Origin of the sequence: Streptomyces sp. NPDC101178 (assembly GCF_044767965.1) — a bacterium.
In the GTDB taxonomy this organism is placed as follows: Bacteria; Actinomycetota; Actinomycetes; order Streptomycetales; family Streptomycetaceae; genus Streptomyces.
Genome location: NZ_JBIWOZ010000004.1, coordinates 549,245 through 605,624, shown reverse-complemented (window position 1 = coordinate 605,624; position 56,380 = coordinate 549,245). Strand labels below are relative to the sequence as shown.

The window sequence follows — 56,380 nt, the reverse complement described above, 5'->3', positions numbered from 1 at the left end:
CACCGACACACTGTTGCCGTACCACTGGTGCGCGATCTCGTGGACGACGACCGAGACGTTGGCACCGTTCGCGAACTGCCGCGGGCTGTAGAACGGCCGGGTCTGGGTCTCCGGGGCGAAGCCGCTCGTCACCTTGGGCACATAGCCGCCGAGCGCGTTGAACGGATACGGGCCGAAGACCTCGGTCAGCCACTCGGCGACCTCCGTGGTCCGCTCGATGCTGGCGCGGGCGGCACCGGCATGGGGGCCGAGATCCCTGCTGTAGGCGTTGAGCACCGGCAGGCCGTCGGCGGTCTTGTCGGTCGTGATGTCGAACTTGCCGACCGCGAGCGTCGAGGGGTACGTGGCCTGCGGCTTGTCGGAGCGCCAGTTGAAGCGCGTCCGGCCGACCTTCGAACTCTGCGAGACGAGCACGCCGTTGCTGATCGCCTGGGTGCCGTCCGGCACAGAGACGGAGATGTCGTACGTGGCCTTGTCGAGCGGGTGGTCGTTGCTCGGGTACCACCAGACCGCCGAATCCGGTTCCTGCGCGGCGACGCCGCCGTCCGGGGCCCGGGCCCAGGCGGTCCAGCCGTCGATCCTCAGCTCGGAGGGCTTCCCGGCGTACCGGACGACCACAAAGACGTCCTTGCCCTTGGCCAGGCGGTCCGCCGGCGTGACCTCCAGCTCGTGGTCGCCGCTTTTCGCGAAGGCGGCCTTCCTGCCGTTGACCCGCACCTCGGAGACGGCGAGTCCGAAGTCGAGGGGGTGGTGCCGACCGGTCAGGAACGAGGCTATGCAGCCCACCGGGCAGGACGGTCGAATCCGGGCATCCCTGTCACACGAATGCCATGCCCTCGTCACGGTCGGCAGTGATCTCCCCCTGTTGCACGGGAGTTGACCGGGGTAACGTCCGCGGCACCGACCGACCGAGAGGGTGCGCGGTGCCCGCTGCTCGTACCCCGCCGGTACTCCGCTCGTACTCCGGGAGGCAGCCGCTGATGACCCCTCGCATCACCCGCGCACTCCGCATGCTCAGCCCGCATCCATGGCTCGCACCCGTCGCGGGGCCGGGCCGCCCGCCGTCCGGTGCGCACCGCCGTGGCCGGGCGGGACGGCGGCGGAGTGCGGTGGTGGCCGGGGTGCTGGCGGCGCTGGCCGTCCCCTTCGCCATCGCACCGGCCGAGGCGGCGCCGCGCCCGCCGCGCACCGGGTTCGAGACGAGCGACGGGACGCGGTGGACCGGGCTCGGTGAGGAGCAGGCCTTCCTCGGAGCGGTGGACCGGGGGAGCGACCGGGTCGCCGTCGACCGGATCGGGACGACCGGACAGGGCCGTCCTCTCCAGCTCGTACGCATCGGAAAGCAGCGCCCGGCCGCCACCACGGTCCTGCTGATCTGCAGTCAGCACGGCGACGAGCCCGCCGGGCGCGAGGCCTGCCTGACCACCTTGCGCGACCTCGCCTACGCCGAGGACCGCGCCACCCGCGCCTTCCTCTCCCGTACGACGGTGTTGGTCCTGCCCACCGCCAACCCGGACGGCCGCGCCGCCGACACCCGGGGCAACGCCGACGGCGTCGACATCAACCGGGACCACATCGCCCTGGCCACCGCGGAGGGCCGGGCCATCGCGGCCGTCATCCGCGACGAACGGCCCGACGTCATCTACGACTTGCACGAGTACGGCGCCACACCTCCGTACTACGACAAGGACCTCTTCGTCCTCTGGCCCCGCAACCTGAACGTCACCGGCCGGGTCCACGACGCCTCGCGGACCCTCTCCGAGCGGTACGTACGTCCTGCCGCGACCGGCGCCGGCCACAGCAGCGGCCACTACGGCATCTGGACCGACCCGGTCACCGGCGACCCCATCAAGCAGACCGCCGGTGACGGCCAGGAACGCATCCTGCGCAACGCCTCCGGCCTCAAGCACGCGGTCGGCCTCCTCATCGAGTCCCGCATCGACGCGCTCAGCGAGGACGAGAAGAACGACGAGGCCCTCAACCAGCGCCGCAGGGTCGACTCCCAGCGGACCGCGCTCGGCGGCCTCTTCGACTTCACCGAGGAGCAGCGTCTCCGCATCCGCGCGGCCACCGGGCTCTCGCGCGTGGCCGGGTACGCCGACCGCGGCCCGGTGTATCTCGGCGGCGCCGACAACGACCCGGCCGAGCCCGACGAGATCCTCACCGACCCGCCGTGCGGCTACCGGCTGACGGCGGCCCAGTACGCCGAGGTGAAGGACGAGCTGGCCCTGCACGGTGTCCGGTCCCACCGCGATGGTGATGGCGTGTTTGTGCCCCTACGTCAGTCGGGCAGGAACCTGATTCCGCTGCTTCTCGATCAGCGGGCGACATATCCGATCACACATGCTCAAGCCGACATCACTTGTTGATCTTTCGAGGCGGTAGGTAGGTGTGGTACTGCCTACGAAGAGCGTTTTTCAGACTCGTTGAAAGGTGCCATCAGTGTCCCAGGACGACCAGTCAGCGGAGGACCGGCAGGAACTGCCGGTCACGGCGGACCTGCCACCCGAACCGGTCAGCACCCGAACCCCGACCACCGACCGGGTGGTCTTCGGCGTCACGGCGGTCCTCACGCTCGCCTTCGTCATCTGGGGTGCGACCGCCACCTCATCGCTGGAGACCGCGTCCGGCAAGCTGCTCGAAGGGCTGATCCACAACGGCGGCTGGGCCTTCATGCTCGCCGCGTCGGGCTTCGTCATCTTCGCTCTGTGGCTGGCCATCAGCCGGTACGGGAAGATCACCCTCGGTCAGGAGAACGAGGAGCCGGAGTTCCGGACCATCTCCTGGATCGCCATGATGTTCAGCGCCGGTATGGGCATCGGGCTGATGTTCTGGGGCGTGAGCGAACCCCTGGCCCACTACCGCACGCCGCCGCCCGGCACCGACCCCGCCGACTCGGCCGATGCGATGCAGACGGCGATGGCCACCACCCTCTTCCACTGGACGCTGCACCCGTGGGCGATCTACGCGGTGGTCGGCCTCGCCATCGCCTACAGCGCCTACCGGATGCGCAGGCGCCAGACGATCAGCGCGGTCTTCGAGCCGCTGGTCGGCAAGCGCCACGCGTACGGAGGCTTCGGGCGCTTCATCGACATCCTGGCCATCTTCGCGACGCTCTTCGGTTCGGCGGCCTCGCTCGGCCTCGGCGCGCTCCAGATCGGCAGCGGGATCCAGGAGCTCGACTGGCTGGAGAAGGCCGGCACCGGCCTCCTCGTCGCCATCATCGCCGTGCTGACGGTCGGCTTCGTCGCCTCCGCCGTCTCCGGTGTGGAGAAGGGCATCCAGTGGCTCTCCAACATCAACATGGTGCTGGCCCTGGTCCTCGTCATCTTCGTCTTCATCGCGGGTCCCACGATCTTCATCCTCGACCTGGTGCCGACCTCGCTGGGCGCCTACCTCAGCGACCTCGGCCAGCTGGTCGGCCGCACCGAGGCCACCGGCGGCGGTGAGGTGGCCGAATGGCTCGGCGGCTGGACCGTCTTCTACTGGGCCTGGTGGATCTCCTGGACACCCTTCGTCGGCATGTTCATCGCCCGGATCAGCCGCGGCCGCACGATCCGCCAGTTCGTCGGCGGCGTCATCCTGGTGCCCAGCACGGTCAGCCTGATCTGGTTCGCCGTCTTCGGCGGCACGGCCATGAAGCTGGACGAGGCGGGCAAGCTCACCGGCGCCGAGACCCCCGAGGCGCAACTTTTCGGAGTCCTCCAGGAGTTCCCGATCGCCACCGTGACCAGCATCCTGGTCATGATCCTCGTCGGCATCTTCTTCGTCTCCGGCGCCGACGCCGCCTCGATCGTCATGGGCACGCTCTCGCAGAAGGGCGTACTGGAGCCGGGCAAGTGGGTCGTCGTCTTCTGGGGTGTGGTGACCGGGGCCGTGGCCGCGGTCATGCTGCTCATCGGCGACGGCAAGGAGAACGCGCTGGAGGGGCTCCAGAACCTCACGATCCTGGTCGCCGCCCCCTTCGTCGTCGTGATGATCGGCATGTGCGTGGCCCTCATGCGCGACCTGCGCCGGGACCCGCAGATCGTCCGCCAGGAGTTCGGTGTGGAGGCGGTCGAGTCCGCGGTGATCGAGGGACACGCGAAGTACGACGGCGACTTCGAGATCCGGATCGGCCCCGGCACCGCGGTCACCACGGACGAACGCCACAAGGAGGTCCCGATCGAGAAGCGCCCCCAGGACTGACCTTCCAGCTCCCGGGGGACGGCTTCCTCGCACGTGTACGGCGGCGGCTCCTCGTACATGTACGGCGGCGGCTCCTCGTACATGTACGGCGGCGGCTCCTTCCACGTGTACGGCGGCGGCTCAGCCCACCAGGGCGGCCGCCGTCCGTGCGCAGCCCCAGGCCACGGTCACGCCCGCGCCCCCGTGGCCGTAGTTGTGCACCAGCAGCCCGCCGCCCGGCAGGGCCTCCGCCTCGATCCGCACCCCGGCCTCCCGCACCGGCCGCAGTCCCACCCGGTGCCCCAGCACCCGGGCGCCCGCGATCTCCGGCCGCACCCGCGCACACCGTGCCACGATCTCCCGCGCCACCGCCGCGTCCGGCTCCCGGCGCTCGTCGTCCGCCTCGGCCGTACCGCCCAGCACCAGACCGGCCGGCTGCGGGAAGAAGTACGTCGTGGCGGCCGACGCCGGGTCCGCCTCGGTGAACCACTCCGCGATCCCCGGGTTCTCCACCACGACCAATTGCCCCCGCACCGCCCGCACCCCCGCGTCCGGCACCAGCTCCCGCGCACCCAGCCCCGTGCAGTTCACCACCACCGGGGCCCGCGCCGCCGCCTCCGCGAACCCCGCCACCGCACGCCGCTCCACCGCACCGCCCGCCGCCACCAGCCGCCGCTCCAGCCACGCCAGGTGCACCGGCATGTCCAGCAGCGGCAGCACCACCCGCAGCCCCTCGGCCACCTCCACCGCACCCTTCAGCTCCGCCGCCCACGTCCCCAGCGCCGCGAACCGCTCACCACCGTGCACCCCCGCCACCAGCCGTACGCCGCTCCCGCCGGCCCCGGCCGCCAGCTCCTCGTACACCGCGAGCGTCTCCAGCGACCAGGCGCCGACCCGCTCCGCCGGTTCGATCCGGTACGGCCACCACAGCGCGCCCGCCACCGCCGAGGTCGTCGCCCCGGTCGGATCGCGCGACCAGACCCGCACCCGCAGCCCCCGCTCGGCCAGCGTCACGGCGGTGGTGAGCCCGATGACACCGCCGCCCACCACGATCACATCAGCCACCACGGTCACTCCCGTCCCGTCGGAATACGCTCGTCGCTGCCCGGACGCTAACGGAGAACCCCACGTCGGGGGCAGAGGGCAGCGGAGGGCACCGGCCACCGGCGACTAGGATCGGCACCCTGATGACTGCCACCCTCGTCGCCAAGGACCTCGCCGCCGGACACGGCGACCGCACACTCTTCGCCGGACTCGACCTCGTCGTCGCCCCCGGAGACGTGATCGGTCTCGTCGGAGTCAACGGCGCCGGAAAATCGTCCCTGCTCCGCCTGCTCGCCGGACTCGACCGCCCGGAGGAGGGCGAGCTGCGCCTCTCGCCGCCCACCGCCACCGTCGGACACCTCCCGCAGGAGCCCGAGCGGCGCGAAGGCGAGACCGTGGCCGCGTTCCTGGCCCGGCGCACCGGCGTCGCCGACGCCCAGCGCGCCATGGACGAGGCGACGGAGGGCCTGGTCTCCGGCGCTCCAGGCGCGGACGACGCGTACTCCGAGACCCTGGAGCGCTGGCTCGCCCTCGGCGGTGCGGACCTGGAGGAGCGGGCCGCGCAGGTCGCCGCCGAACTGGGCCTGAGCGTGAGTCTCGACCTTCCGATGACGGCGCTCTCCGGCGGTCAGGCGGCCCGCGCCGGACTCGCCTCGCTCCTGCTCTCGCGCTACGACATCTTCCTGCTGGACGAGCCCACCAACGACCTGGACCTCGACGGCCTCGAACGGCTGGAGCGCTTCGTCTCGGGGCTACGGGCCGGGACCGTCGTCATCAGCCACGACCGCGAGTTCCTGATGCGCACGGTCACCAAGGTGCTGGAGCTCGACCTCGCGCAGCAGCAGATCAACCTGTACGGCGGTGGCTACGCGGCCTACCTGGAGGAGCGCGAGACCGCCCGCCGCCACGCCCGCGAAGGGTACGAGGAGTACGCCGACAAGAAAGCCGCCCTCGAAGCGCGCGGCCATATGCAGCGCTCCTGGATGGACAAGGGCGTCAAGAACGCCCGCCGCAAGGCCACCGACGGCGACAAGCTCGGCCGTAACGCGCGCAGCGAGGCGAGCGAGAAGCAGGCGGCGAAGGCCCGGCAGACCCAGCGCATGATCGAGCGCCTGGATGTCGTCGAGGAGCCGCGCAAGGAGTGGGAGCTGCGGATGGAGATCGCCACCGCCCCACGCTCCGGCTCGGTCGTCGCGACCCTGCGCGAGGCCCGAGTGGTGCGCGGAGACTTCTCGTTCGGCCCCGCCTCGCTCCAGATCGACTGGGCCGACCGGGTCGCCATCACCGGAGCCAACGGCGCGGGCAAGTCCACGCTGCTCGCCGCCCTGTTGGAACGGATCCCGCTCGACTCCGGTCACGCCACGCTCGGTTCGGGCGTCGTGGTCGGCGAGGTGGACCAGGCCCGCAGACTCTTCCTCGGCCCCCAGTCGCTGCTGGAGGCGTTCTGCGCGGCGGTGCCCGACGAGGAACCGGCCGAAGTCCGTACCCTGCTCGCCAAGTTCGGCCTACGCGCCGATCATGTGATGCGCCCGGCCACCAGCCTCTCCCCGGGCGAACGCACCCGCGCCGCCCTCGCCCTGCTCCAGGGCCGAGGAGTCAACCTCCTGGTCCTCGACGAGCCGACGAACCATCTGGACCTGCCCGCCATCGAGCAGTTGGAGTCGGCCCTGGAGAGCTACACGGGCACGCTGCTGCTGGTCACCCACGACCGCCGGATGCTCGAAGCGGTCCGCGTGACGCGCCGCATCGAAGTGGCGGACGGCCAGGTCAAGGAAGTCTGAACGGAGTTGCGGGGGTGGGGGCGGGCCGCACACGGCGACCCGCCCCCACAGCCTTCCGGGGCTCAGCGCCCCCGGCCGCCCTGCTTCGGATCGGTCAGCCCGGCCCGCCGCAGCGCATCGGCCATCGCGCTGTTCGCCGGAGCCGGAGCGCCCTGCCCCTGCCGCGACCCGCCGCCGCCACCGCCGCGCCGGTCCCGGCCGCCGCCCTGACGGCCCTGCCCGCCACCGGATCCCTGACCGCCCTGGCCCTGCCGCTGCTTCGGCGGACGCGAGCCGCGCTCACCGCGACCCTGCCCACCGCCGCCGGCGCCCGGCTCGTCGTCCAGCCGCAGCGTCAACGAGATCCGCTTGCGCGGCGCATCGACGTCCATGACCTTGACCTTCACGATGTCCCCGGGCTTCACGACCTCACGCGGGTCCTTCACGAACGTCTTCGACAGGGCCGACACATGCACCAGCCCGTCCTGGTGGACGCCGATGTCGACGAACGCGCCGAAGGCGGCCACATTCGTCACGACGCCCTCCAGCACCATGCCCGGCTCCAGGTCGCCGAGCTTCTCGACGCCCTCCTTGAAGGTCGCCGTGCGGAAAGCGGGCCGCGGGTCGCGCCCCGGCTTCTCCAGCTCCTTCAGGATGTCCGTCACGGTCGGCAGGCCGAACATGTCGTCCACGAAGTCCGCCGCCCGCAGCGACCGCAGCGCCTCCGCGTTGCCGATCAGCGAGGCGACCTCGCCGCCCGCGCTCTTCCCCATCCGCCGCACCACCGGGTACGCCTCGGGGTGCACGCTGGAACCGTCCAGCGCGTCGTCGCCGCCCCGGATCCGCAGGAAGCCCGCACACTGCTCGTACGCCTTCGGGCCGAGCCGCGCCACGTCCTTGAGCGCCTTGCGGGAACGGAAGGGGCCGTTGGTGTCGCGGTGCGCGACGATGTTCTCGGCGAGACCGGAGCTGATCCCGGAGACCCGTGAAAGCAGCGGCGCGGAGGCGGTGTTGACGTCTACGCCGACGCCGTTCACACAGTCCTCTACGACCGCGTCCAGCGAGCGCGAGAGCTTCACCTCGGAGAGGTCGTGCTGGTACTGGCCGACGCCGATCGACTTCGGGTCGATCTTCACCAGCTCGGCCAGCGGGTCCTGGAGCCGCCGCGCGATCGAGACCGCGCCGCGCAACGAGACGTCCATGTCCGGGAGTTCCTGCGACGCGAAGGCGGAGGCGGAGTACACCGAGGCGCCCGCCTCCGAGACCATCACCTTGGTGAGCTTCAACTCCGGGTGCTTGTCGATCAGTTCACCGGCAAGCTTGTCCGTCTCACGGGAGGCGGTGCCGTTGCCGATCGCGATCAGGTCGACCGCGTGCTCCTTCGCGAGGTGCGCGAGGGTCGCCAGCGCCCGGTCCCACTTGTTGGCGGGCACATGCGGGTGGATCACCTCGGTGGCCACCACCTTGCCGGTCGCGTCGACGACCGCGACCTTCACCCCCGTACGGAATCCGGGGTCCAGGCCCAGCGTGGCCCGCGTCCCGGCCGGTGCGGCGAGCAGCAGATCGCGCAGGTTCGAGGCGAAGACGCGTACCGCCTCGTCCTCCGCCGCCGTGCGCAGCCGCAGCCGCAGGTCGATGCCGAGGTGCACCTGGATCCGGGTCCGCCACGCCCAACGCACCGTGTCCGCGAGCCACTTGTCGCCCGGCCGGCCCCGGTCCGCGATCTCGAAGCGGCGGGCGATCATGTTCTCGTACGTCGAGGGGCCCGGCCGCTCGGCGGCCTCGGGCTCCTCCGGCTCCAGGACCAGGTCGAGCACGTTCTCCTTCTCGCCGCGCAGCATCGCGAGCACCCGGTGCGAGGGCAGCGCGGTGAACGGCTCAGCGAAGTCGAAGTAGTCCGCGAACTTGGCGCCCGCCTCCTCCTGGCCCTCACGCACCTTCGCCGCCAGCCGGCCACGGGTCCACATGCGCTCGCGCAGCTCACCCGTCAGGTCGGCGTCCTCGGAGAACCGCTCGGTGAGGATCGCCCGCGCGCCCTCCAGAGCGGCCGCCGCGTCCGCCACACCCTTGTCGCCGTCCACGAACGCGGCGGCCGCGGCGAGCGGATCGGCCGAAGGGTCTTTGAGCAGGCCGTCCGCCAGCGGTTCGAGCCCCGCCTCCCGGGCGATCTGCGCCTTCGTCCGCCGCTTCGGCTTGAACGGCAGGTAGATGTCCTCCAGGCGCGCCTTGGTCTCGGCACCCCGGATCGCGGCCTCCAGCGCGGCGTCGAGCTTGCCCTGCTCGCGTACGGATTCGAGGATCGACGTACGCCGCTCCTCCAGCTCCCGCAGATAGCGCAGCCGCTCCTCCAGCGTGCGCAGCTGCGCGTCGTCGAGCGATTCGGTCGCCTCCTTGCGGTAGCGCGCGATGAACGGCACGGTGGAACCGCCGTCGAGCAGCTCGACGGCCGCCCTGACCTGTCGCTCACGTACGCCGAGCTCCTCGGCGATCCTGCCTTCGATGGACGTCGTCACGGTTTCCCGACTCGCCTTCTCGTACTGGCTGTGCAGTTGACGGGGCCCTCTCGGTCGGATCGGACCCCCAAGGCTGCATTGTGCCGGGTGGCCGGGGGCCGTGTCGCATGACCTCGGGGAACACGCCCGGGAGCCCCCGCACCGCGTGCGGGAGCTCCGGGCCCGTCGCGCGGGTCAGCGCCCGGTCGCCTCGGCCGGGAACGCGCCGTTCGCCGCGGCCGTGAACAGGAAGCCGCGCCCCAGCTCGGTGAGCCGCTCCACGCCTGCCGCTCCGAGGTGTTCGTACGGGGCCGTGTCCATCCGGTCCGTCGCCTCCTCCACCTCCGCGCGCAGCGCCGTCCCCGCCTCGGTCAGCGCCAGCTCCTCGCCGGCGACGAGCAGCCCGCGCTTCCGCAGCCGCTCGGACGCCGCCTCCCAGTCGGTGCGGCGCCAGCCGCGCGAGGAGAGGATCCAGCGGATGGCCATGCCCTTGCCGGTCGCGGTGTGGCTGACGAGCGACTCGACCGGGTCCAGACCGGCGGCGAGCAGCGCGGCGAGGTGCGCGTCGCCCCGGTGCTCGCGCAGCAGGGTCGCGGCGTGCCAGAACGCCAGGTGCGGCTCCTCGGGCACCGGGAGCTCCGCGTGGGCCGCGTAGAGCGGCCGGGCGTGCGGGGTGCACGCCTCGGTGGCGCGCAGCGCGAGCCGGGCCGCCTCCGCCATCTCCTCGGAGCCGATGATCTCCTCGCCGAGCAGCCGCCGCAGCGTCGCGTCCGCCGCCCGCAGCCGGGCCCCGAGCACCTGCTCGGGCGAGGCCACGGACCAGACGGCGGGCACGTGCTCGGCCACCAGGGCGGGGTTGAAGTTGTAGAAGGTCGCGGTGACGGTGCCTGCCCCCACCGCCCCGAACGCGGCGGCCCGGGTCGCGAAGTACGCGGCGCTCGGGTCCTCGATGCCGAGCTTCCCCATCTCGGCGCCGAGGTCGGGAGAGAAGAAGAGGCACGAGTGCAGCGGGTTGACGGCGTTGTGGCAGCGGCGTTCCGCACGGGCCGGAAGAGTACTCATACCCGCACGTTACCGACTGGTCGGTACGTCGGGAAGGCCGGGGGTTGTGTCCGGCGCGGGGAAAGGCCCGATGGCAGAAAAGGTGGGATAGTCGTCATTGCGGCCACCGCCGCTCACCGCCCAGGATGACAGGCGTGACCCAGCGATCCGTGCTCACCGTCCTCTTCGACGGCGTCCAGAGCCTCGATGTGACCGGTCCGATGGAGGTCTTCGCCGGGGCCTCCAGGGCGCCGGGCATCGCCTACGACCTGCGCACCGCCTCGCTCGACGGCGGCCCCGTCCGCACGAGCGGCGGACTGGCCCTGGTCCCTGACGGCAGCCTCGCCGAGGCACCCGTACCGCACACGCTGCTGGTCCCCGGCGGACACGGCACCCGCGACTCCCGCCCGGAGCTGACAGCCTGGCTGCGGGCTCACGCCGGGCAGGCGGAGCGGCTGGTCTCCGTGTGCACCGGGGCCCTGCTGCTGGCCGAGGCGGGCCTCCTGGACGGCCACCGGGTCACGACCCACTGGAACTACTGCGCACAGCTCGCCCGCGACCACCCGGCCGTCCACGTCGACCCCGACCCGATCTTCGTACGGGACGGACGGCTGGCCACCTCGGCGGGCGTCACCGCCGGCATCGACCTGGCCCTCGCACTGGTCGAGGAGGACCACGGCCGGGACCTCGCGCTGACCATCGCCCGCCACCTCGTCGTCTTCCTGCGCCGCCCCGGCAACCAGGCCCAGTTCAGCGCCCAGCTCAGCGCGCAGACGGCACGGCGCGAACCGCTGCGCGAGGTCCAGCACTGGATCACCGAGCACCCGGACGCCGATCTCGCCGTCGAGACCCTCGCCGCCCGCGCCCGGCTCTCGCCCCGGCACTTCGCCCGCGCGTTCCGGGAGGAGACCGGGATGACACCGGGGCGGTACGTGGACCGCGTACGCCTGGAGCACGCCCGCAGGCTCCTGGAGGACACCTCCGACCCCGTCGAGCGGATCGCCCGCGCCAGCGGCTACGGGACGCCGGAGGCCATGCGCCGCGCCTTCGTGAAGGCCCTCGCCACGGCACCGGCGGAGTACCGCCGCCGCTTCCGTACGCCGATGTCCACCACCACCTGACCCGACCCCACCCGTCCACCGAAAGGCAGCCCCGTGCAGATCGCCATCGCGCTCTTCGACCGCTTCACCGCCCTGGACGCGGTAGGACCGTACGAGATCCTCAGCCGCGCCCCCGGCGCCGAGGTCGTCTTCGTCGCCGAACGCACCGGCCCCGTCGTCAACGACAGCGGCAGTCTCCAGCTCGTCGCCCACCAGACCTTCGCCGAGGTCCCGTCACCCGATCTGGTGATCGTGCCGGGCGGCCCGGGGCAGAGCGCCCAGATGGAGAACGAGGTGCTGCTCGGCTGGCTGCGCGCGGTGGACGCCGCCACCACCTGGACGACCTCCGTCTGCACCGGCTCGCTGCTGCTGGCGGCGGCCGGGCTGCTGCGGGACCGGCGGGCCACCTCGCACTGGCTGGCGCTGGAGGCGCTGAAGGAGTTCGGCGCCGAGCCGACGGGGGAGCGGGTGGTGGTCGACGGGAAGTACGTCACCGCCGCCGGGGTCTCCTCCGGCATCGACATGGGCCTCACCCTGCTCGGCCGGATCGCGGGCGACGACACGGCCCGCTCGGTTCAGCTGCTCACCGAGTACGACCCGCAGCCGCCGTACGACTGCGGGTCGCCGGAGAAGGCCCCGGCGCCACTGGTGGAGGAGTGGCGGGCCAAGAGCCGACACGTCACCCGGTAGGACCCGATCGACCGCGTGATCCCTTCAGGGCCGACGCGTGACCCCATAGAGCGCGTGCCACCTCTGCAGGGCCCGTCACCTCGTAGGGCCCGTCGAGCCCGTCGTGTACGTGAACTCCGGCGCCCGCCGTTCCAGGAAGGCGGCGACCCCCTCCGCGGTGTCGCCGCTGCCCTGCGCCTGGCCGGCCCAGTACGCGTCCCGGTCCTGCCGCCCGGCCGCGAACTCCTTCGCCGCCGCCTGCGTCAGCTGGGAGCGCGAGGCCAGCACCTCCGCGTACGCCGCCACCCGCTCGTCCAGGCCGCCGGCCGGCAGCACCTCGTCCACCAGTCCGGTGCGCAGGGCCCGCTCCGTGTCGATCAGCTCGCCGGAGAAGAGCAGGTGCTTCGCCGTGGCCGGACCGACCAGGCCGACCAGCCGCCGGGTGGAGGAGGACGGATAGACGATGCCGAGCTTGGCGGGCGTGACGCCGAACAGTGCGCCCTCCTGTGCGAACCGCAGATCGCAGGCGGCCGCGAGCTGGCTGCCGCCGCCGACGCAGTAGCCGCGCACCGCGGCGAGCGTCGGCCGCGGGAAGGCGGCGAGCGCCTCCTCGGCGGCCACCGCTAGCGCCTGCGCGTCCCCGGCGCTCTCCCGCAGCGTGGAGATGTCCGCCCCGGCGCAGAAGGTGTCCCCGGCGCCCGTCAGCACCAGCACCCGGACCGCCGGGTCGGCGGCCAGCCGCTCCAGCAGCTGCGGCAGGCCGCGCCACATCGCGGCGGTCATGGAGTTGCGCTTGGCGGGGTGGCTGATCACGACGGTGGCGATCCCGCCGTCGACGGAGCAGCACAGCCGGGGTTCCGTACGGTCCATGCGCCGGATGCTATCCGCAGGGTTCGAACCTATGATCAAGAAGGGGTCGCGAAGCGGACACGCACCGTGAGGAGCTGTCGATGAACGGACCCACCGCCGAGGGCAGGAAGCACGGACCCGGCACACAGGGCGGCAAGCGCGGAACCACCGCCGAGGGCAGAAAGCTCACCCGCAGCTTCAGCTGGCTAGCCCTGCTCGGCACGCTGCTGGTGATCGCCGGAATCATCGGTCTGATCTACACCGGCGTCGCCACCCTCACCTCGATGCTGCTCTTCGGCTGGCTGCTGCTGATCGGCGGTCTCGTCGGCCTGGCACACGCCATCGAGTCGCGCGGCACCAACTACTTCTGGCTCGGCGTCGTGGTCGCCGCACTGAACCTCGCCGCCGGTGTCGTGGTCATCCGCCACCCGGAAGGAACCGCCGAGGCGCTGACCATGTTCGCCGCGCTGCTCTTCCTGACCGGCGGGGTGTTCCGGCTGGTCGGCAGCGTCGTGGTCCGTGGCCCGCAGATGGGGTGGACGCTGCTCCAAGGCGCCTTCGGGCTGCTGCTGGGCCTGCTGGTGCTGTTCGACTGGCCGCACAGCAGCCTGTACGTTCTCGGCGTCTTCTTCTCGCTGGCCCTGCTCTTCGACGGCCTCGGCCTCATCGCCATCGGGGTCGGCGGCCGGCGCATCGTCAGCATGGTCTCGGAGCAGCTGGAAGACCGGCCCGACGATCGGCTCGATGCACCCGGCCCGACTACGGACCGTACGCCCAAGGCCCCGGGAGACGGTCAGGAGTAGGCGGCCACCTGGCGCCATCGCGCACCCTCGGTCAAATAGCGCCGATACACAGCTATTTCCGATCAGTGGCACGGTACGGACCAAGCCATTCCCAACACTCTTTACTCGACGGTCAGTGCAGTGCGAGTGAGAGCTGGTGCCGGACGATGGAGAGCCTCGGGAGTGCCCCTGCCGATCCCGTGTCGTACGAGGGGGTGTGGCGCTTCACCGCCCCCGCGGTGGATGTGTCCGTACCCCAGTCCCGGCACGCCGTGCGCGACCTTCTGGACCGCCAGGGCGTGCCGATCGAGGAGGACGTCCTCCAGGGTCTGCTGCTGATCGTCTCGGAGCTGGTCACCAACGCCGTCAAACACGCGGCGCTGCTCTCGCCCGAGCTGGCGGTCGAGGTGGCCATCGGGGCCGACTGGGTCAGAGTGTCGGTCGAGGACAGCCACCCCTACCGGCCCACCGCCCTGGAGACGGACTACGCGCAGACCGGCGGCCGCGGGCTGCTGCTGGTCAAGGAGGTCACCGCGGAGGCGGGCGGTACCTGCGACGTGGAGCACACCGCCGGCGGCGGCAAGATCATCTGGGCGGCGCTGCCGTTGAAGACGCAGCTCTGACCGCCCCGTACGCGATCCGCGCGAGGCTCACCAGCCCGCGGACGGACCCGTCAGCTCACGGATCGCCGGACGCGCCGCGTCCAGCACCGTCATGAACCATGCCGAGAACGGCGCCTCGGCATGCCGCTCCGCCAGCTCCGCCGCCGTCACGAACGCCGTCTCGCCGACCTCCTCCGGGTCCGGCTTCAGCGCGTCCTGTGCCATCCCCACGAACAGGTGGTTGAACTCCTGCTCCACCAGGCCCGAGGCCGGGTCCGGGTGGTTGTAGCGGACCGTGCCCGCCTCCGCGAGCAGCGAGGGCGCGATGCCCAGCTCCTCGTACGTACGCCGGGCCGCCGCCGCGAAGGGGGCCTCGCCCGGGTAGGGGTGGCCGCAGCAGGTGTTCGACCAGACGCCGGGGGAGTGGTACTTGCCGAGCGCCCTGCGCTGGAGCAGCAGCCGTCCCTGCTCGTCGAAGAGGAAGACGGAGAACGCGCGGTGCAGCTGCCCGGGGGCCTGGTGGGCCGCCAGCTTCTCCGCGGTGCCGATGGTGGTGCCGTTCTCGTCGACCAGTTCGAGCATGATCGCTTCTGCGGTGCCGTTCGACGAGCTGTGCGTCGCGGTGGCTGGTGTGGTCGGCATACCCATCCTTGTCTGTGGTCCCCGGCCTCGTGCGCCGGACCCCTCGAGTCCGGCCAAGTCTGCCGTACAAAAGCCGCTTGTCCGTACTTCGGGTCCGGGCATGTCCGGCCCGCCGTGCCCGGTGAGCGCGGCGGGCCGGACGGGCCGTCAGACCCCGAAGGCCGCCGGATAGCGGATCATTCCCGGTGGAACCGGAACGGAATCGTCCAGGACCAGCGCCATCATCGCCTCGTCCGGCACCGCGAACCCGGCCCGGATCCCGTACCGGGAAGCGGGTACGCAACCGAAGCGCGCGTAGTACGCGGGATCGCCGAGCACCACCGCCAGCGCTTCTCCGCGCACCCTGGCCGCATCGAGGGCCGCCCGCACCACGGCCTGCCCGGCGCCCTGCCGCTGGTAGGCGGGCGAGGTGGCGACCGGGGCCAGCGCGAGCGCCGGAGCGTCCCCGATCCGGCACCGGGTCAGCAGCGCGTACGCCGCCACGGACCCGTCCGGCGCCTCGGCCGCGTACGACAGCTCCGGCAGCCAGGCCTCGGCGTCGGCGCGCAAGGCGTCCACCAGGTCGGCCTCGTCCCGGGTCGGAAAGGCGGCCGAGTTGACGGCGTGCACGGCCTCCCGGTCCGCCGCCGTCTCCGGCCGGGTGGTCCAGCGGGGGTCGGCCGGTCGCAGCAGGTACGCCGCGTAGCCGTACTCCGCGCCGTACTCACGCCGTACCGCCAGCTCCTCACGGGTGGCCGCGAGCGCCCACTCCATACCGGGAGACGTGCCGGGAGCCGTGAGGCCGGCGCTCTCCACCCGTTCGGCGAGCGGGACGTAGTACGTGTCCCAGTCGCTGTCGGGCTGGAGCAGGACCGAGGAGACCGTGCAGCCCGCGGCGACGGCCGCCGCGGTGGTCTCCGGCCGGGTGCGCAGGGAGCCGTTGCGGTTCCAGAAGTCGCGCGCCCCGGCCGAGGGCGCGTCGGTGGTCCAGACGCACTCGGAGACCATCATCGCGCCGCCCGGCGCGAGCAGCCGCTGCCAGTCGCGTACGGCGGTGGCGAAGCCGATGCAGTAGGCCGACCCCTCGGCCCAGATCAGGTCGAAGGAGCCGGCCGGGAAGCCGGGGCCGGTGAGGTCGCCCATGTCGGCCCGGACCGTACGGATACGGTCGCCCAGGCCGCGGGCGTCGGCCGCCTCACGCAGCTCGTCCAGGAACGGCTGGTGCAGGTCGACCGCGGTCACCTCGGCGCCCGCCTCGGAGGCGAGCAGCAGAGATGCGCGGCCCGGACCGCAGCCCAGGTCCAGGACGCGCGGACGGCCGGGGAGGGGGCCGGCCAGAGCGAGCAGCCGGCGCGTGGTGGCGTCGGAGCCGGGACTCTGGCGGGGGAGACGGTGGTGCAGGGTGAAGAACGCCTCGGTGCGCGAGGCGTCGTCGGTGTGGTCGGTCAACGTGGGAACCCTTGTGTACGAGGGCTCCGGCCTGACCCGAAGGAGAGGTTCTAGCCGGAAACCCGGGAGATGAGGGAAGAACGATTGCTGCGCCGGGAAGGCGCCGTCGCGACCGTCATCAACCTCAGCTCCTCTCGAAAGGTCCCGGTGTGTCCGGGAGTCGTCCACGGTGAGACTCGAACGTCTCAGCGAGCGAGCCTAACACCACCACCGTGACCGGCTCAGTGGCAGAGATGCGCCTCGTGCTCCGCGTGACCGCTCGGTTCCAGCTGGAAGGTGCAGTGCTCCACGTCGAAGTGGTCGCCGAGGCAGCCCTGCAGCTCGTGCAGCACCTTCTCGTGGCCTATCGAGTCGAGCATCTCCTGGCGCACCACCACATGCGCGGAGAGCACCGGCATCCCGGAGGTGATCGTCCAGGCGTGCAGGTCATGGACGCCCAGGACACCGGGCAGCGCCGTGATGTGGGCCCGTACCTCCGCCATGTCCACGCCCTTGGGTGCCGACTCAAGCAGCACGTTCAGCGTCTCCCGCAGCAGCTTCACCGTGCGCGGGACGATCATCAGGCCGATCACCAGCGAGGCGATCGGGTCGGCGGCCTGCCAGTCGGTCGCCATGATGACGGCCGCCGAGACGATCACGGCGACCGAGCCCAGGGTGTCCGCCAGCACCTCCAGATAGGCGCCGCGCACATTGAGGCTCTCTTTCTGTCCGCGCATCAGCAGAGAGAGGGAGACGACGTTGGCGACCAGGCCGACGGTGGCGAACGCGATGGCGAGGCCGCCCTTGGTCTCCGCCGGGGTGATGAACCGGTCGACCGCCTCGAAGATCAGGAAGCCCCCGACACCCAGCAGCAGCAGACAGTTGGCGAGCGCCGCCAGGATCTCGGCGCGGGCGAAGCCGAAGGTGCGGTTCGGCCCGGCCGGCCGGTTGGCGAAGTGGATGGCGAGCAGCGCCATCCCGAGCCCCAGGGCGTCGGTGGCCATATGGGCGGCGTCCGCGATCAGGGCCAGCGAGTCGGAGAGCACCCCGCCGACGATCTCCATGACCATCACGCTCAGCGTGATCCCGAGGGCGACGCGGAGCCTGCCCCGGTACGCGGCGGCCGCCGTGCCGGTGCGAGGCGGCCCGCCGTGCGTGTGCCCGTGATCGTGGCCAGCCCCCATGCGAAACGCCTCCAGCTCCGTGCGACGGTGCCCGGCGAAACCGCCCGACGACGCCAGTGAACTACGGGTGGGGGGTATCGGGCAACACGGGACTGAACACCGTTGTCATCTGCTCTGACCTGCGGAAACGCTACGCAGGTCAGAGCGGTGACGTGATCGTTTACGGACGTCCGCCATGGGTGCCGGTACGCGCCTTCGGGTGGTGCAGGCACCACCCTTCCCACGCCGACTCCACCATCGAGCGGACGTCCCGCCGGGCCGTCCAGCCCAGCTCCCGGACCATTCGCGCGTCCGAGGCGACCGCCTTCGCCGCGTCACCGGGGCGGCGCGGCTCCACCACGGGCTTCACCGTGTGTCCGGTCACCTCGGTGATCACGTCGATCAGCTCCCGTACCGACACGCCCTCGCCCCGGCCCACGTTCAGCGTCAGATCGCCGCCCTCGCGCACCCCGAGCTTCCGCGCCACGGCGAGGTGGGCGTCGGCCAGGTCGGCGACGTGGATGTAGTCACGGACGCACGTGCCGTCGGGCGTGGGGTAGTCGTCGCCGAAGATCCGCGGGGCCTCGCCCCTGGTCAGCCGGTCGAAGACCATCGGGACGATGTTGAAGACCCCGGTGTCCGCCAGCTCGGGCCCGGCCGCGCCCGCCACGTTGAAGTACCGCAGACAGGCGGTCGAGATCCCGTGCGCCCTGCCCGTGGCCCGCACCAGCCACTCGCCGGCGAGCTTCGTCTCGCCGTACGGGTTGATCGGCAGGCAGGGCGTCTCCTCCGTGACGAGGTCCACGTCCGGTACGCCGTAGACGGCCGCCGACGACGAGAAGAGGAAGCGCCGCACCCCCGCAGCGACCACGGCCTCCAGCAGCACCGTCAGCCCGGCGATGTTCTCCCGGTAGTACAGCAGCGGCCTCTCCACCGACTCGCCGACCTGCTTCTTCGCCGCGAGATGCACCACACCGCTCACCGCGTGCTCGGCCAGCACCCGGTCCAGCAGCGTCCGGTCCGAGGCCGAGCCCTCCACCAGCGTGACGGCCTCCGGCAGCCGGTCCACGACGCCCGTCGAGCGGTCGTCGACCACCACGACCCGCTCGCCCGCCGCGACCATGGCCCGCGCCACGTGTGCCCCGATGTAACCCGCTCCACCTGTGATCAGCCATGTCATGACCGTCAGCCTAAGCGTCACACCCGTCCGGCCCGACCGGCGGTTTGTGGGCCGGGGCACCGATCAAGGATGATGATCGCCGAGGGAACCGGCCCGGTCGGAGCCACCCGAACAGCGCGCAAACGGGTGGTGAACTCGGCCTTCCGTTCATCCGATAGCCTCAGCCGACATGCCGCCGGCCCGCCTCGTGGCCGTGCTGCCGAGTGTCGTCCACCGTCAGTGCCAAGGAGTGAGTTCGTCTGTCGACCGCCATCCTCACCGGTACGCCGGTACCCGGGTCGTCGCTCGCGGACGATCTGAGGTCCCTGGGCTTCGACGTGCTCAGCGCCGCCGACGCCGGTGACGCCGCAGCACTCCTCGCCGCCGTCCCGGCCGACCGCCGGGTCGCCCTCGTCGACCCGCGCTTCGTGGGCCACCTCCACGCGCTGCGGCTCGGCCTGACCGACCCGCGCTTCCCCGCCGCCACCGTCCCCGGCGCGCTCACCGCCCAGCCCCAGGCCCGGCCGGCCCTGCTGCGCGCGCTGCACCGCACCACGGCCGCGGTCGGCGCAGGCGCGCCCGTCGTCGCCCCCGACACCGACCCGGCACCCGAGGACCGCACCGTCCCCGGCCGCATCGCCGTCGCGCTGGAGGCCGAGGGCACCGCCGTACAGCGCCCCGCCCTCGGTTCGCTCGTCGCCGCCGTCCCCACCGACCCCGAACAGCAGGCCGCGGCCGAGGCCGCACGTGCGTCGGTCGACGACGAAGCCGTACGGCTGCGCAGCGCGGTCAAGGCCCACGACGGCTTCTTCACCACCTTCTGCATCAGCCCCTACTCCCGCTACATCGCCCGCTGGTGCGCCCGCCGGGGCCTCACGCCGAACCAGGTCACCACCGCCTCGCTGATCACCGCGCTCATCGCGGCGGGCAGCGCGGCCACCGGCACCCGGGGCGGCTACGTCGCCGCCGGGATCCTGCTCCTGGTCTCCTTCGTCCTGGACTGCGCCGACGGGCAGCTCGCCCGCTACTCGCTGCAGTACTCCACGATGGGCGCGTGGCTGGACGCCACGTTCGACCGGGCCAAGGAGTACGCCTACTACGCCGGCCTCGCCATCGGCGCCGCCCGAGGCGGTGACGACGTATGGGTCCTCGCGCTCGGCGCGATGGTCCTCCAGGCCTGCCGCCACGTCGTCGACTTCTCGTTCAACGAGGCCAACCACGACGCGGTCGCCAACACCAGCCCCACCGCCGCCCTCTCCGACAAGCTCGACAGCGTCGGCTGGACGGTCTGGGCGCGCCGGATGATCGTGCTGCCGATCGGCGAGCGGTGGGCCATGATCGCGGTGCTCACCGCGCTCACCACCCCCCGCATCGTCTTCTACGCCCTGCTCGCAGGCTGCGCCCTCGCCGCCTGCTACACCACCGCCGGCCGCCTTCTGCGCTCGCTGACCCGCAAGGCCGGCCGCACCGACCGAGCCGCCCAGGCACTGGCGGACCTCGCCGACTCCGGCCCCCTGGCCCAGGGCGTCGCCGCGGTCGCCCCCGGCCTGCGGGGCGCGTTCACGGCCCCCGCGGTCGCTCTGCTCGGCACCCTCGTGATGGTCGGCGCCGCCCTCTTCCTCCCGTACGGCAGCCCGCTCACCGTCGCCGCCGCGGCCGTGTACGTCCTGCTCTCCGGCCTCGCCGTCGCCCGCCCCCTCAAGGGCGCGCTCGACTGGCTGGTGCCGCCGTTCTTCCGGGCGGCGGAGTACGTCACGATCCTCGTGCTGGCGGCCCGCAGCGACGTCCCGCACGCCGTTCCGGCGGCCTTCGGGCTCGTCTCGGCCGTCGCCTACCACAACTACGACACGGTCTACCGCATCCGCGGAGGCACCGGCGCACCGCCCCAGTGGCTGGTGCGGACGATCGGTGGCCACGAGGGCCGTACCGCGCTGGTGGCCGTTCTCGCCGCCGTACTCACCCACACCTCAGGTTTCACCACGGCTCTCACCGTCCTCGCGGTCGCCGTGGCTCTGGTGGTGCTCGTGGAGTCCATCCGCTTCTGGGTGTCCTCCTCGGCGCCCGCCGTACACGACGAAGGAGAACTCGCATGATCGGCCTCGTACTGGCAGCCGGTGCAGGACGACGTCTGCGCCCCTACACGGACACCCTCCCCAAGGCGCTCGTCCCGGTCGACGGCGACAGGACGGTCCTCGACCTCACGCTCGCCAACTTCGCCGAGGTCGGACTCACCGAGGTCGCGATCGTCGTCGGCTACCGCAAGGAGGCCGTCCACGCCCGCAAGGCCGAGCTGGAGGCCACGTACGGCGTCACCCTCACCCTCATCGACAACGACAAGGCCGAGGAGTGGAACAACGCCTACTCCCTGTGGTGCGCCCGTGACGTCATCAGGCGCGGCGTGATCCTCGCCAACGGCGACACCGTGCACCCGGTCTCCGTCGAGAAGACCCTCCTGGACGCCCGCGGCGAGGGCCGGCGGATCATCCTCGCCCTGGACACCGAGAAGCGCCTCGCCGACGAGGAGATGAAGGTCATCACCGAGGAGGGCGAGGGCGTCCGGCGCATCACGAAGCTGATGGACCCGGCCACCGCGACCGGTGAGTACATCGGCGTCACCCTCATCGAGGCCGAGGCCGCCGAGGAGCTCGCCGACGCGTTGAAGGCCACCTTCGAGCGCGACCCCGACCTCTACTACGAGGACGGCTACCAGGAGCTCGTCAACCGCGGCTTCACCGTCGACGTGGCCCCGATCGGCACCGTCACCTGGGTCGAGATCGACAACCACGACGACCTGAAGAAGGGCCGGGAGATCGCGTGCCAGTACTGACCCGGCTCATTCCGTCCCCGGTCGTCGTCGACATCCGGCGCGGCGCCATGGACGATCTGGCGGGTCTCCTGGCCGATCAGCGGATCTCCTCCTCGGGCAAGCTCGCCATCGCGATCAGCGACGGCTCCGGGCGCGCCCTCAAGGAGCGGCTCGCCCCGGTCCTGCCGGGTGCCGACTGGTACGCCGTCCGCGACGGCACCATCGACTCCGCGGTGAAGCTCGCCGACGAGATCAAGGGCACCCGGTACGACGCGGTGGTCGGCCTCGGCGGCGGCAAGATCATCGATGTGGCGAAGTACGCCGCGGCGCGGGTCGGGCTGCCCCTGGTCGCCGTCGCGACGAACCTCTCGCACGACGGCCTCTGCTCGCCGGTGGCCACGCTGGACAACGACAACGGACGCGGCTCCTACGGCGTGCCCACGCCGATCGCCGTGGTCATCGACCTCGACGTGATCCGTGAGGCGCCCGCCCGGTACGTCCGCTCCGGCATCGGCGACGCCGTCTCGAACATCTCCTGCGTCGCCGACTGGGAGCTGGCCCACGAGGTCAACGGCGAGGAGATCGACGGACTCGCGGCCGCCATGGCCCGCCAGGCCGGCGAGGCCGTGCTGCGCCACCCCGGCGGCGTCGGCGACGACGCCTTCCTCAAGGTGCTGGCCGAGGGGCTGGTCCTGACCGGCATCTCGATGTCGGTCGCGGGCGACTCCCGTCCGGCCTCCGGCGCCTGCCACGAGATCAACCACGCCTTCGACCTGCTGTACCCGCAGCGGGCGGCCAGCCACGGCGAGCAGGTCGGCATCGGCGCCTGCTTCGCCATGCATCTGCGCGGTGCCCGTCAGGACTCCCTCCAGATGGCATCGACCCTGCGCCGCCACGGTCTGCCGGTGCTGCCCGAGGAGATCGGGTTCACCGTCGACGAGTTCATCCGGGCCGTCGACTACGCGCCGCAGACCCGACCGGGACGCTTCACCGTCCTGGAGCACCTCAACCTGTCCACCGACCAGATCAGGGACGCGTACGCCGACTATGCCTCGACCATCAGTAGCTGAACTCCGTCCGGTCGTGCACCCTCCGGGGGTGAAGGACCGGCGCAGCGGCGAGCACTGGGCCGGCCGCCTGTACATGCGTGAGGTCTCCCTGCGGGTCGACCGCTACCTGGTGAACACCAAGGTCACGCCGAACCAGGTCACGTACGTGATGACGCTGGCCGGAGTCCTGGCCGCACCGGCCCTGCTGGTGCCCGGCATACCGGGCGCCCTGCTCGGTGTGCTCATGGTCCAGCTCTATCTGCTCTTCGACTGCGTCGACGGCGAACTGGCCCGCTGGAAGAAGCAGTACTCGCTGAGCGGGGTCTACCTGGACCGGGTCGCCGCCTACCTGTGCGACGCGGCCGTCCTCGTCGGCCTCGGCCTGCGTGCCGCCGACATCTGGGGCGAGGGCCGGATCGACTGGCTCTGGGCCTTCCTCGGCACGCTCGCCGCGCTCGGCGCGATCATGATCAAGGCCGAGACGGACCTGGTCGGCGTCGCCCGCCACCAGGGCGGGCTGCCGCCGGTCAAGGAGGCGGCTTCCGAGCCGCGCTCCTCCGGCATGGCGCTGGCCCGCCGCGTGGCCGGAGCGCTCAAGTTCCACCGGCTGATCCTCGGGATCGAGGCCTCGCTGCTCATCCTGCTCGTCGCGATCCTGGACACCATCGGCGGCGACCTCTTCTACACCCGCCTCGCCACCGCCGTACTGGCCGGCATCGCCCTCCTGCAGACCCTGCTCCACCTCGTCTCCGTCCTGGCGTCCAGCAGGCTGAAGTGACCTCTGCCACGAGACTGGGCGCGGTGATCATCACCATGGGCGACCGCCCCGACGACCTCCGTGCCCTCCTCGGTTCGGTCCTGGCGCAGGACGGCGACCGGATCGAGGTCGTGGTGGTCGGCAACGGCGCGCCGGTCGGGCCCGTGCCGGCCGGGGTGCGGACGGTGGAGCTGCCGGAGAACCTCGGCATCCCCGGCGGCCGCAACGTCGGCATCGCGGCGTTCGGCCCGTCCGGCGCGGACGTGGACGTCCTGCTCTTCCTCGACGACGACGGGCTGCTCCCGAACCGGGACACCGCCGAGCTCTGCCGTCAGGCGTTCGCGGCGGACCCGAGGCTCGGCATCATCACCTTCCGGATCGCCGACCCGGACACCGGCGCCACCCAGCGCCGCCACGTGCCCCGGCTCCGGGCGGCCGACCCGATGCGCTCCTCCCGCGTGACGACCTTCCTCGGCGGCGCCAACGCCGTACGCACCAGAGTCCTCGCCGAGGCGGGCCCGCTGCCGGAGCAGTTCTTCTACGCCCACGAGGAGACCGACCTCGCCTGGCGGGCGCTGGACGCCGGCTGGATGATCGACTACCGCGCGGACCTGGTCCTCCACCACCCCACCACGGCCCCCTCCCGGCACGCCGTCCACCACCGCATGGTGGCCCGCAACCGGGTCTGGCTGGCCCGCCGGAACCTGCCCGCCCCGCTGATCCCCCTCTACCTCGGGGTCTGGCTGCTGCTGACGCTGGTGAGGCGCCCGTCACCACCCGCGCTGAAGGCCTGGTTCGGCGGTTTCCGGGAGGGCTGGACGACGCCCTGCGGGCCGCGCCGCCCGATGAAGTGGCGTACGGTGTGGCGGCTGACGCGGCTGGGGCGACCTCCGGTCATCTGAGAAGCTTTCCTCTGAGAGCATGAGGCGTATTTTCTTTCCGGGACCTGTCCGCCTGAGCCGCGCCCGCGACTGGCTGCGCGTGAAGACGAGAGTTTCAACTTGTGAGTGACACGACCCACGACGGTGGGGTGGCCCTCGGGGCCCCGCCGTCCGCCGACGAGGGCCTCGGCGCGGCCCAGCTGGCCGCCAAGTACGGCCTGACCGTGAGCGGTGCCCGGCCTGGACTGCTGGCCTATCTGCGACAGCTCTGGGGCCGACGCCACTTCATCCTGGCCTTCTCCCGGGCCAAGCTGACCGCGCAGTACAGCCAGGCCAAACTGGGCCAGCTGTGGCAGGTGGTCACCCCTCTCCTGAACGCCGCTGTCTATTACCTGATCTTCGGACTCATCCTGGGGACGAGGGAGGGGATTCCCGACGACGTCTTCGTGCCGTTCCTGGTCACCGGAGTCTTCGTCTTCACCTTCACCCAGAGCTCCGTGATGGCGGGCGTCCGGTCGATCTCCGGCAACCTCGGACTGGTCCGGGCCCTCCACTTCCCCCGGGCCTCGCTCCCCATCTCCTTCTCGCTCCAGCAGCTCCAGCAGCTGCTGTTCTCGATGATCGTGCTGGTCGCGGTCGCCATCATCTTCGGCAGCTACCCCTCGCTGTCCTGGCTCCTGGTGATCCCCGCCCTGATTCTCCAGTTCTTCTTCAACACCGGCCTGGCCCTCGTCATGGCGCGGCTCGGCTCCAAGACGCCCGACCTCGCGCAGCTGATGCCGTTCGTCACCCGGACCTGGATGTACGCCTCGGGCGTGATGTTCTCCATCCCGGTGATGCTCAAGGACAAGCCGGCGTGGATCGCCGACGTGCTCCAGTACAACCCGGCGGCCGTCTACATGGACCTGGTCCGCTTCGCGCTGATCGACGGCTACGGCTCCGAGAACCTGCCGGACCACGTCTGGGCCGTCGGCCTCGGCTGGGCCGTGCTGCTGAGTGTCGTGGGATTCGTGTACTTCTGGAAGGCAGAGGAACGGTACGGCCGTGGCTGAGGACAACAAGCAGGGCCGGATTCCCACGGTCATCGCCGACGATGTCCACATCGTCTACCGGGTCAACGGCACCGGCGGCGGCCGGGGCAGCGCCACCGCGGCGCTGAGCCGCATGATGCGCCGCGGCAAGGGCGAGCCGCGCGGGGTCAGGAAGGTGCACGCCGTACGCGGCGTCTCCTTCACCGCCTACCGCGGCGAGGCCATCGGCCTCATCGGCACCAACGGCTCCGGGAAGTCCACGCTGCTGCGGGCCATCGCCGGCCTGCTGCCGACCGAGTCCGGCCGGGTCTACACCGACGGCCAGCCCTCGCTGCTCGGCGTGAACGCGGCGCTGATGAGCGACCTCACCGGCGAGCGCAACGTGGTGCTGGGCGGCCTGGCCATGGGCATGACCCAGGCCGAGATCCGCTCCCGCTACCAGGAGATCGTGGACTTCTCCGGCATCAACGAGAAGGGCGACTTCATCACCCTGCCGATGCGGACGTACTCCTCCGGCATGTCGGCGCGCCTGCGCTTCTCCATCGCCGCCGCCAAGAACCACGACGTCCTGATGATCGACGAGGCGCTCGCCACCGGCGACCACAAGTTCCGCGTCCGCTCCGAGCAGCGGATCCGAGAGCTCCGCAAGGAGGCGGGCACCGTCTTCCTGGTCAGCCACAACAACAAGTCGATCCGGGACACCTGCGACCGGGCGCTCTGGCTGGAGAAGGGCGAACTCCTGATGGACGGCCCCACCGAGGAAGTCCTCAAGGCGTACGAACGCGAGACGGGCAAGTAGTTTCCCAGCCATCCGTGGCCTCCGCCGGACCGCTTCCGGTGGGGGCCACAGTGGTGTACGGGGTCGGTGCAGGCCACCCGCAGTAGCGCCTGGGGGTGATCTCCTCCCGGCGGATGACGTCAATCCACCGGCGTACGAGCAAGGTTGACGAGCGGTGCGGCGTCCGCGCCCCGGGCGCTCCACCCCCGCGCACCCCTGTGAGCTGTACAACGTAAGCTGTAGCGGTGCTGATTCATGGCAAGTGGGGCGATCCGCCCCCGGCGCTCCGCCCGCTGTGCCGCAGTGCACTCGGAAGAACGAGCGGCGTGTCCGAAAAGGGATGTTTTGGGTCGGCAGTGTAGAACGGGAGATGTGACGGCAATGACGGAAAATCTCCAGCTCCGACGTGGTTCCGCCGTCCCCGCGCCGGGCGGTCCGCAGTGACCTCCACACCCGAGGCGCGCACCGGCGACGCCACGCTCGGCAAGGCCGCGGACGAGAACTTCCCCGTGGCCCCGTTCTTCCTGCCCCGCGCCTGGCGCGACGACCTGATGGCGGTCTACGGCTACGCCAGGCTCGTCGACGACATCGGCGACGGCGACCTCGCCCCCGACGGCGCCGACGCCCGCCACCTGGGCCTGGAGCCGGAGCAGAGCGACGACCGGCTCGCCATGCTCGACGCGCTGGAGACCGACCTGCACCGGGTCTTCGCCACCACCGGCCAGGAGCCGCACCACCCCCTGCTCCGCGCCCTGCGCCCCACCGTGCGGCGCCGCACGCTCACCCCCGAACCCTTCCTCGGCCTGATCGAGGCCAACCGGCAGGACCAGAAGGTCCGCCGCTACGCCACCTACGCGGAGCTCGCCGCCTACTGCGAGCTCTCCGCCAACCCCGTCGGCCGCCTGGTCCTCGCCCTCACCGGCACCACCAGCCCCGAGCGCGTACGCCGCTCCGACGCGGTCTGCACCGCGCTCCAGATCGTCGAGCACCTCCAGGACGTCGCCGAGGACCTCGCGCGCGACCGGATCTATCTGCCCGCAGAGGACATGGACCGCTTCCGGGTCACCGAAGCCGACCTGGCCGTCCCGTCCGCCGGAGCCTCGGTCCGCGCCCTGATCGCGTACGAGGCACAGCGCGCGAGCGAGCTGCTGGAGGACGGCGTCCCCCTGGTGGGGAGCGTCGACGGCAGACTGAAGCTCCTGCTCGCCGGATTCGTCGGCGGCGGCCGCGCCGCCCTCACAGCGGTCTCGGCCGCCGGTTTCGACGTCCTGCCCGGACCACCCAAGCCCACCAAGCCCAGCATGCTGCGCGAAGTCGCAGTCGTCCTGCGAAGAGCGCGTAGAGAGGGGTGAGCTTGACCGTGGAGGGACAGACGACGGACATGTCGCCACCGGTACAGGCCGCATACAGCTACTGCGAGGCCGTCACCGGACAGCAGGCCCGGAACTTCGCCTACGGCATCAGACTGCTGCCGTACGAGAAGCGGCAGGCCATGTCGGCGCTGTACGCCTTCTCCCGCCGCGTCGACGACATCGGCGACGGCGAGCTCGACCCGGCGACCAAGCGGACCCGGCTGGAGAGCACCCGCGAGCTGCTCGACCGGGTCCGGCACGGCAAGGTCGAGGAGGACGACACCGACCCGGTGGCCGTCGCCCTCTCCGACGCCGCCCGCCGCTTCCCGCTCCCGCTGGAAGGGCTCGACGAGCTGATCGACGGCGTCCTGATGGACGTGCGCGGCGCGACCTACGAGACCTGGGACGACCTCAAGACGTACTGCCGCTGCGTCGCCGGTGCCATCGGCCGCCTCAGCCTCGGCGTCTTCGGTACGGAACCGGGTGCACCCGGCGCGGAGCGGGCCTCCGAGTACGCCGACACGCTCGGCCTCGCGCTCCAGCTCACCAACATCCTGCGCGACGTCCGCGAGGACGCCGGCAACGGGCGCACCTACCTCCCCGCCGACGATCTGGCCAAGTTCGGCTGCTCGGCCGGATTCCTGCGGTCCACCCCGCCGCCCGGCTCCGACTTCGCGGGCCTCATCCACTTCGAGGTGCGCCGGGCCCGGGCGCTGTTCGCGGAGGGGTACCGCCTACTGCCGATGCTGGACCGACGCAGCGGAGCCTGCGTCGCCGCCATGGCCGGGATCTACCGCCGTCTCCTCGACCGCATCGAGCGCGACCCGGAGGCCGTGCTGCGCGGCCGGGTCTCGCTGCCCGGCCACGAGAAGGCGTACGTCGCGGTGCGCGGCCTCTCCGGCCTGGACGCCCGCCACATCTCGCGCCTGACCTCCCGGGGGCGGGCCTGATGCGCTCCGGCACGCCCGGCGCCCGGTCAACCCTCCGGTGGCCGTACGCGTCCACCACTGCGACGATTCCTTCCGGGACGACCCGGCGATCGGCGACGGTCCGGCGATCGAAGACGGCCCGGCGAGAGGGGCAGGCATGAGCGACGAGACCCCGCGCCCCGTCGCGGTCATCGTCGGAGGCGGCCTCGCCGGCATCACCGCGGCCCTGCGGCTCGCGGACGCCGGGCTCGACGTCACGCTCCTCGAAGGGCGGCCCCGCCTCGGCGGCCTCGCCTTCTCCTTCCAGCGCGGCGACCTCACCGTCGACAACGGCCAGCACGTCTACCTGCGCTGCTGCACCGGCTACCGCTGGTTCCTCGACCGCATCGACGCCGCCCACCTCGCCCCGCTCCAGGACCGCCTGGACGTCCCCGTCCTGGACGTCGGCCGTGCCGCCGGACCGCGCCTGGGGCGCATCCGCCGCACCGGCCTGCCGGTACCGCTGCACCTCGCCGGCGGCCTCGCGGCCTACCCGCACCTCTCCCTCGCCGAGAAGGCGAACGTCGGCCGCGCCGCCCTCGCGCTCGGCCGCCTCGACCCCGCCGACCCGGCGCTCGACCGCATCGACTTCGCCACCTGGCTCAGGCAGCACGGCCAGTCCGAGCGGACCATCGAGGCCCTCTGGGACCTCGTCGGCGTCGCCACCCTCAACGCCACCGCGCCGAACGCCTCCATGGCACTGGCCGCCAAGGTCTTCAAGACCGGCCTGCTCTCCGAGCCCGGCGCCGCCGACATCGGCTGGGCCACCGTGCCGCTCGGCGAGCTGCACGACACCCTCGCCCGCAAGGCCCTGGACACCGCGGGCGTCCGCACCGAGCTGCGCGCCAAGGTGGGATCCCTGACCCGTACCGAGGACGGCCGCTGGAGTGTCGAGAGCGCCGGGGAGCGGCTCACCGCCGACACCGTCGTCCTCGCCGTACCGCAGCACGAGACCCACGACCTGCTGCCCGCCGGCGCACTGGACGAGCCGGACCTGCTCCTGGACATCGACAACGCGCCCATCCTCAACGTGCACGTCGTCTACGACCGCAAGGTGCTGCGCCGCCCGTTCTTCGCGGCGATCGGCTCGCCGGTCCAGTGGGTCTTCGACCGTACGCACTCCTCGGGGCTCAAGGGCCCCGGCCAGTATCTGGCGGTCTCCCAGTCCGCCGCCCAGGACGAGATCGACCTCCCCGTCGCCGAGCTGCGCGAGCGCTACCTGCCCGAGCTGGAGCGGCTCCTGCCCGCCGCACGCGGCGCGGGCATCCGGGACTTCTTCGTCACCCGCGAGCGCACCGCCACCTTCGCGCCCGCCCCCGGCGTCGGCGCGTTGCGCCCCGGACCCCGTACGCGAGCGCCCGGACTCCACCTCTCTGGCGCCTGGACCGCCACCGGCTGGCCCGCGACGATGGAGGGTGCCGTGCGCAGCGGCTTCCAGGCCGCCGACGCGGCCCTCCACGACCTCGGCCGCCCCCATGGACATCCGCTGCAGGAGGCGGCATGAGCAGTACCACCGGAACAAGAGGAGAGTCAGTGACCCCGGCGAATCCGGCTTCCGACACCGTGGACCAGACCACGGACGTCACCGCGCTTCTGGAGCGCGGACGAGCCCTGTCAGCGCCGGTCCTGCGGGCTGCCGTGGACCGGCTGGCGCCGCCCATGGACACCGTCGCGGCCTACCACTTCGGCTGGATCGACGCCGAGGGACGGCCCTCGGACGGCGACGGCGGCAAGGCCGTGCGCCCCGCGCTCGCCCTGCTGTCGGCCGAAGCGGCGGGCGCACCCGCCGAGGCGGGCGTCCCCGGCGCCGTGGCCGTCGAGCTCGTGCACAACTTCTCACTGCTGCACGACGACCTGATGGACGGCGACGAGCAGCGCCGCCACCGCGACACCGTGTGGAAGGTGCACGGCCCCGCCCAGGCGATCCTGGTCGGCGACGCGCTCTTCGCGCTGGCCTACGACGTCCTGCTGGAGCTCGGCACGGTCGATGCGGGCCGCGCGGCCCGCCGGCTGACCTCGGCCACCCGCAAGCTCATCGACGGGCAGGCCCAGGACATCTCCTACGAGCACCGCGAGCGGGTCACCGTCGAGGAGTGCCTGGAGATGGAGGGCAACAAGACCGGCGCCCTGCTCGCCTGCGCGGTCTCCATCGGCGCGGTGCTCGGCGGCGCCGACGACCGTACCGCCGACACCCTGGAGGCGTACGGCTACCACCTGGGCCTCGCCTTCCAGGCCGTCGACGACCTGCTCGGCATCTGGGGCGACCCGGAGGCCACCGGCAAGCAGACCTGGAGCGACCTGCGCCAGCGCAAGAAGTCCCTCCCGGTCGTCGCCGCGCTCGCCGCCGGGGGACCGGCCTCCGAGCGGCTCGGCGAACTGCTCGCCGCCGACGCCAAGAGCAACGACTTCGACAGCTTCTCCGAAGAGGAGTTCGCCGCCCGAGCGGCGCTCATCGAGGAGGCGGGCGGCCGCGAGTGGACCGCGCAGGAGGCCCGCAGGCAGCACACGGTCGCCATCGAGGCGCTGCACGGTGTCGACATGCCGCACCAGGTACGGGCGCAGCTCACCGCGCTCGCCGACTTCGTGGTGGTGCGGAAACGGTGATCAGCACCCGTGGTGGTGCGGAAACGGTGATCAGCACCCGTATATGACTCGCAGTCGCCGGCCGGCGCCCTGACCAGGGCGCCGGCCGACGGAGACCCCAGCACAGCAGAGAAACCACTGCACGTAAGGGGAAGCTCATGACAGCGAGGACCGACGGATCGACCGGGGCCGCGAACCTTTCCGCGTCTCCGGCAGCACATCCGGCCGACACGACCACCGCCGCGGACGACGTGCTCGCCGCAGCGCGGCAGGCCGCGGAACGCTCCGTGGCCCACCTCCTCGGACGGCAGGACGAGCAGGGCTGGTGGAAGGGCGACCTGGCCACCAACGTCACGATGGACGCCGAGGACCTGCTCCTGCGCCAGTTCCTCGGGATCCAGGACCCGGAGACCACCCGGGCGGCCGCCCTCTTCATCCGCGGCGAACAGCTCGGCGACGGCACCTGGAACACCTTCTACGAGGGGCCGAGCGACCTCTCCACCACCATCGAGGCCTACGTGGCCCTGCGGCTGGCCGGTGACCGCCCCGAAGAGCCGCACATGGCCCGCGCCTCCTCCTGGATCAGGGAGCAGGGCGGCATCGCGGCCGCGCGCGTCTTCACCCGGATCTGGCTGGCCCTGTTCGGCTGGTGGAAGTGGGACGACCTGCCCGAAGTGCCGCCCGAGCTGATGTTCTTGCCCAAGTGGGTTCCGCTCAACATCTACGACTTCGGCTGCTGGGCCCGACAGACCATCGTCCCCCTGACCATCGTCTCCGCCAAGCGCCCGGTGCGGCCCGCGCCCTTCGCCCTGGACGAGCTGCACACCGACCCCGCCGAGCCCAATCCGGCCAGGAAGCTTGCCCCGGCGGCCAGTTGGGACGGCCTCTTCCAGCGCCTGGACAAGGGACTGCACCTCTACCACAAGGTCGCCCCGCGCCCGCTGCGCCGGATCGCGATGAACGTGGCCGCCCGGTGGATCGTCGAGCGCCAGGAGAACGACGGCTGCTGGGGCGGCATCCAGCCCCCGGCCGTCTACTCGATCATCGCCCTGCACCTGCTCGGCTACGACCTAGACCACCCCGTGATGAAGGCAGGCCTGGCCTCGCTGGACCGGTTCGCCGTCCACCGCGAGGACGGCGCCCGGATGGTCGAGGCCTGCCAGTCGCCTGTCTGGGACACCTGCCTGGCCACCATCGCCCTGGTCGACGGCGGACTCAGACCCGACCACCCGGCGCTGGTGAAAGCCGCCGACTGGATGCTGGCCGAGGAGATCACCCGGCCCGGCGACTGGTCCGTACGCAAACCCGGACTGGCGCCCGGAGGCTGGGCGTTCGAGTTCCACAACGACAACTACCCGGACATCGACGACACCGCCGAAGTCGTCCTGGCGCTGCGCCGGGTGCGCCACCCCGACCCTGCCCGGCTGGAAGCCGCCATCGAGCGCGGGGTGCGCTGGAACCTCGGGATGCAGTCGCGCAACGGGGCCTGGGGCGCGTTCGACGCCGACAACACCAGCCCCCTCCCCAACCGCCTGCCGTTCTGCGACTTCGGCAAGGTCATCGACCCGCCCTCGGCCGATGTCACCGGCCATGTGGTGGAGATGCTCGCCGTGGAAGGGCTCGGCGGCCATCCCCGTACGCGACGCGGCATCGAGTGGCTGCTCGCCGAACAGGAGGAGTGCGGCGCCTGGTTCGGTCGCTGGGGCGTCAACTACGTCTACGGGACCGGGTCGGTGGTGCCCGCGCTGGTCGCCGCCGGGCTGCCCGCCGCACACCCTTCGATCCGCGGGGCGGTGACCTGGCTGGAGTCCGTGCAGAACGACGACGGCGGCTGGGGCGAGGACCTGCGCTCGTACACGGAGGAGAAGTGGATCGGGCACGGTGCGTCCACCGCCTCGCAGACCGCCTGGGCGCTCATGGCCCTGCTCGCCGCGGGCCGTCGCGGCAGCCTGGCCGTGGCGCGCGGGGTCACCTGGCTGGCCGAGGCACAGCAGGCGGACGGCTCCTGGGACGAGCCGTATTTCACCGGCACCGGCTTCCCCTGGGACTTCTCCATCAACTACCACCTCTACCGCCAGGTCTTCCCTCTGACGGCCCTCGGGCGGTACGTGTACGGCGACCCGTTCGCCGACCGTACGGGCGTGGCCAAGGGCGCCTGATGGCCGGCGCACCGGGGCCCACGGCCTCCCAGCCGCCGCTGCTGGTCGCCTGCGCGCTGGGCATCGAGCAGCTGGCCCTGCGCAGCGGCAAGCGGGCAGGCGGCCCGGTACGGGTCCTGCGGACCGGCATGGGCCCCCGGGCGGCGGAGGCGGCCGTGGCGGGCGCCCTCGCCCCCGGTGGCGTACCGGACGCCGCCGTCATCGCCTCCGGCTTCTGCGCCGGCCTCGCCCCCGGCATGCACCCCGGCGACCTCGTCGTCGCCGAGGAGACCCGTGACGCGGACGGCGCCACCCCCTGCGCCGGCACCGGACTGCTGGTCGCCGCCCTGGCCCGGGCCGCGCCCGGCTCGGCCGTGCACACCGGCCCGCTCACCGGCTCGGACCACGTCGTACGCGGACCGGAGCGGGCCGCGCTGCGGGCCACCGGGGCCATCGCGGTGGACATGGAGTCCGCCGCGACACTGCGTACCGCCCTGTGCCACGGACCGCGCCCGGTTGCGGCCGTCCGGGTGGTCGTGGACGCTCCAGAGCATGAGCTCGTCCGTATCGGCACGGTTCGCGGTGGAATATCGGCCTTCCGTGTTCTCCGTGCCGTCCTTCCGGCTTTCTACGAATGGCACCGATCCTTACTGCTCCCCAGGAGGTGAGCCAGATGGCCATGCCGCTCCGCCAGTCCATCAAGGTCGCGACGTATCTCTTCGAACAGAAGCTCCGCAAGCGTGAGAAGTTCCCGCTGATCGTCGAGCTGGAGCCGTTGTTCGCCTGCAACCTCGCCTGCGAGGGGTGCGGGAAGATCCAGCACCCGGCCGGTGTCCTGAAGCAGCGCATGCCGGTCGCCCAGGCGGTGGGCGCGGTGCTCGAGTCCGGTGCCCCCATGGTCTCCATCGCCGGCGGCGAGCCGCTGATGCATCCGCAGATCGACGAGATCGTGCGCCAGCTCGTCGCGAAGAAGAAGTACGTCTTCCTCTGCACCAACGCGATGCTCATGCGCAAGAAGCTCGACAAATTCACCCCGTCGCCCTACTTCGCCTTCGCCGTGCACATCGACGGGTTGCGGGACCGGCATGACGAGTCGGTCGCCAAGGAAGGCGTCTTCGACGAGGCCGTCGCCGCGATGAAGGAGGCCAAGGCGCGCGGTTTCCGCGTCACCACCAACTCCACCTTCTTCAACACCGACACCCCGCAGACCATCATCGAGGTCCTCAACTACCTCAACGACGACCTGAAGGTCGACGAGATGATGATCTCGCCCGCCTACGCCTACGAGAAGGCGCCCGACCAGGAGCACTTCCTCGGCGTCGAGCAGACCCGCGAACTCTTCAAGAAGGCCTTCGCCGGCGGCAACCGGGCCCGCTGGCGGCTCAACCACTCGCCGCTCTTCCTGGACTTCCTGGAAGGCAAGGCCGACTTCCCGTGCACCGCGTGGGCGATCCCCAACTACTCGCTCTTCGGCTGGCAGCGCCCCTGCTACCTGATGAGCGACGGCTACGTACCGACGTACCGTCAGCTCATCGAGGAGACCGACTGGGAGAAGTACGGCCGGGGCAAGGACCCGCGCTGCGCCAACTGCATGGCGCACTGCGGCTACGAACCCACCGCCGTCCTCGCGACGATGGGCTCGCTCAAGGAGTCGCTGCGCGCGGCCCGGGAGAGCGTCGGCGGGAACCGGTGACGTCGTGACGGTGAGGGGGCCGGCCGCACCCGGCCCCCTCGGGAAACGCAGCCAAGGAGACGAACGGGCGATGACGGACGGCGGGCCGCAGGGCTTCGACCTGGAACGGCTCCTCGCGGAGCGCGGCCACGAGCGGTACGAACTGCACGCGCGCCACCTCAACCACCAGCTGCCGCGCATGCTGCACACCATCGGCTTCGACAAGGTCTACGAGCGGGCCGAGGGCGCGTACTTCTGGGACGCCGAGGGCAACGACTACCTGGACATGCTCGCCGGGTTCGGTGTGATGGGCATCGGCCGGCACCACCCGGTCGTCCGCCAGGCCCTGCACGACGTGCTCGACGCCCAGCTCGCCGACCTCACCCGCTTCGACTGCCAGCCGCTGCCCGGCCTGCTCGCCGAGAAACTGCTCGGCCACAGCCCGCACCTGGACCGGGTCTTCTTCGGCAACAGCGGTACGGAAGCGGTCGAGACGGCACTGAAGTTCGCCCGGTACGCCACCGGGAAGCCCCGCGTCCTCTACTGCACCCACGCCTTCCACGGGCTGACCACCGGTTCTCTCTCGGTCAACGGCGAGAGCGGCTTCCGAGACGGCTTCGCCCCGTTGCTGCCCGACACCCCGATCGCGCTCGGCGACCTGGACGCGCTGCGCCGGGAGCTGAAGCGCGGCGATGTGGCGGCCCTGGTCGTCGAGCCGGTCCAGGGCAAGGGCGTGCACGCCGCGCCGCCCGGCTTCCTCCGCGAGGCGCAGGAGCTGCTGCACCGGCACAAGGCGCTCCTGATCGCCGACGAGGTGCAGACAGGGCTCGGCCGCACCGGCGACTTCTACGCGTACCAGCACGAGGACGGGGTGGAGCCCGATCTCGTCTGCGTCGCCAAGGCGCTCTCCGGCGGCTATGTGCCGGTCGGTGCGACGCTCGGCAAGGAGTGGATCTTCCGCAAGGTCTACTCCTCGATGGACCGGGTCCTCGTCCACTCCGCCAGCTTCGGCTCCAACGCCCAGGCGATGGCGGCGGGGCTCGCGGTGCTCACGGTGATGGAGGACGAGGAGATCGTCGCGGGCGCCCGGCGCACCGGTGATCTGCTGCGGGAGCGCCTCTCCGCCCTGGTGGACCGTTACGAGCTGCTGCACGAGGTACGCGGGCGCGGGCTCATGATCGGCATCGAGTTCGGGCGGCCGTCCTCGCTGAAGCTCCGCAGCCGCTGGACCATGCTCCAGGCGGCCCGCAAGGGGCTCTTCGCCCAGATGGTCGTGGTGCCGCTGCTCCAGAAGCACCGCATCCTCACCCAGGTCTCCGGTGACCACCTGGAAGTGATCAAGCTGATCCCGCCACTGATCATCGGAGAGGCGGAGGTGGACCGTTTCGTGGCGGCGTTCACCGAGGTCATGGACGACGCGCACAGCGGCGGCGGTCTGCTGTGGGACTTCGGCCGGACGCTGGTCAAGCAGGCGGTGGCCAACCGCTGATCTTTTGCCTCCTGGGCAAGTTATTTGCCCCGGAGGAAAGTTCCTGGCCCAATGGACACATGAACCCTCCGGACGAAGGGGCGGCCGACGAGCTCCCCGCCGTCGCTCCCCGCCTGCGCGACCTGCGCCGAGGCCGTGGCCTCACCCTGGAGACCGCCGCCCAGCGGGCCGGACTCTCCCCGGCCCACCTCTCCCGGCTGGAGACCGGCCGCCGGCAGCCCTCGCTGCCCATGCTGCTCGGCCTCGCCCGCATCTACGGTACGACGGTCTCCGAGCTGCTCGGCGAGAAGCCGCCCGAACGCGAGGCGGTCGTCCGCGGCGGCGCGTTCGAGGGGGCCGAGGCCGACGGCTGGATGTACCGCCGGGCCGGCGGCTCGGGCCGCGCCATGCAGGCGCTGCGGGTCCGTGTCCCGTACGGCGCCCAGGGCGATCTGGTGCGGGTGCATCCCGGGGAGGAGTGGCTGTACGTCCTCGGCGGGCGGCTGCGGGTCGCGCTCGGGGAGACCGTGCACGATCTGGACCCGGGCGACAGCGCCCACTTCGACTCGCTCACCCCGCACCGGATCGCGGCCTTGGACCGGGGCGGGGCGGAGCTGCTCTTCGTCCACTCCCTGCTCCAGAGCCCCGCGGCCGAGCTCTGCCTCGGCAGCGCGCTCCACCCGCGATGACCCCGGCGCCCTGCTCACCGCCGCGCCCTTCCGTACCACCGGAGCCTTCGTACCCACCGGCCGCGAGGCCGGCAGAGAGGACCGTCATGTCCGATTCCGAGCACTACGACCCGCTGACCCCGAGGCGCCCGAAGGTCACCAAGGACACGCAGGAGCGTCGGATGCCGCGCGGCCTGGTGATCCGGCTCTTCGCCTACCTGGTGGTCGGCCACGTGATCGCGGCCTTCCTCTACCTGCTCTTCGTGGTGGCGGGCGCCGAATAACTGCTCAGCCCCGGTCGAGCAGGCGCTCGCGGAGTCGCTCCCGGGTCTCCGGGGAGACCTTCAGGCCCTCCGCCAGATAGCGGTCCGTCGTGCCCCAGGTCTCGTCGATGGCCGTGAACGCCGCTTCGAGGTAGGAGGCCTGCGCGCCGAAGAGCGGATTGAGCAGCTCCATCACCTCGGGGGACATCCCGGTCTCGGACATGTCCGTTCGCTTCACCTTGTACCGGCGGTGCGGGTCGTTGGACTTGAGGTAGTCCGCCTCGATCGCCTCGCGCTCGACGCCCACCGCGAGCAGCGAGACCGCGATCGACAGGCCCGCCCGGTCCTTGCCGGCCGCGCAGTGCATCAGGGCCGGCACGCTGTCCTCCGCCAGCGCGTGCAGGACGCGGCTGTGCTCGGCGGTGCGGTCGACGATGGTCGAGCGGTACATGGTGATCATGCGCTCGCTGCCCTTGCCGTCGGCCAGGATCGACCGCAGCTGCTCGATGTTCCCGTCCCGCACCAGCCGCCAGAACTCGGCGCCGTCGGCCGGGTCGGAGAGCGGAATGCTGACATTGCGGACACCGGCCAGCTCGATGTCGTACCCGTCGAGCTGATGGTCGGCGGAGTTGCGGAAGTCGAAGACGGTGTGCAGCCCGAGCCCGCCGAGGAAGAGCGCGTCCTCGGCGGTGGCGTGCGCCAGGTGGCCGCTGCGGTAGAGCCGGCCGAAGGCGGTGTGCCGCCCGTCCGTGGTGGGAAGCCCGCCCACGTCACGGAAGTTGCGGACTCCGGTCAGTGCGGTCTCGGTCGGCGGGACCTGCGGCACCTGCTGCGTCACGGTGGCTCCTGGAATCTCTGGCGTCGGCGCGGCTCTCCGGCGAGGGCGCTCCTGTGACGATACGACATCGGTTCACCAGGCAACCATCGGCTGGCTGACGGTGCGTCAGGGGTCCCGCCGGGGGCATGTCCGTATTGGTGCATTTCGCAGAACATGCCCCGCTAATGGGGGAGATGGGAATCCGCGGGTGAGCGGGATCATATCCGTGACGGACGGTGGCGGTGGCTCCGAGGCGTTTTCCCGGTATCCGCAAGGAAAGCCAAGATCCGTAATCCACGGAGTGTGACGGGAAATCCGGATCGAAATTGAATCGATGATTCCGGGGCGGAACCGACGGCTTGTTCCTGTCGTCCCGACTCGTTTACGGTCACCGTCAATCCGGACGGACCGCCTAATCCTGCCGCCGCCCGGAATTCGCACCCACCCACTCACGTGTGGCAGGAGCGGGGGAACCAGGTAAGCCGCCGGCCCGGAGCGATCCGGACCGGCTCGGGGTGAAGTCGCCATCCGGCGGCCGGGCATCTCCAGCCCGAACCCGACAGCTCACCTCGCAGGCGCCGGAGAGGAACTTCCCCATGCCCGCAAAGGGTAAGCACCGCCGTCCCAAGTCCGGCCCGATCCACCGCGGCGTCCTCGCCGCGGGCACCGGCGGCGCCGTACTCGCCCTCCCGCTGTTCGGCGCCACCGGCGCCCACGCCGCGGAGAAGGCGGCCCCCGCCGTCAAGCCCGCCGCCGCCTCGGTCGCCGCCCAGGCCGCTCCGCAGGCCGCGCCCGCCACGGCGAAGACCACCGCGAAGACGTACGCCGTCGTCTCCGGCGACTACCTCGCCAAGATCGCCTCCGAGCACCAGGTCAAGGGCGGCTGGCAGAAGCTGTACCAGGACAACCGCTCGACCGTCGGTGAGAACCCGAGCCTGATCTTCCCGGGCATGAAGCTGACCCTCGGCGCCAAGGCCACCGGCTCCGCCGCGCCTTCGGAGGCCAAGAAGTCCGCTCCGGCCCCCAAGGCCGCCGCGCCGAAGAAGGCCGCCCCGAAGAAGGCCGCGCCGGCCCCGAAGGCGGACACCATCTCGGCCGACGAGTCCGACGCCGCCGCCGAGTCCGGTGCCGCCACGCAGACCGGCTCCTCCGAGGCCACCGGCTCCGGCTGGACCGCGCCGCTCGACAACGCCAACGTCACCACCCAGTACCGCGCTTCCGGCGCCAGCTGGTCCAGCGGCTACCACACCGGCTCGGACTTCCAGGCCTCCTCCGGCACCCCCGTCAAGGCCATCGGCCCGGGCACCGTGGTCTCGGCCGGCTGGAGCGGTTCGTACGGCAACGAGGTCGTCATCCAGCACGAGGACGGCATGTACTCCCAGTACGCCCACCAGTCCTCGCTGAGCGTCTCCGCCGGCCAGACCGTCACCGGCGGCCAGCAGATCGGCCTCTCCGGCTCCACCGGAAACTCCACCGGCCCGCACCTCCACTTCGAGGTCCGCACCGGCCCCGGCTACGGCTCCGACGTCGACCCGGTCGCCTACCTGCGGCAGCACGGCGTCTCCCTCTGACCCGAGGGCGAGAAGAAGTGAACGAGGGGCGGTGCGCGGCGGCGCACCGCCCCTCCACTTATTCCGGCTTTACCCAAATCTGACCAGGTGGTCTATGTCACCACCCGTCAACCCCTTATTACGGTCGCGTAGGTCACATTGAACGGTGCAGGATATGGGCTTGTGGCAGACGATTCGAGAACCCAGCAGCAGAACATCATCGGGTCGTACGCGGCGATCGGGGATAGTTTCACCGAGGGCGTCGGCGACCCTGGACCCGACGGCACCTTCGTCGGCTGGGCGGACCGGTTCGCGGTGCTCCTCGCCGACCGGCTCCCGGCCCCCGACGCGGCGACGAACCCGGACGACGAGACCCGGCACGGCAATTTCCGTTACGCCAATCTCGCCGTGCGCGGACGCCTCCTCGACCAGATCGTCGCGGAGCAGATCCCCCGCGCCAAGGAACTCGCCCCCGACCTGGTCAGCTTCTGCGCGGGCGGCAACGACATCATCCGGCCCGGCGCCGACCCCGACGACCTGGCCGAGCGGTTCGAGCGGGCCGTCGCCGACCTGACCGGGGCCGTCGGCACCGTCATGGTCACCACCGGGTTCGACACCCGTGGCGTTCCGGTGCTGCGCCACATGCGCGGCAAGATCGCCACGTACAACGTGCATCTGAGGGCCATCGCCGACCGCTACCGGTGCCCCGTGCTCGACCTGTGGTCGCTGCGCTCGGTCCAGGACCGGCGTGCGTGGGACGCCGACCGGCTCCACCTGTCGCCAGAGGGCCACACCCGGGTCGCGCTCCGCGCCGCCCAGGTCCTCGGCCACGACGTGCCGGCCGACCCGGACCAGCCGTGGCCGCCGCAGGCCCAGCGCACGCCCTTCGACGCGCGGCGCGACAACGTCCAGTGGGCGCGGGAGTACCTGGTGCCGTGGATCGGCCGGCGGCTGCGCGGCGAGTCGTCCGGCGACCACGTCGCGGCGAAGCGGCCGGACCTGCTGCCGCTGTAGGGGTCAGGGGCCGAGCAGCGGGAGCGTACGCCGGGACGGGCCCGGCACCACCGGCCCGCCCGGCGCCGGGCCCGCGCCGAACCCGGCGGGTATCCGCTCCAGCACACCGCCCGCGAACACGTCGTACAGCGGCAGCGTCTCCAGGTGCACATAACCGATGTGGCAGTCGCACACGGCGAGCGGACAGGCCCGCGGGCCCAGCGCCGCGCGGTAGCTGCCGTCGTAGAGGTTGCCCAGCTCCGCCTTGACGAAGTGGCAGCGCCGCACCGTGCCCTCGCCGTCCACCGAGATCACCGACTCGCCGGTCCGGCAGGGCAGCCCGGCCGAGCGGTGCGGATGGCGGCTGTACGGGAAGAGCGGGTCCAGCTCCGTCCACCGCTCCGCCTCCTCGTCGGTGTACGTCTGCCCCTCGGCCGCGTTCACCCAGAGGTACACCTCGGCGGGCAGCGCCGCCCGCAGCCGTCGCGCCTCGTCCAGGTGGGCCTCGAACCCGACCACGCCGACGCTGTGGCGGATGCCTCGCTCGGTCAGCTCCCGGCACTTCCCGAGGAACCGCTCGTACGGTGTCTGGCCCGGGTGGTACGTGCACCAGAGCGCGATCCGCTCCGGGTCCGCGTCCGCCAGCCACGCCGTGCGGCCGCTGAGGTTCGTCTGGATGGCGACCCGGCCGATGTGCGGGAGGTGCGACAGCTCGGTCAGCGCCCGCCGGTACCAGGAGCGCACCAGGCCCTCGCCCCACGGCGTGAACAGTACGGAGAGCCGGTCACCGGTCTGCGCGGAGGCCCACGCGGTGAACCGCTCCAGCGCCTCCCGGTCGGACGTCAACCGGTCCTTGCTGTCCCGCCGCTTGGCGAACGGGCAGTACGGACAGTCGTAGTCGCACGAGGCCAGCGGGCCCCGGTAGAGGATCGTCAGGTCCACGGCCCGCTCACTTCCGCTCGTACGCGGCCATCGCCGCCCGCACCCCGGGCGAGAACAGCGCGGGCCCCAGCGCGTCCGAGTGCGCCAGGCCCCGCGGCGAGAGCCGCAGCAGACCCTCCGGCGCATGAGGGTCGAGCCAGCCCCGGGCCGCGAACCGCTCCAGCTCCGCGCGGAAGTCTTCGCGCGGGTCGGTGCCGAAGCGGGTGCGGTAGTCGGACACGGGCAGCCCCGCCGCCTGGAGCAGCGACTGGAGCAGGTGGCGCCTGCGGGCCTCGGCCTCGTCGACGTACCTGCCGACCTCGGCACGCGAGAAGTCCCCGGTGGCGGTGAAGGAGTCGATGATGGACCGGATCTCCCGCATGTCGACCGCGTAGTCGAAGGAGTAGTGCAGGGCCGCCGTGTAGGAACGGGCTCCGCAGCCGAGCCCGATCATGCCGTCGCTCTGGCATGCATAGTCCTCGGGACCCTCCTGGGGTGCGTCGGCGCGGCGGAACATCCGCATCGACACCTGCTCGTAGCCGTGCGCCAGCAGATGGTCCCGGCCCACCGCGTACAGCCGCAGCCGCTGTTCGTCCCAGGCGGCCTGCTCCAGGGCCTCCGCCTCGGGTCCGGCGGCCGCGCCGAGCCGGTGCAGGCCGGTCAGCGGGCGGACATACAGCGGGTAGAGGTACAGCTCCTCCGGCCGCCAGGCCAGCGCGGCGTCCAGCGAGGTGAGCCAGCTGCGCTCGGTCTGGCCGTCGATGCCGTAGATCAGGTCGATGTTCAGTACCGGTATCCGTACGTCCCTCACGCGGCCGAGCGCCGCCTCCACCTCCGCCCGGCGCTGCGGGCGGACGGCGGCCCGCGCCTCCTCGTCCACGAAGCTCTGCACGCCGATGCTGACCCGGGTCGTGCCCCGGTCGGCCAGCACCGCGAGCCGGTCGGCCGTCGCCGTGGAGGGGGACGTCTCCACCGACAGCGGCACCGCGCGCAGGTCGGCGCCCATCCGCTTCTCCGCGATGTCGCAGAGCCGCTCCAGCTCGTCCGCCGTCAGGAAGGTCGGCGTCCCGCCGCCGAAGGCCGCCGCCGCGAACCGCACCGGCTCGTCGTCGCCGAGCGCGTCCCGTACGGCCACGGCCTGCCGGTCCAGCGCGTCGAGGTAGCGGGTGGTCAGCTCCTCGGGCGCGCCGATCCGGGTGAAGAGGTTGCAGAAGCCGCAGCGGACCTCGCAGAACGGTATGTGGAGGTAGAGCGAGAGGGCGTTCTTCGGCTCCGCAGCCCACAGCTCGCGCAGCGCGGGCCGCTCCGGCAGGGGGCGGTAGGCCGTCTTGTGCGGATAGGCGTAGACGTAACTCTCGTACGGCCTGACGGCGGGCGTGCCGGTCGCCGTGGCGGTGCTGGTGGTCATCAGGAGGCCCCCGGATCGAACGGTGCGGGCGGTTCGAGGAAGAAGTGCGCGTACGGCACGGTCCAGACGGCTTCGTGGCCGAGCCGGTGGCCGGTGTAGCCGTCGTCGCCGTACGTCGTGCCGTGGTCGGAGCAGACGATGGCGAAGCACCGGCGGCGGCTGCTCGCGGCGGCGAAGAGCCGGCCGATGTGCCGGTCGACGTACTCCAGGGCGGCCGCGTGCGTGGCCCTGGAGTCGCCCGCCTCGCGGGTCGCGCCCGGTGTGTGGAACCAGTTCGGCTGGTGGAGCGCGGACACGTTGACGAAGAGGAAGAGCCGCTGATCGTGGGGGAGTTCGGCCACCACCTTCTCGGCCCGGGTCACCTGTTCCTCGAACGAGGTCGGTGAGGCGACACCGAACTCCGGCTCCCAGTGGCTCTCCTGGAACATGCCCGGCAGCACCGATCCCAGCGGCCCCCGCCGGTTGAAGAAGCCGACCCCGCCGACGCACACCGTGCGGTAGCCCTCGGCGGCCAGACCCGACACCAGGTCCGGGGTGTCGAAGACGAACGTGCCGTCCGCCGTCGTCTCACTGCCCGCGAACCGCGCCGCGAACAGCCGTGGATGCGGGCCGGGCGTGGCGGGCGTCGGCAGGAAACCGGCGAACATCGCCTGGTGCGAGGCGTAGGTGAAGCTGCCGGGCGCGTGCCGCTTCTCCCATCCGCCGCCTGGCAGACGGGCGGCCAGATTCGGGATGCGTCCGGCGGCGGCCAGCTCGACGGCGACATCGTGGCGCAGCGTGTCCAAGGTGACCATCAGGAGGTCGTGGCTGCCGACGACTTCGGCCATATCGGGTCGCTGAGGGTCAGAGAGCGGTGGTGGCACGGTGGTTCCTCGTTCGGTCCAGTACGGCGGCGACCTGCGCCGCATAGGTGTCCAGCCCTTCGGCGCCGCTGCCGGGCAGACCGGTCAGGCCGGGCAGCAGATCGCCGAAGGCGTTGACCTCGCCGACGGCGAACCGCCGCCAGCCGGCCGCGGGCAGCAGGTCGACGCCCACGCACAGCGTGCCGGGGAAGCAGGCGGCGGCCCGCTCGCACATGGACAGGGCCTCGCGCCAGCAGCCGCCGACCGCCGACACGGCGGCCCGGACCTCGCCGAGATCGCCGCGGGCGCCACCGAGGTGGAGGTTGGTCATGGGGGAGAGGCTGGTGCGGACGACGGCGTGGGTCGCCCGGCCGCCGACCACCACGATCCGCAGGTCGGCGACCCGGCCGCGCTGGGACGCCTTCGGCAGCCAGCGCTCGATGTGCAGCCCGTCCGGAGCGAGCGCGTCCACGAGCGCGCCGACCTCCCGCTCCGTGGTGTACCGGCGGACCCGGAGCGAGTTGAACAGCCGCCCCTCACCGTCCCGTTCCACCGACGTGCTCGCCCGGACCCGGCCCGGGCCCGCGGTCTCCACCGCCAGCACCCCGGAGGCGGAGGAGCCGTGCGCGAGCTTCACGAAGGCCCGGGGCATCCGGTGCTCGCGCATGAGCGCCCGTACGTCGGACCAGCCCCGCACCTCCGCCGCCTGCGGCCCGGACGTGGGCGACGCCGGCACGGGGACGCTTGCCGCCTCCAGGCGGGCGTGGCAGAGCCGCTTGTCGAAGAGCGCGGCGAGGTCACCAGGGGAGGCGAGGGCGTCCGCTCCGGCGACCGAGGCGGCCCGCGCCACCTCGTCCACCGCGGTCAGGAACGCGGCGTACCACCGGGCGGAGCCTTCCACCCGGGTCGGATCGTCGACCCCGCGCAGCAGCCGCTCCACCTCCGGGTCCTCGCCCGGCGAGTCGATCCGTACGGTCTCACCGGGCGCGAACGCCGCCTCGCCGCCCAGCACCTGGAGCCAGGGCACCACCCGGGCCGGAGGCAGCCCGGCGGCCCGCACGGCCTCCCGGAAGAAGGCGACCCGGCGGTTCCCCGGATTGCCCACGACCGCGAAGCGCGGGACCGCCGTACTCCCGGGGCTATTCGCTGACGGCGACATAGCGCTCCGGTTCCTCGTCGTCGTCCATGTCCTCGTCCGCGTAGTCGTCCTCCGCCTCACCGGCCTGCACCACGGCCGGAGCGCACGCGGCCCTGATCCGGTCGAGCACCGGGTCGGTGAGGTAGTGGTGGCGCAGGTCGAGCGTGGTGAGGTGGTTCAAGGGCTGCCCGTTCAGCAGGGCCTCTCCGCCGGTGTCGCTGAGGGTGCCCATGGAGAGCGCGAGGCTCTCCAGCTGGGCGACGACGGGCGCGGACGCCACGGCCGCCGCGATCTCGTCCTGGAGTTCGCTGTTCTGGAGGCCCAGGTGGCGCAGCCGGGGGAAGGTGGCGCCGGACAGGACCGGCCGGACGTCGTCGACCGTGGCGTCGGCTCCGTACCACGAGCTGCCGAACCAGAGGTCCAGCCGCTCCAGCGCGGGCAGTTCGCTCGCGGCGACCGCCCGCACCAGATCGCCGGGCAGCCCGCCGGACTCGAAGCGCAGCGACTTCAGCGCCGCATGCCGGACCGGCCGCATACCCAGCCCCTCCTGGCCGCAGCCGCGTACGGTGAACTCCTCCAGCAGCGGAAACGCTTCGAGCACCGGCGTGATGTCGCACATGCGCAGCCACGACACCTCGCACTCCTCGCCCACCACATCGGCGAGGAAGAGCCCGCGCAGGGCCGGGAAGCGGTCCGCGTCGGCGACTATGAGGTCCCGTACCGGCTCGAACGGGGTGTACTCCTCAGGCCACCACGGGCCTATGAGGAGCGCCCGGACCCGCGAGGTGTCCACCGTGTCCAGGAAATGCTGCCACAGGACGGCGAAGTCCGTCCGCTCGTCGTAGTCGCACTCCAGCCGCCAGGCCACCGCGTCGGCGGCGGGCAGCGGCACGGACACCGCCGGAGTGTGGACCGGCAAGCCGTGGAAGCGGTCGGGATGCTGGATGTGGATGGGGGTCATGACACCTCACTCCGACACGGCGGTGTAGCGGCCCTCGATGCCGCGGCCGCCCCACGGCTCGTTCCGCTCTGACAGGTCCACGCGCACTCCGTGCGGCTCCAGGGCCGAGCGGACCCGCTGCTCCATCGCCTCGGTGAGGAAGTGGTGGTGGAGGTCGAGGACATCGAGATGGGTGAGCGGCTGCCCCTCCAGGAGCGCGGCAGCGCCCTCGTCGCCCAGCGTCCCGTTCGACAGGTCGAGCGTCCGGAGCCGGGCGACGACCGGCGCCGACGCGAGGGCCGACGCGATCTCGTTCTGCACCTCGCTGTTGCGCAGGCCCAGGTGGTGGAGGCGGGAGAAGCGGGTGCCCGAGAGCAGCGGCGCCAGGTCGGCCACCTCGGTGTCGCCCTCGTAGGCCGACACGCCGAGCCAGAGGTCCAGCCGCTCCAGCGCGGGCAGTTCGCTGTCCAGCACCCCGCGGACCACCTGGACGGGCAGGCCGCCCGCCTGGATGGTCAGCGACCGCAGCCGGTCGTGCTGCGCCGGCGGGAAGACCAGGCCGGTGCCGCCGCGCACGCCGAACTCGGTGAGCGCCGGGAAGGCGGCCAGCAGAGCGGTGACGTCCGACTGCTCGATCCAGGTGATCTCCGCCTGCTCGGCCTCCAGATCGCCGACGAACACCGCCTCCAGCGAGGTCAGCCGGTCGGCGGCGGCGATCACCAGACCGATCGGGACGGAGGAGTTGTCCTCGTAGGCCTCGCCCCACTGGCCGATGATCAGGCTCTTGACCCCGGCCGGGTCGACCGCTCCCAGGAAGTCGGCGAACTCGTCCGCCCAGGGCCGGTCCCGGTCGTCGTCGCCGTACGGTTCGACGGAGATGCGCCAGGCCACATCGTCCGCGGCGGGCCGGTCGGCGGGGTCGTCCTGGTGCTGGAAGTCGACGGCCGGAAGGCCGCCGAACGCTTGCAGATGCTGCGCACCGTACATCGCACTGAGCTCCTGGTCCTGGGGACTGCTGATGTCCGCAAGGTTTATCAAGCCGCACTGACAACGCCGCGACCGGGACCGCCCGGAGCCGCTCGCCGGAGGTCTCCGGGCCCGCCGCCAGGGCCCGTTGTCAGACCCTGCCCGTAGCGTTTTTCCCATGGCCGGCACAGCGGGTGCCGCGACCGAGGGGAGACGTCTGTGTACCGGCAGGGCGATGTACTGATCGTGGCGCTGGAGGAGTCGGCGGTGCCCGGCCCCTTCCTGAAGGCTCCGGGCGAACTGCGCGACGGGCGGGGGCGGCTGGTGCTCGCGCTGGGCGAGGTGACCGGGCACGCGCACGCCGTGCAGGGACCCGGCCGGCTGATCCGGGAGGCGGGGCCGTTCGGACCGATGCTGCTCCACCTCCCGGAAGGCGGACGGGTGGTGCACGAGGAGCACGCCACGATCGCGCTGCCGCAGGGCTGGTTCCGGGTGGTGCGCCAGCGGGAGTACGCACCCGGTGCGATTCGCATCGTCGCCGACTGACCGTACGGACCGACCGCACGTCCGGACCGTACGGACACCGGCTCCGCAGCGAGCACGACAAGCAGACACCGAGCAGAGACGAACTGGGGACGGGACAACCGATGCAGCACGTGAATTCCTGGCGGGACGTGGCGGCGGCGACCGGCGCGGCGGACCGGGCGGCCGCCGAGGAGGGCGTGCGGCGCGCCTACCGCACCGCCGGGCTGGCCGAGCCCGAGCGGATCGTCTGGGCCGCATCGCCCCGGGCGGCCGTCGAAGCGGTCGAGAAGCTGGCCGACGCCGGAGGGTCGGTGCGCGAAGAGGTCCGCACCCGGCCGTGGGCCGAGGAGCGCCGCCGGATGTACGACGAGCTGGGCCCGGCCGGCTGGTCCGCGCTCTGGTCCGCGACCGGGGCCCAGCTCTGGGAGACCACAGCCGCGCTCGCCGAGCGCATACGGTCCGGCGTCGTCGCCGACCTGGCGCCGCGGCCGCAGGACGAGGGCGCGGTGCGGCTGGTGCTGCTCGACGCGGTGCTCGGCCAGCACGACGCCGCCTGGCTCGCCGCCTTCGACGGCCGCGGCGACCGGCTCACCGGCCTCGCCGAGGTGGCCAGGAACGCCGGCTGGTGGTGGCCGTACGAGCGGGCCGTGGTGATCAGCGAGCGGCCGGAGGTCCTGCACCGGGACGAGGCGGGCCGGCTCGACCACGGGGAGGGACCGGCCCTCGCCTACGGAGACGGGTTCGCGCTCCACGCCTGGCGCGGTATGCCGGTGCCCGCCGCCTTCCTGGCGGAGCTGGCGTCCCTGACCCCGCAGCGCATCCGGGAGGAGGAGAACGCGGAGCTGCGCCGCGTGATGCTGGAGTACTACGGATACGACCGCTATCTCACGGAGTCGGGCGCCGAGCCCGTCCACCGTGACGGGACGGGCATCCTGTGGCGCATCGCCCTGGAAGGCGACGAGGACGTGGTGATGGTCGAGGTGGTCAACTCCACGCCGGAGCCGGACGGCAGCCACCGTACGTACTGGCTCCGTGTGCCGCCCACGACGCGGACCGCCAAGGACGGGGTCGCCTGGACGTTCGGGCTGGACGGCGCCGCCTACGCGCCGGTGCGCCAGACCTGACGCGTCAGCCGGTCAGCGCTGCCTGGTCGATGCCCAGCTCGCGGGCGAGCGCCTCGTCGGTCCAGCGCAGCATCGTGGTCCGGGAGAGCGGACCCGCGTACGACGTCATCTGCACGGCCAGACCGTCCAGCAGGGCGGTCAGCCGCCAGGCCGCCGACTCCGGGTCCGCACACCGGAACTCACCGGCGGCGGCGCCCTCCGCGATGACCTCGGCCAGCTCCGCCTTCCACCGCCGGTCGAGGTCGCCGGCCACCTCGCGCAGCGCGGGTTCGCGCAAGGAGGCCGCCCACCCCTCGATCCACAGCCGCCACCCCTTGGCCTGCCCGGTCGGTGCGTACCACCGCACGGCGGCCCGCAGCCGCCTCACGGCTGGGGTGCGCCGGGCGAGCACCTTGCGCAGTTGGGCGAGGTCGGCCTCGGCCGCGTACGCGAAGGCGGCGGCGACCAGCTTCTCCTTGGTGGAGAAGTGGTAGAGCACCAGCGCGTTGCTCACACCGAGCGCGGACGCCACATCGGCGATCCGTACGGAGGAGGCTCCGCGGATCTCGATCTGCTCGACCGTCGCCTTCAACAGCTCCTCACGCCGTTCCGCCACGTTCAACCGGACTCTTGCCACCCGGCCACCCTAATCAATGGGCCGGTCACTGCCGGTCACCGGAGGCCGTGCCGCCGCCGGGGCGACGCGCCGGCGGCTCCCGGGTGTGACCCCCGCCCGGTGAGCCGCCGGGCCGGAATCCTCAGGGGGAGAAGCACGTTGGACCGTGCATGACGTCATTCGAACCGGCACAGGAAGCGCTGCTCCGCCTCGTCGGCGAGTGCGACGGGGGAGTCCTGGTCACTCTCAAGCGGGACGGGCGGCCCCAGCTGTCGAACGTCAACCACGCGTACGACCCGGACGAGCAGGTGATCAGGGTGTCGATCACCGAGGGCCGGGCGAAGACCCGCAACCTGCGGCGCGACCCCCGCGCGAGCTACCACGTGACCAGCGACGACCGCTGGGCCTGGACCGTCGTGGACGGTACCGCCGAGCTGACCCCGCCCGCCGCCGAGCGGGACGACGCCACGGTGGAGGCCCTGATCACGCTGTACCGCGACGTGAGGGGCGAGCACCCGGACTGGGAGGACTACCGGCGGGCGATGGTCGAGGACCGCCGGGTGGTGCTCACGCTGCGCATCGAGCACGTGTACGGGCAACCACGTGGCTGAACGGCCACCGGACGGACGCCGCGTGCCGGGTGCCACCGGACCGGGCGGCTGCCCCGTTCACCGTCCTCTTCTCGCCCTGTCGGACAGTCCGACGATAATGAGACGACACCGACTCCCCCAGGAGATGTTGTGACCGGCGCCGACTACTTTGTTCCCTTCCGTACGAAATTGCGTTCGATGCGCTCCGAGCCTTTCGGGGCCGATCCCGCAGGAGCGCGGATGCAGCGCATCCTCAGCTCGCCGAACTTCGCCGACGGGGTGTTCCAGAACCCGCTGGGCGCCCGGACCAGGCCGTCCGGGTCCACGCTGGAATTCGCCAAGACCTACTTCCAGAAGGAGCAGCGGATCCGCCGGGCGCCGGCGGGGACCGTTCCGGTCCATGCCACCACCCTCGCCGATCTGGCCGCACCGCCCGTCACGGGGCTGCGGCTGACCTGGATGGGCCATTCCAGCGTGCTCGCCGAGATCGACGGCCGCCGGGTCCTGTTCGACCCGGTCTGGGGTGAGCGGTGTTCGCCGTTCCCCTTCGCCGGACCCAAGCGCCTGCACCCGGTTCCGGTGCCGCTGGCCACGCTCGGCCCCGTCGACGTGGTGGTGATCTCCCACGACCACTACGACCACCTCGACCTGCCGACGATCCGCGCGCTGGCGGGCACGGACACCGTCTTCGCCGTGTCGCTCGGCGTAGGCGCCCACCTGGAGCGGTGGGGTGTGGCCCCCGACCGGCTGCGCGAGCTCGACTGGAACGAGACCGCGAAGGTCAACGGCATCAGCCTCACCGCCACCCCCGCGCGCCACTTCTGCGGCCGCGGCCTGCGGAACAACCAGCACACGCTGTGGGCCTCCTGGGCCGTCTCCGGCCCCGAGCACCGGATCTACCACAGCGGCGACACGGGCTACTTCCCAGGCTTCCGGGACATCGGCGCCGAGCACGGCCCCTTCGACGCCACGATGATCCAGACCGGCGCCTACTCGGAGTACTGGCCGGACATCCACATGACCCCCGCCGAAGGAATGCGGGCCCACCTCGACCTCCAGGGCGGGCGCCCGCACGGCGTGATGCTGCCGATCCACTGGGGCACCTTCAACCTCGCCCCGCACGCCTGGGCCGAGCCGGGCGAGTGGACGAAGGACGCGGCAGAGGAGGCCGAACAGGCGGCGGCGTTCCCCCGGCCGGGCGAACCCTTCGAACCGGCCGGAACACTCCCGGTGGACCCGTGGTGGCGAGCCGTCTCCGCACCGATGACGGCCGCGCGCTGGCGTACGGCGACACCGGACACGGTCCCGGGCGGCGCACCGGTCGCACGGCGGGACATGGACGTGGCCGGAGAGCGGTGACCGTCGGGGGGAGGGTCCGGGCGCCCGGACCCTCCCCCGAATCAGCCGCGGCGGCCGCCGCGGATCAGACCGCCGGAGCCGGGTACGTCGGGTACTCCACGCCGGAGACGTGCTGGACGACCCGGATGACCTGGCACGAGTAGCCGAACTCGTTGTCGTACCAGAGGTAGAGGATCGCGTTGTCGCCGTCGACCTTGGTGGCACCCGCGTCGACGATCGAGGCGTGGCGCGAGCCGATGAAGTCGCTGGAGACCGCGTCCGGGGCGCTGATGAAGTCGATCTGGCGCTTGAGCGGCGAGGCGAGCGACACGTTGCGGAGGTAGTCGAGGACCTCCTCGCGGGTGGCCTCGCGGCCCAGCCGCAGGCTCAGGATCGCGATGGAGACGTCCGGCACCGGGACGCGGATGGAGCTGCCGGTGATCGGTGCGTCCAGGTCCGGCAGCGCCTTGGCCACGGCGGACGCGGCACCGGTCTCGGTGATCACCATGTTGAGCGCCGCGGAACGGCCGCGCCGGTCGGAGCTGTGGTAATTGTCCAGCAGGTTCTGGTCGTTGGTGTACGAGTGGACCGTCTCCACGTGCCCGCGCAGGACGCCGTACTCGTCCGCCATCGCCTTGAGCGGCGGGACGATCGCGTTGGTGGTGCAGGACGCGCAGGACAGGATCTGCTCGTCGTCCTTGATCGTGTCGTGGTTGACGCCGTGGACGATGTTGGGGACGTCGCCCTTGCCCGGCGCGGTGAGGACCACCTTGGCGATGCCGGGGCGCAGGTGCTTGGAGAGCCCCTCGCGGTCGCGCCACCTGCCGGTGTTGTCGATCAGGATGGCGTCCTTGATCCCGTACGCGGTGTAGTCCACCGTCGTCGGGTCGTCCGAGTAGATCACCTTGATCTCGTTGCCGTTGGCGACGATCTTGCTGTTCGCCTCGTCCACGGTGATCGTGCCGGAGAACTGGCCGTGGATCGAGTCGCGCCGCAGCAGTGAGGCGCGCTTGACGATGTCCTGGCCGGAGCCCTTGCGTACGACGATGGCGCGCAGCCGCAGTCCGTTGCCGGAGCCGGCCTTCTCGATCAGGAGACGGGCGATGAGGCGGCCGATACGGCCGAAGCCGTAGAGGACGACATCACGCGACTCGCGGCGGTCGATCTTGTTGGCGCCGGTCGCACCGGCGACCGCCTCGGCGGTGAACTCCTCGACCGACAGGCCGCGGTCGTCGGCGCGGAACGTCGCGGCCAGCATGCCTATGTCGATCTGGGACGGGCCGAGGTCGAGCGTCGTCAGAGCCCGGAGGAACGGCATCGTCTCGGTGACGGACAGCTCCTCGCCGGCGATCTGCCGGGCGAAGCGGTGGGTCTTGAGGATGCTGACCACCGACTTGTTCACCAGGGAGCGGCTGTGCAGCAGGACGTTCACGTCCTGCTCACGGTGCAGCTTCCCGATGATCGGGATCATCGACTCCGCGATCTCCTCGCGGTGCATCCAGTTGGTGAACGAGTCGTCATTGACAGTCACGTGTTTATCTTTCGAGCTAGGCGGCGCTCATATGGTAGCCGCCCCGGTGTGTTCATCCTCAAGGTGGTCCCGTCCGGATCTCCGGGGCGGGCCGGGTCGGTGCCGATGCGGCGTAATCGGGCGCCCGTGCGAGAGGTCATACCAGAGCGGGACGGATGGCGGGCAAGTTCGACAACTGCCCGTCGCGCACAGGTCGGACGCGACTACCGTGTGTGCTCGGTGATCAACGGGGGCTCCTGGATTCCAGGCCGGCCCGACCGCTGACCCGAGCTGGACCGACCACCGCAGGTGCCACCGCAGGAACGCCGACAGGGGCGACAGGAACGCCGATTCCTGGTGCCCCCGTACCGAGGACGCTGATGTCTCAACTTCGCGCACCCGCCGCGCGACCGGACCGCCGCGAGGGCGGACGGCACGGCCGCCCCGGCGCACGCGCCCACTCGGCCACGAGCAGGCCGCGCGCCACCCAGCCCACCCCCGAGGGGCGCATACGGCCCCAGTTGCTGCGCACCGCGCTGCTCCCCACCATCGCCGCCCTGCTCAGCGGCGCGGCAGCCGTCATCTTCACCATCCGCGACGGCGCCGTCGACCCGTCCCCGAGCCTGTGGGCCGCGCTCGGCGGATCGGCCGCCCTGGCCGTCGCCGCCGTCGCGGCCGCCTACCTCGGCGCCCACCGCGTGGCCGCCGCCGTCCTCGACCGGGCGCTGACGCTCCGCCGCACCAGCGCCCAGGGCCAGGCCGAGCTCCAGCGGGTGGTGGAGCAGCTCCGCTCCGGCGAACCCGTCGGCCCCCGCCGCCCACCGCAGCCGCCGGCACCCGACGGCGACGCCTTCGACCTGCTCGCGCAGGAGATGGGAAGGGCCCAGGAGACCGCGGTCACCGCCGTCGTCCAGGCCTCGCAGCTCTTCAGCTCCACCGGCAACGAGCAGAAGGTCGAGGTCTTCGTCAACCTCGCCCGCCGGCTCCAGTCCCTGGTCCACCGCGAGATCCAGATCCTCGACGAGCTGGAGCACGAGGTCGAGGACCCCGACCTGCTCAAGGGCCTCTTCCACGTCGACCACCTGGCCACCCGAATCCGCCGCCACGCGGAGAACCTCGCCGTCCTCGGCGGGGCCGTCTCCCGGCGCCAGTGGAGCAACCCGGTCACCATGACCGAGGTGCTGCGCTCGGCCATCGCGGAGGTCGAGCAGTATCCGCGCGTCAAGCTGGTCCCGCCGATGGAGGGCACCCTGCGCGGCCACGCCGTCGCCGACGTGATCCACCTGCTGGCCGAACTGGTCGAGAACGCCACGGTGTTCTCCGCCCCGCACACCCAGGTCCTGCTGCGCGTCCAGCGGGTCACCGCCGGACTCGCACTGGAGGTGGAGGACCGCGGCCTCGGGATGCCGGACCACGAGCAGAACCGGATGAACGCCCTGCTCTCCGACCCCGACCAGGTCAACGTCGCCCACCTCCTCCAGGACGGCCGGATCGGCCTGTTCGTCGTCTCCGCGCTGGCCCGCCGCCACGGCATCGCGGTCCGCCTGCAGAGCAACATCTACGGCGGCACGCAGGCGGTCCTGGTCCTGCCGCAGACCCTCCTCGGCACCGACCCGGACGCCCCGGCCGTGACCGGCGCCGCCCCCGTACCGCCGCCCGGAGCCGTCCACCGCCCGCCCGCCGACGAAGGACCGTCCGCCCCGCCCGCGCCGCCGCAGGTGCGGGCAGCCCCGCCGCAGGCGGTTCAGGCGCCCGCCGGCCACCCACGCGACGCGCAGGCGCCGGGGTCGCACGCCCACGCCGCACCGGAGACCCGCCCGCCCGCCCCCCTGGGCGAGGCCCCGCCCCTCCCGCTCCGCGCCGAACGCATCGACCGCCCCGCGCCCGCCGCCACACCTGCCGCCCTCGCGCCGGAGCACGCCGACAGGCCCGCACCCCCCGCGCCCGCCCCGTCCACCGCCTTCACCCCCCAGCGTGTCGACGGCCCCACCCCGCCCGCCGCCCGCCCCCAGCTCCCCAAGCGGGCCAACCAGGAGCACCTCGTCCCGCAACTGCGCGAAGCGCCCGCCCCGCGCGTCGAGGACGAGCACGCGCTCCACGACCCGGGCCTCATGGCCGCCTTCCGGCGCGGCATCGACCTCGCCGAGGCCCAGACCGCCCAGGAGGAAGGGGCCACCACCGGGTACGGCGAGGCCACCTCCGCGCTCGACGCCCCCCTGGAGACCCTCGCCCCCCTGCCCGTACGCGGAGCCGGACCCGTACGGGCAGGCGCCGAGCCGCCCGGAGCGCCCGCGTCGCTCGGCCGCCCGGGTACCGGGCACGACACCTTCCTGCCGGGCCACGCCGTGCCGGAACCCCGTAAAGACACGACTTTCAAGGAGTAGACACGATGGCGAGCGACATGCAGGCCGGTCAGGTCTCGGACCTGGACTGGCTGCTGAGCGGGCTGGTCCAACGCGTGCCGTACACGCGCAGCGCGGTGCTGCTCTCGGCCGACGGGCTGGTGAAGTCCGTCCACGGGATGGATCCCGACAGCGCCGACCACATGGCCGCCCTGGCCGCCGGCCTGTACTCCCTGGGCCGCAGCGCCGGCGCCCGCTTCGGCGACAACGGCGACGTACGGCAGGTGGTCGTCGAGCTCGACTCCACGCTCCTGTTCGTCTCCACCGCCGGATCCGGCACCTGTCTCGCCGTCCTCGCCGGACGCGAGGCGGACGCCGCGGTGCTCGGCTACGAGATGGCGATGCTGGTCAAGAGCGTCCGTCCCTATCTGACGACCCCGCTGCGGCAGCCGGCCGGCGCCCCGTTCACTCCGGGGCTGTGAGGATGCCGGCCCCGCAGGACGGGCCCCTGCTCGACGACGCGGCCGGCCGGCTGATCCGCCCGTACACCGTCAGCAACGGCCGGACCCGGCCGTCCACCGGATTCGACCTGCTCTCCCTGGTCATGGCCACCGGCATCGAACCCGACATCCCCCTCGGCCCCGAACACACCGTGGCCCTCGGACTCTGCGAGGGGCCGATGTCCGTCGCCGAGATCGCCGCACACCTCCGGCTGCCCGCGGTCGTCACCAAGGTCCTCCTCTCCGACCTGGTCGACTGCGGAGCGGTCACCGCGCACGCCCCCGCTTTCCATGACACACCCACCGACCGATCCCTGCTGGAGGCAGTGCTCGATGGTTTACGACGACAGCTCTGACCGCACCGGAACCACCGAGTTCTTCCCCGTGGCCCTCAAGGTGCTGGTCGCGGGCGGATTCGGCGTCGGCAAGACGACCTTCGTCGGCGCGGTCAGCGAAATCGCCCCGCTGTCCACCGAGGAGCTGCTGACCCAGTCCAGCGTGGGCACCGACAATCTGGAGGGCGTCGAGTCCAAGACGGCCACCACCGTCGCCATGGACTTCGGCCGCATCACCCTCTCCGAACAGCATGTGCTGTACCTGTTCGGGACGCCGGGCCAGGAGCGGTTCTGGTTCATGTGGGACGAGCTCTCCCAGGGAGCCCTCGGCGCCGTCGTGCTCGCCGACACCCGGCGGCTGGCCGAGTGCTTCGCCGCCGTGGACTTCTTCGAGCGGCGCGGCATCGGATTCATCGTCGCCGTCAACGAGTTCGACGGCGCGTACCGCTACGAACCCGACGAGATCCGGGCCGCGCTCGACCTCGGGCCCGCGGTGCCCGTCGTCCTGTGCGACGCGCGGATCGCCAGTTCCGGTACGGGGGCGCTGGTCACCCTCGTACAACATCTGATCAACGCCACCTCCGCGCCCGCTCCGCTCCAGGCCTTCGGAGCCCACCAGTGACGTCCTTCGCCACCGGCCGGATGCTCCTGACCC

52 protein-coding genes, 1 pseudogene and 1 riboswitch (2 of these 54 cut by a window edge) are annotated in these 56,380 nt (G+C 71.9%); of the genes and pseudogenes, 35 read left to right on the top strand and 18 right to left on the bottom strand.

From position 1 onward, the window contains the following. Positions 1 to 744 (bottom strand): annotated as a pseudogene (locus ACIRR8_RS15025) (M1 family metallopeptidase); its annotated part reaches 554 nt to the left of the window's first position; the annotation flags it as partial. Positions 745 to 980: 236 nt separating this feature from the next. Here ACIRR8_RS15025 and ACIRR8_RS15020 point away from each other — a divergent pair. Both ACIRR8_RS15020 and ACIRR8_RS15015 read left to right on the top strand, forming a co-directional pair. Then, entirely contained in the window at positions 981 to 2,369 is a 1,389-nt protein-coding gene (locus tag ACIRR8_RS15020) for a M14 family metallocarboxypeptidase (RefSeq protein WP_404063907.1), read from the top strand. 73 nt (positions 2,370 to 2,442) lie between these two features. Further along, a complete protein-coding gene (locus ACIRR8_RS15015; RefSeq protein WP_404063904.1) occupies positions 2,443 to 4,188 on the top strand; it encodes a BCCT family transporter in 1,746 nt (581 codons plus the stop codon). Between the two features lie 120 nt (positions 4,189 to 4,308). Here the strand turns inward: ACIRR8_RS15015 and ACIRR8_RS15010 are convergent, their stop codons facing one another. Beyond that, entirely contained in the window at positions 4,309 to 5,241 is a 933-nt protein-coding gene (locus ACIRR8_RS15010; protein ID WP_404063901.1) for an FAD-dependent oxidoreductase, read from the bottom strand. Between the two features lie 113 nt (positions 5,242 to 5,354). Between ACIRR8_RS15010 and ACIRR8_RS15005 the strand changes: the two genes are divergently transcribed. Then, positions 5,355 to 6,992 carry an ABC-F family ATP-binding cassette domain-containing protein gene (locus ACIRR8_RS15005; RefSeq protein WP_404063898.1) on the top strand — a complete coding sequence of 546 codons (1,638 nt, stop codon included), beginning with the start codon at positions 5,355 to 5,357 and terminating at the stop codon, positions 6,990 to 6,992. Positions 6,993 to 7,054: 62 nt separating this feature from the next. Here ACIRR8_RS15005 and ACIRR8_RS15000 read toward each other — a convergent pair whose 3' ends face one another. Together ACIRR8_RS15000 and ACIRR8_RS14995 are read right to left on the bottom strand one after the other, a co-directional pair. Beyond that, the gene (locus tag ACIRR8_RS15000; RefSeq protein WP_404063895.1) at positions 7,055 to 9,484 is read right to left on the bottom strand and encodes a Tex family protein; all 2,430 of its coding nucleotides are present in this window, start codon (positions 9,482 to 9,484) and stop codon (positions 7,055 to 7,057) included. Between the two features lie 174 nt (positions 9,485 to 9,658). After that, a complete protein-coding gene (locus tag ACIRR8_RS14995; protein ID WP_404063892.1) occupies positions 9,659 to 10,525 on the bottom strand; it encodes a hypothetical protein in 867 nt (288 codons plus the stop codon). A gap of 134 nt (positions 10,526 to 10,659) precedes the next feature. Here ACIRR8_RS14995 and ACIRR8_RS14990 point away from each other — a divergent pair, with 134 nt between their 5' ends. Continuing rightward, complete coding sequence (locus ACIRR8_RS14990; protein ID WP_404063889.1) at positions 10,660 to 11,625, top strand: GlxA family transcriptional regulator; 966 nt, start codon at positions 10,660 to 10,662, stop codon at positions 11,623 to 11,625. 33 nt (positions 11,626 to 11,658) lie between these two features. Further along, positions 11,659 to 12,294 carry a DJ-1/PfpI family protein gene (locus tag ACIRR8_RS14985; RefSeq protein WP_404063886.1) on the top strand — a complete coding sequence of 212 codons (636 nt, stop codon included), beginning with the start codon at positions 11,659 to 11,661 and terminating at the stop codon, positions 12,292 to 12,294. Positions 12,295 to 12,369: 75 nt separating this feature from the next. Here ACIRR8_RS14985 and ACIRR8_RS14980 read toward each other — a convergent pair whose 3' ends face one another. Continuing rightward, on the bottom strand, positions 12,370 to 13,143 hold the full coding sequence (locus ACIRR8_RS14980) for an enoyl-CoA hydratase/isomerase family protein (RefSeq protein ID WP_404063883.1): 774 nt from the start codon (positions 13,141 to 13,143) through the stop codon (positions 12,370 to 12,372). Positions 13,144 to 13,223: 80 nt separating this feature from the next. Between ACIRR8_RS14980 and ACIRR8_RS14975 the strand changes: the two genes are divergently transcribed. Both ACIRR8_RS14975 and ACIRR8_RS14970 read left to right on the top strand, forming a co-directional pair. Then, a complete protein-coding gene (locus ACIRR8_RS14975; protein WP_404063880.1) occupies positions 13,224 to 13,925 on the top strand; it encodes an HdeD family acid-resistance protein in 702 nt (233 codons plus the stop codon). A 146-nt stretch (positions 13,926 to 14,071) separates the two neighbouring features. After that, positions 14,072 to 14,527 carry an ATP-binding protein gene (locus ACIRR8_RS14970; protein ID WP_404063877.1) on the top strand — a complete coding sequence of 152 codons (456 nt, stop codon included), beginning with the start codon at positions 14,072 to 14,074 and terminating at the stop codon, positions 14,525 to 14,527. Between the two features lie 27 nt (positions 14,528 to 14,554). Here the strand turns inward: ACIRR8_RS14970 and idi are convergent, their stop codons facing one another. The 4 genes from idi to galE form a co-directional block, all read right to left on the bottom strand. After that, positions 14,555 to 15,148: an isopentenyl-diphosphate Delta-isomerase gene (gene idi / locus ACIRR8_RS14965; protein ID WP_404063874.1), complete on the bottom strand. Its 594-nt coding sequence runs from the start codon at positions 15,146 to 15,148 to the stop codon at positions 14,555 to 14,557. 147 nt (positions 15,149 to 15,295) lie between these two features. Beyond that, positions 15,296 to 16,576 (bottom strand): GNAT family N-acetyltransferase, encoded by a 1,281-nt coding sequence (locus tag ACIRR8_RS14960; RefSeq protein WP_404063871.1) that lies wholly within the window; start codon positions 16,574 to 16,576, stop codon positions 15,296 to 15,298. A gap of 221 nt (positions 16,577 to 16,797) precedes the next feature. Beyond that, positions 16,798 to 17,739, bottom strand: coding sequence for a cation diffusion facilitator family transporter (locus ACIRR8_RS14955; protein WP_404063868.1), 942 nt, complete (start codon positions 17,737 to 17,739; stop codon positions 16,798 to 16,800). 160 nt (positions 17,740 to 17,899) lie between these two features. Continuing rightward, positions 17,900 to 18,898: a UDP-glucose 4-epimerase GalE gene (galE, locus tag ACIRR8_RS14950; RefSeq protein WP_404063865.1), complete on the bottom strand. Its 999-nt coding sequence runs from the start codon at positions 18,896 to 18,898 to the stop codon at positions 17,900 to 17,902. Between the two features lie 317 nt (positions 18,899 to 19,215). On the opposite strand from galE, the gene ACIRR8_RS14945 reads away from it, so the two are divergent. From ACIRR8_RS14945 to ACIRR8_RS14865, 17 genes are all read left to right on the top strand, one after another. After that, positions 19,216 to 20,970, top strand: coding sequence for a DUF5941 domain-containing protein (locus ACIRR8_RS14945; protein WP_404063862.1), 1,755 nt, complete (start codon positions 19,216 to 19,218; stop codon positions 20,968 to 20,970). After that, positions 20,967 to 21,704, top strand: a complete 738-nt coding sequence (locus ACIRR8_RS14940) for a sugar phosphate nucleotidyltransferase (protein WP_404063860.1) — start codon at positions 20,967 to 20,969, stop codon at positions 21,702 to 21,704. Before ACIRR8_RS14945 ends, ACIRR8_RS14940 begins: the two co-directional genes overlap by 4 nt. Beyond that, positions 21,692 to 22,753, top strand: a complete 1,062-nt coding sequence (locus tag ACIRR8_RS14935) for an iron-containing alcohol dehydrogenase family protein (RefSeq protein ID WP_404063857.1) — start codon at positions 21,692 to 21,694, stop codon at positions 22,751 to 22,753. The genes ACIRR8_RS14940 and ACIRR8_RS14935 overlap by 13 nt, the downstream gene beginning before the upstream one ends. Beyond that, positions 22,731 to 23,510 (top strand): CDP-alcohol phosphatidyltransferase family protein, encoded by a 780-nt coding sequence (locus ACIRR8_RS14930; RefSeq protein ID WP_404063854.1) that lies wholly within the window; start codon positions 22,731 to 22,733, stop codon positions 23,508 to 23,510. Before ACIRR8_RS14935 ends, ACIRR8_RS14930 begins: the two co-directional genes overlap by 23 nt. Positions 23,511 to 23,545: 35 nt before the next feature. Beyond that, positions 23,546 to 24,391: a glycosyltransferase family 2 protein gene (locus ACIRR8_RS14925; protein ID WP_404064337.1), complete on the top strand. Its 846-nt coding sequence runs from the start codon at positions 23,546 to 23,548 to the stop codon at positions 24,389 to 24,391. Between the two features lie 101 nt (positions 24,392 to 24,492). Further along, positions 24,493 to 25,422, top strand: coding sequence for an ABC transporter permease (locus tag ACIRR8_RS14920; protein WP_404063852.1), 930 nt, complete (start codon positions 24,493 to 24,495; stop codon positions 25,420 to 25,422). Next, positions 25,415 to 26,200 carry an ABC transporter ATP-binding protein gene (locus tag ACIRR8_RS14915; protein WP_404063849.1) on the top strand — a complete coding sequence of 262 codons (786 nt, stop codon included), beginning with the start codon at positions 25,415 to 25,417 and terminating at the stop codon, positions 26,198 to 26,200. The genes ACIRR8_RS14920 and ACIRR8_RS14915 overlap by 8 nt, the downstream gene beginning before the upstream one ends. 419 nt (positions 26,201 to 26,619) lie before the next feature. Then, a complete protein-coding gene (gene hpnC, locus ACIRR8_RS14910) occupies positions 26,620 to 27,531 on the top strand; it encodes a squalene synthase HpnC (protein WP_404063847.1) in 912 nt (303 codons plus the stop codon). Between the two features lie 29 nt (positions 27,532 to 27,560). Continuing rightward, positions 27,561 to 28,481, top strand: coding sequence for a presqualene diphosphate synthase HpnD (gene hpnD, locus ACIRR8_RS14905; protein ID WP_404063844.1), 921 nt, complete (start codon positions 27,561 to 27,563; stop codon positions 28,479 to 28,481). Positions 28,482 to 28,617: 136 nt separating this feature from the next. Beyond that, on the top strand, positions 28,618 to 30,003 hold the full coding sequence (gene hpnE, locus ACIRR8_RS14900; RefSeq protein ID WP_404063841.1) for a hydroxysqualene dehydroxylase HpnE: 1,386 nt from the start codon (positions 28,618 to 28,620) through the stop codon (positions 30,001 to 30,003). After that, on the top strand, positions 30,000 to 31,103 hold the full coding sequence (locus tag ACIRR8_RS14895) for a polyprenyl synthetase family protein (RefSeq protein ID WP_404063838.1): 1,104 nt from the start codon (positions 30,000 to 30,002) through the stop codon (positions 31,101 to 31,103). The genes hpnE and ACIRR8_RS14895 overlap by 4 nt, the downstream gene beginning before the upstream one ends. A gap of 137 nt (positions 31,104 to 31,240) precedes the next feature. Beyond that, the gene (gene shc, locus ACIRR8_RS14890) at positions 31,241 to 33,241 is read left to right on the top strand and encodes a squalene--hopene cyclase (protein ID WP_404063836.1); all 2,001 of its coding nucleotides are present in this window, start codon (positions 31,241 to 31,243) and stop codon (positions 33,239 to 33,241) included. Next, complete coding sequence (locus ACIRR8_RS14885) at positions 33,241 to 33,888, top strand: 1-hydroxy-2-methyl-2-butenyl 4-diphosphate reductase (RefSeq protein WP_404063834.1); 648 nt, start codon at positions 33,241 to 33,243, stop codon at positions 33,886 to 33,888. Before shc ends, ACIRR8_RS14885 begins: the two co-directional genes overlap by 1 nt. Positions 33,889 to 33,893: 5 nt before the next feature. Continuing rightward, a complete protein-coding gene (gene hpnH / locus ACIRR8_RS14880; RefSeq protein ID WP_404063832.1) occupies positions 33,894 to 34,913 on the top strand; it encodes an adenosyl-hopene transferase HpnH in 1,020 nt (339 codons plus the stop codon). A 70-nt stretch (positions 34,914 to 34,983) separates the two neighbouring features. Beyond that, a complete protein-coding gene (locus ACIRR8_RS14875) occupies positions 34,984 to 36,381 on the top strand; it encodes an aspartate aminotransferase family protein (protein ID WP_404063829.1) in 1,398 nt (465 codons plus the stop codon). A gap of 59 nt (positions 36,382 to 36,440) precedes the next feature. Then, on the top strand, positions 36,441 to 37,049 hold the full coding sequence (locus tag ACIRR8_RS14870) for a helix-turn-helix domain-containing protein (protein WP_404063826.1): 609 nt from the start codon (positions 36,441 to 36,443) through the stop codon (positions 37,047 to 37,049). An 86-nt stretch (positions 37,050 to 37,135) separates the two neighbouring features. Then, a complete protein-coding gene (locus ACIRR8_RS14865) occupies positions 37,136 to 37,312 on the top strand; it encodes a DUF6126 family protein (RefSeq protein WP_404063823.1) in 177 nt (58 codons plus the stop codon). 4 nt (positions 37,313 to 37,316) lie between these two features. Here ACIRR8_RS14865 and ACIRR8_RS14860 read toward each other — a convergent pair whose 3' ends face one another. Further along, positions 37,317 to 38,129 (bottom strand): tyrosine-protein phosphatase, encoded by an 813-nt coding sequence (locus ACIRR8_RS14860; protein ID WP_404063820.1) that lies wholly within the window; start codon positions 38,127 to 38,129, stop codon positions 37,317 to 37,319. 411 nt (positions 38,130 to 38,540) lie between these two features. Continuing rightward, positions 38,541 to 38,701, top strand: a riboswitch (cyclic di-AMP (ydaO/yuaA leader). 3 nt (positions 38,702 to 38,704) lie between these two features. Between ACIRR8_RS14860 and ACIRR8_RS14855 the strand changes: the two genes are divergently transcribed. Both ACIRR8_RS14855 and ACIRR8_RS14850 read left to right on the top strand, forming a co-directional pair. After that, entirely contained in the window at positions 38,705 to 39,679 is a 975-nt protein-coding gene (locus ACIRR8_RS14855) for a LysM peptidoglycan-binding domain-containing M23 family metallopeptidase (RefSeq protein ID WP_404063817.1), read from the top strand. Positions 39,680 to 39,841: 162 nt separating this feature from the next. Then, positions 39,842 to 40,672 carry an SGNH/GDSL hydrolase family protein gene (locus ACIRR8_RS14850; RefSeq protein ID WP_404063814.1) on the top strand — a complete coding sequence of 277 codons (831 nt, stop codon included), beginning with the start codon at positions 39,842 to 39,844 and terminating at the stop codon, positions 40,670 to 40,672. A gap of 3 nt (positions 40,673 to 40,675) precedes the next feature. Here the strand turns inward: ACIRR8_RS14850 and ACIRR8_RS14845 are convergent, their stop codons facing one another. Genes ACIRR8_RS14845 through ACIRR8_RS14820 form a run of 6 tightly spaced genes read right to left on the bottom strand, consistent with a single transcriptional unit; the run spans position 40,676 to position 46,887 of the window. After that, positions 40,676 to 41,593 carry an STM4011 family radical SAM protein gene (locus ACIRR8_RS14845; RefSeq protein ID WP_404063811.1) on the bottom strand — a complete coding sequence of 306 codons (918 nt, stop codon included), beginning with the start codon at positions 41,591 to 41,593 and terminating at the stop codon, positions 40,676 to 40,678. Between the two features lie 7 nt (positions 41,594 to 41,600). After that, positions 41,601 to 42,980 carry an STM4012 family radical SAM protein gene (locus ACIRR8_RS14840; RefSeq protein ID WP_404063808.1) on the bottom strand — a complete coding sequence of 460 codons (1,380 nt, stop codon included), beginning with the start codon at positions 42,978 to 42,980 and terminating at the stop codon, positions 41,601 to 41,603. Then, positions 42,980 to 43,807: an STM4013/SEN3800 family hydrolase gene (locus ACIRR8_RS14835; protein WP_404063806.1), complete on the bottom strand. Its 828-nt coding sequence runs from the start codon at positions 43,805 to 43,807 to the stop codon at positions 42,980 to 42,982. Before ACIRR8_RS14835 ends, ACIRR8_RS14840 begins: the two co-directional genes overlap by 1 nt. Before the next feature lie 16 nt (positions 43,808 to 43,823). Then, positions 43,824 to 44,981: an STM4014 family protein gene (locus ACIRR8_RS14830; protein ID WP_404063803.1), complete on the bottom strand. Its 1,158-nt coding sequence runs from the start codon at positions 44,979 to 44,981 to the stop codon at positions 43,824 to 43,826. Then, positions 44,962 to 45,921, bottom strand: coding sequence for an STM4015 family protein (locus ACIRR8_RS14825; RefSeq protein WP_404063800.1), 960 nt, complete (start codon positions 45,919 to 45,921; stop codon positions 44,962 to 44,964). Before ACIRR8_RS14825 ends, ACIRR8_RS14830 begins: the two co-directional genes overlap by 20 nt. A gap of 6 nt (positions 45,922 to 45,927) precedes the next feature. Then, the gene (locus ACIRR8_RS14820; protein WP_404063797.1) at positions 45,928 to 46,887 is read right to left on the bottom strand and encodes an STM4015 family protein; all 960 of its coding nucleotides are present in this window, start codon (positions 46,885 to 46,887) and stop codon (positions 45,928 to 45,930) included. A gap of 198 nt (positions 46,888 to 47,085) precedes the next feature. Between ACIRR8_RS14820 and ACIRR8_RS14815 the strand changes: the two genes are divergently transcribed. Both ACIRR8_RS14815 and ACIRR8_RS14810 read left to right on the top strand, forming a co-directional pair. Continuing rightward, on the top strand, positions 47,086 to 47,412 hold the full coding sequence (locus ACIRR8_RS14815) for a hypothetical protein (RefSeq protein WP_404063794.1): 327 nt from the start codon (positions 47,086 to 47,088) through the stop codon (positions 47,410 to 47,412). A gap of 101 nt (positions 47,413 to 47,513) precedes the next feature. Continuing rightward, on the top strand, positions 47,514 to 48,515 hold the full coding sequence (locus tag ACIRR8_RS14810; RefSeq protein WP_404063792.1) for a DUF6745 domain-containing protein: 1,002 nt from the start codon (positions 47,514 to 47,516) through the stop codon (positions 48,513 to 48,515). 4 nt (positions 48,516 to 48,519) lie between these two features. On the opposite strand, the gene ACIRR8_RS14805 is transcribed toward ACIRR8_RS14810, so the two are convergent. Beyond that, positions 48,520 to 49,116: a TetR/AcrR family transcriptional regulator gene (locus ACIRR8_RS14805; protein WP_404064334.1), complete on the bottom strand. Its 597-nt coding sequence runs from the start codon at positions 49,114 to 49,116 to the stop codon at positions 48,520 to 48,522. 164 nt (positions 49,117 to 49,280) lie between these two features. Here ACIRR8_RS14805 and ACIRR8_RS14800 point away from each other — a divergent pair, with 164 nt between their 5' ends. Both ACIRR8_RS14800 and ACIRR8_RS14795 read left to right on the top strand, forming a co-directional pair. Then, positions 49,281 to 49,721, top strand: a complete 441-nt coding sequence (locus ACIRR8_RS14800; protein ID WP_404063790.1) for a PPOX class F420-dependent oxidoreductase — start codon at positions 49,281 to 49,283, stop codon at positions 49,719 to 49,721. 129 nt (positions 49,722 to 49,850) lie between these two features. Continuing rightward, entirely contained in the window at positions 49,851 to 51,059 is a 1,209-nt protein-coding gene (locus ACIRR8_RS14795) for an MBL fold metallo-hydrolase (protein ID WP_404063787.1), read from the top strand. Positions 51,060 to 51,123: 64 nt separating this feature from the next. On the opposite strand, the gene ACIRR8_RS14790 is transcribed toward ACIRR8_RS14795, so the two are convergent. Next, entirely contained in the window at positions 51,124 to 52,569 is a 1,446-nt protein-coding gene (locus ACIRR8_RS14790) for a glyceraldehyde-3-phosphate dehydrogenase (protein WP_404063784.1), read from the bottom strand. A 359-nt stretch (positions 52,570 to 52,928) separates the two neighbouring features. On the opposite strand from ACIRR8_RS14790, the gene ACIRR8_RS14785 reads away from it, so the two are divergent. The 5 genes in view from ACIRR8_RS14785 to ACIRR8_RS14765 are tightly spaced (at most 5 nt apart) and all read left to right on the top strand, a layout consistent with a single transcriptional unit that may run on beyond the window. Next, complete coding sequence (locus ACIRR8_RS14785) at positions 52,929 to 54,932, top strand: ATP-binding protein (protein WP_404063781.1); 2,004 nt, start codon at positions 52,929 to 52,931, stop codon at positions 54,930 to 54,932. Positions 54,933 to 54,937: 5 nt separating this feature from the next. After that, positions 54,938 to 55,372 carry a roadblock/LC7 domain-containing protein gene (locus tag ACIRR8_RS14780; RefSeq protein ID WP_404063778.1) on the top strand — a complete coding sequence of 145 codons (435 nt, stop codon included), beginning with the start codon at positions 54,938 to 54,940 and terminating at the stop codon, positions 55,370 to 55,372. 2 nt (positions 55,373 to 55,374) lie between these two features. After that, positions 55,375 to 55,746, top strand: a complete 372-nt coding sequence (locus ACIRR8_RS14775; RefSeq protein ID WP_073876111.1) for a DUF742 domain-containing protein — start codon at positions 55,375 to 55,377, stop codon at positions 55,744 to 55,746. Continuing rightward, positions 55,724 to 56,347 carry a GTP-binding protein gene (locus ACIRR8_RS14770; protein ID WP_404063775.1) on the top strand — a complete coding sequence of 208 codons (624 nt, stop codon included), beginning with the start codon at positions 55,724 to 55,726 and terminating at the stop codon, positions 56,345 to 56,347. Before ACIRR8_RS14775 ends, ACIRR8_RS14770 begins: the two co-directional genes overlap by 23 nt. Further along, positions 56,344 to 56,380: the 5' end (the start) of a GAF domain-containing protein gene (locus tag ACIRR8_RS14765; RefSeq protein ID WP_404063772.1), read on the top strand. Its footprint extends 548 nt past the window's final position; 37 of the gene's 585 nt are visible here — the first part of the coding sequence; its start codon is at positions 56,344 to 56,346; its stop codon lies off the right edge, out of view. The genes ACIRR8_RS14770 and ACIRR8_RS14765 overlap by 4 nt, the downstream gene beginning before the upstream one ends.

Bases quoted from the DNA above. Each gene is read 5' to 3' on its own strand.
- ACIRR8_RS15020 (WP_404063907.1), top strand. From the start codon at position 981: ATGACCCCTCGCATCACCCGCGCACTCCGCATGCTCAGCCCGCATCCA.
- ACIRR8_RS15005 (WP_404063898.1), top strand. From the start codon at position 5,355: ATGACTGCCACCCTCGTCGCCAAGGACCTCGCCGCCGGACACGGCGAC.
- ACIRR8_RS14995 (WP_404063892.1), bottom strand. From the start codon at position 10,525: ATGAGTACTCTTCCGGCCCGTGCGGAACGCCGCTGCCACAACGCCGTC.
- ACIRR8_RS14980 (WP_404063883.1), bottom strand. From the start codon at position 13,143: ATGGACCGTACGGAACCCCGGCTGTGCTGCTCCGTCGACGGCGGGATC.
- ACIRR8_RS14975 (WP_404063880.1), top strand. From the start codon at position 13,224: ATGAACGGACCCACCGCCGAGGGCAGGAAGCACGGACCCGGCACACAG.
- ACIRR8_RS14970 (WP_404063877.1), top strand. From the start codon at position 14,072: ATGGAGAGCCTCGGGAGTGCCCCTGCCGATCCCGTGTCGTACGAGGGG.
- idi (WP_404063874.1), bottom strand. From the start codon at position 15,148: ATGCCGACCACACCAGCCACCGCGACGCACAGCTCGTCGAACGGCACC.
- ACIRR8_RS14955 (WP_404063868.1), bottom strand. From the start codon at position 17,739: ATGGGGGCTGGCCACGATCACGGGCACACGCACGGCGGGCCGCCTCGC.
- galE (WP_404063865.1), bottom strand. From the start codon at position 18,898: ATGACATGGCTGATCACAGGTGGAGCGGGTTACATCGGGGCACACGTG.
- ACIRR8_RS14940 (WP_404063860.1), top strand. From the start codon at position 20,967: ATGATCGGCCTCGTACTGGCAGCCGGTGCAGGACGACGTCTGCGCCCC.
- ACIRR8_RS14930 (WP_404063854.1), top strand. From the start codon at position 22,731: ATGCCTCGACCATCAGTAGCTGAACTCCGTCCGGTCGTGCACCCTCCG.
- ACIRR8_RS14925 (WP_404064337.1), top strand. From the start codon at position 23,546: ATGGGCGACCGCCCCGACGACCTCCGTGCCCTCCTCGGTTCGGTCCTG.
- hpnD (WP_404063844.1), top strand. From the start codon at position 27,561: ATGTCGCCACCGGTACAGGCCGCATACAGCTACTGCGAGGCCGTCACC.
- hpnE (WP_404063841.1), top strand. From the start codon at position 28,618: ATGAGCGACGAGACCCCGCGCCCCGTCGCGGTCATCGTCGGAGGCGGC.
- ACIRR8_RS14895 (WP_404063838.1), top strand. From the start codon at position 30,000: ATGAGCAGTACCACCGGAACAAGAGGAGAGTCAGTGACCCCGGCGAAT.
- shc (WP_404063836.1), top strand. From the start codon at position 31,241: ATGACAGCGAGGACCGACGGATCGACCGGGGCCGCGAACCTTTCCGCG.
- ACIRR8_RS14885 (WP_404063834.1), top strand. From the start codon at position 33,241: ATGGCCGGCGCACCGGGGCCCACGGCCTCCCAGCCGCCGCTGCTGGTC.
- hpnH (WP_404063832.1), top strand. From the start codon at position 33,894: ATGGCCATGCCGCTCCGCCAGTCCATCAAGGTCGCGACGTATCTCTTC.
- ACIRR8_RS14875 (WP_404063829.1), top strand. From the start codon at position 34,984: ATGACGGACGGCGGGCCGCAGGGCTTCGACCTGGAACGGCTCCTCGCG.
- ACIRR8_RS14870 (WP_404063826.1), top strand. From the start codon at position 36,441: ATGAACCCTCCGGACGAAGGGGCGGCCGACGAGCTCCCCGCCGTCGCT.
- ACIRR8_RS14865 (WP_404063823.1), top strand. From the start codon at position 37,136: ATGTCCGATTCCGAGCACTACGACCCGCTGACCCCGAGGCGCCCGAAG.
- ACIRR8_RS14855 (WP_404063817.1), top strand. From the start codon at position 38,705: ATGCCCGCAAAGGGTAAGCACCGCCGTCCCAAGTCCGGCCCGATCCAC.
- ACIRR8_RS14840 (WP_404063808.1), bottom strand. From the start codon at position 42,980: ATGACCACCAGCACCGCCACGGCGACCGGCACGCCCGCCGTCAGGCCG.
- ACIRR8_RS14835 (WP_404063806.1), bottom strand. From the start codon at position 43,807: ATGGCCGAAGTCGTCGGCAGCCACGACCTCCTGATGGTCACCTTGGAC.
- ACIRR8_RS14830 (WP_404063803.1), bottom strand. From the start codon at position 44,981: ATGTCGCCGTCAGCGAATAGCCCCGGGAGTACGGCGGTCCCGCGCTTC.
- ACIRR8_RS14825 (WP_404063800.1), bottom strand. From the start codon at position 45,921: ATGACCCCCATCCACATCCAGCATCCCGACCGCTTCCACGGCTTGCCG.
- ACIRR8_RS14820 (WP_404063797.1), bottom strand. From the start codon at position 46,887: ATGTACGGTGCGCAGCATCTGCAAGCGTTCGGCGGCCTTCCGGCCGTC.
- ACIRR8_RS14810 (WP_404063792.1), top strand. From the start codon at position 47,514: ATGCAGCACGTGAATTCCTGGCGGGACGTGGCGGCGGCGACCGGCGCG.
- ACIRR8_RS14800 (WP_404063790.1), top strand. From the start codon at position 49,281: ATGACGTCATTCGAACCGGCACAGGAAGCGCTGCTCCGCCTCGTCGGC.
- ACIRR8_RS14785 (WP_404063781.1), top strand. From the start codon at position 52,929: ATGTCTCAACTTCGCGCACCCGCCGCGCGACCGGACCGCCGCGAGGGC.
- ACIRR8_RS14780 (WP_404063778.1), top strand. From the start codon at position 54,938: ATGGCGAGCGACATGCAGGCCGGTCAGGTCTCGGACCTGGACTGGCTG.
- ACIRR8_RS14775 (WP_073876111.1), top strand. From the start codon at position 55,375: ATGCCGGCCCCGCAGGACGGGCCCCTGCTCGACGACGCGGCCGGCCGG.
- ACIRR8_RS14770 (WP_404063775.1), top strand. From the start codon at position 55,724: ATGGTTTACGACGACAGCTCTGACCGCACCGGAACCACCGAGTTCTTC.